Annotated in this window: 29 protein-coding genes and 1 pseudogene; 14 read left to right on the top strand and 16 right to left on the bottom strand. The window is 70.1% G+C overall.

Annotation, left to right across the window (positions count from 1 at the left end; all coding sequences use genetic code 11):
- From ABD224_RS23315 to ABD224_RS23290, 6 genes and pseudogenes are all read right to left on the bottom strand, one after another.
- Window positions 1-708, bottom strand: a pseudogene (locus ABD224_RS23315) (BREX-2 system phosphatase PglZ); the annotation flags it as partial.
- Complete coding sequence (locus ABD224_RS23310; protein WP_344053054.1) at window positions 708-4,634, bottom strand: BREX-2 system ATPase PglY family protein; 3,927 nt, start codon at window positions 4,632-4,634, stop codon at window positions 708-710. The gene ABD224_RS23310 and the pseudogene ABD224_RS23315, both read right to left, overlap by 1 nt.
- 166 nt (window positions 4,635-4,800) lie before the next feature.
- Window positions 4,801-5,367 carry an ATP-binding protein gene (locus ABD224_RS23305; protein ID WP_344053052.1) on the bottom strand — a complete coding sequence of 189 codons (567 nt, stop codon included), beginning with the start codon at window positions 5,365-5,367 and terminating at the stop codon, window positions 4,801-4,803.
- Between the two features lie 158 nt (window positions 5,368-5,525).
- Entirely contained in the window at window positions 5,526-5,957 is a 432-nt protein-coding gene (locus ABD224_RS23300) for a type II toxin-antitoxin system VapC family toxin (RefSeq protein WP_344053048.1), read from the bottom strand.
- Between the two features lie 19 nt (window positions 5,958-5,976).
- On the bottom strand, window positions 5,977-6,798 hold the full coding sequence (locus ABD224_RS23295; RefSeq protein ID WP_344053045.1) for a hypothetical protein: 822 nt from the start codon (window positions 6,796-6,798) through the stop codon (window positions 5,977-5,979).
- A gap of 97 nt (window positions 6,799-6,895) precedes the next feature.
- Window positions 6,896-7,948 carry a hypothetical protein gene (locus tag ABD224_RS23290; protein ID WP_344053043.1) on the bottom strand — a complete coding sequence of 351 codons (1,053 nt, stop codon included), beginning with the start codon at window positions 7,946-7,948 and terminating at the stop codon, window positions 6,896-6,898.
- Window positions 7,949-8,235: 287 nt separating this feature from the next.
- Between ABD224_RS23290 and ABD224_RS23285 the strand changes: the two genes are divergently transcribed.
- Window positions 8,236-9,081, top strand: a complete 846-nt coding sequence (locus tag ABD224_RS23285; RefSeq protein ID WP_344053041.1) for a helix-turn-helix domain-containing protein — start codon at window positions 8,236-8,238, stop codon at window positions 9,079-9,081.
- Window positions 9,078-9,284, top strand: a complete 207-nt coding sequence (locus ABD224_RS23280) for a DUF397 domain-containing protein (RefSeq protein ID WP_344053039.1) — start codon at window positions 9,078-9,080, stop codon at window positions 9,282-9,284. Before ABD224_RS23285 ends, ABD224_RS23280 begins: the two co-directional genes overlap by 4 nt.
- 66 nt (window positions 9,285-9,350) lie before the next feature.
- On the opposite strand, the gene pglX is transcribed toward ABD224_RS23280, so the two are convergent.
- Window positions 9,351-13,076: a BREX-2 system adenine-specific DNA-methyltransferase PglX gene (gene pglX, locus ABD224_RS23275; protein WP_344053037.1), complete on the bottom strand. Its 3,726-nt coding sequence runs from the start codon at window positions 13,074-13,076 to the stop codon at window positions 9,351-9,353.
- Between the two features lie 303 nt (window positions 13,077-13,379).
- Here pglX and ABD224_RS23270 point away from each other — a divergent pair, with 303 nt between their 5' ends.
- Window positions 13,380-13,877 carry a hypothetical protein gene (locus ABD224_RS23270; protein WP_344053035.1) on the top strand — a complete coding sequence of 166 codons (498 nt, stop codon included), beginning with the start codon at window positions 13,380-13,382 and terminating at the stop codon, window positions 13,875-13,877.
- 506 nt (window positions 13,878-14,383) lie between these two features.
- On the opposite strand, the gene ABD224_RS23265 is transcribed toward ABD224_RS23270, so the two are convergent.
- On the bottom strand, window positions 14,384-15,634 hold the full coding sequence (locus ABD224_RS23265) for a hypothetical protein (RefSeq protein ID WP_344053033.1): 1,251 nt from the start codon (window positions 15,632-15,634) through the stop codon (window positions 14,384-14,386).
- A 392-nt stretch (window positions 15,635-16,026) separates the two neighbouring features.
- Between ABD224_RS23265 and ABD224_RS23260 the strand changes: the two genes are divergently transcribed.
- The 3 genes from ABD224_RS23260 to ABD224_RS23250 all read left to right on the top strand — a co-directional run bounded on the left by ABD224_RS23260 (window position 16,027) and on the right by ABD224_RS23250 (window position 22,774).
- On the top strand, window positions 16,027-18,981 hold the full coding sequence (locus ABD224_RS23260; RefSeq protein ID WP_344053031.1) for a putative dsRNA-binding protein: 2,955 nt from the start codon (window positions 16,027-16,029) through the stop codon (window positions 18,979-18,981).
- A gap of 192 nt (window positions 18,982-19,173) precedes the next feature.
- A complete protein-coding gene (locus ABD224_RS23255) occupies window positions 19,174-21,828 on the top strand; it encodes an ATP/GTP-binding protein (RefSeq protein WP_344053028.1) in 2,655 nt (884 codons plus the stop codon).
- A 4-nt stretch (window positions 21,829-21,832) separates the two neighbouring features.
- Window positions 21,833-22,774 carry a phosphotransferase gene (locus ABD224_RS23250; RefSeq protein WP_344053025.1) on the top strand — a complete coding sequence of 314 codons (942 nt, stop codon included), beginning with the start codon at window positions 21,833-21,835 and terminating at the stop codon, window positions 22,772-22,774.
- 72 nt (window positions 22,775-22,846) lie between these two features.
- On the opposite strand, the gene ABD224_RS23245 is transcribed toward ABD224_RS23250, so the two are convergent.
- The 6 genes from ABD224_RS23245 to ABD224_RS23220 form a co-directional block, all read right to left on the bottom strand.
- Window positions 22,847-23,380: an RloB family protein gene (locus ABD224_RS23245; RefSeq protein WP_344053023.1), complete on the bottom strand. Its 534-nt coding sequence runs from the start codon at window positions 23,378-23,380 to the stop codon at window positions 22,847-22,849.
- A gap of 52 nt (window positions 23,381-23,432) precedes the next feature.
- Complete coding sequence (locus tag ABD224_RS23240; RefSeq protein ID WP_344053021.1) at window positions 23,433-24,803, bottom strand: AAA family ATPase; 1,371 nt, start codon at window positions 24,801-24,803, stop codon at window positions 23,433-23,435.
- 85 nt (window positions 24,804-24,888) lie between these two features.
- On the bottom strand, window positions 24,889-29,313 hold the full coding sequence (gene pglW, locus ABD224_RS23235) for a BREX system serine/threonine kinase PglW (RefSeq protein ID WP_344053019.1): 4,425 nt from the start codon (window positions 29,311-29,313) through the stop codon (window positions 24,889-24,891).
- A 323-nt stretch (window positions 29,314-29,636) separates the two neighbouring features.
- Window positions 29,637-30,410 carry an SDR family NAD(P)-dependent oxidoreductase gene (locus tag ABD224_RS23230; protein ID WP_344053017.1) on the bottom strand — a complete coding sequence of 258 codons (774 nt, stop codon included), beginning with the start codon at window positions 30,408-30,410 and terminating at the stop codon, window positions 29,637-29,639.
- Between the two features lie 63 nt (window positions 30,411-30,473).
- On the bottom strand, window positions 30,474-32,045 hold the full coding sequence (locus ABD224_RS23225; RefSeq protein ID WP_344053015.1) for a multicopper oxidase family protein: 1,572 nt from the start codon (window positions 32,043-32,045) through the stop codon (window positions 30,474-30,476).
- A gap of 168 nt (window positions 32,046-32,213) precedes the next feature.
- On the bottom strand, window positions 32,214-32,912 hold the full coding sequence (locus ABD224_RS23220) for an MOSC domain-containing protein (protein WP_344053013.1): 699 nt from the start codon (window positions 32,910-32,912) through the stop codon (window positions 32,214-32,216).
- Window positions 32,913-32,992: 80 nt separating this feature from the next.
- Here ABD224_RS23220 and ABD224_RS23215 point away from each other — a divergent pair, with 80 nt between their 5' ends.
- Window positions 32,993-33,889 carry a LysR family transcriptional regulator gene (locus ABD224_RS23215; RefSeq protein WP_344053056.1) on the top strand — a complete coding sequence of 299 codons (897 nt, stop codon included), beginning with the start codon at window positions 32,993-32,995 and terminating at the stop codon, window positions 33,887-33,889.
- A 294-nt stretch (window positions 33,890-34,183) separates the two neighbouring features.
- On the opposite strand, the gene ABD224_RS23210 is transcribed toward ABD224_RS23215, so the two are convergent.
- Entirely contained in the window at window positions 34,184-34,516 is a 333-nt protein-coding gene (locus ABD224_RS23210) for a WhiB family transcriptional regulator (RefSeq protein WP_344053011.1), read from the bottom strand.
- 380 nt (window positions 34,517-34,896) lie between these two features.
- Here ABD224_RS23210 and ABD224_RS23205 point away from each other — a divergent pair, with 380 nt between their 5' ends.
- The 4 genes from ABD224_RS23205 to ABD224_RS23190 all read left to right on the top strand — a co-directional run bounded on the left by ABD224_RS23205 (window position 34,897) and on the right by ABD224_RS23190 (window position 39,846).
- A complete protein-coding gene (locus ABD224_RS23205) occupies window positions 34,897-35,508 on the top strand; it encodes a response regulator transcription factor (protein ID WP_003948568.1) in 612 nt (203 codons plus the stop codon).
- Between the two features lie 685 nt (window positions 35,509-36,193).
- On the top strand, window positions 36,194-36,781 hold the full coding sequence (locus ABD224_RS23200) for a sigma-70 family RNA polymerase sigma factor (protein WP_344053009.1): 588 nt from the start codon (window positions 36,194-36,196) through the stop codon (window positions 36,779-36,781).
- Window positions 36,782-37,086: 305 nt separating this feature from the next.
- Complete coding sequence (gene guaB, locus ABD224_RS23195) at window positions 37,087-38,595, top strand: IMP dehydrogenase (RefSeq protein ID WP_344053007.1); 1,509 nt, start codon at window positions 37,087-37,089, stop codon at window positions 38,593-38,595.
- A 126-nt stretch (window positions 38,596-38,721) separates the two neighbouring features.
- Entirely contained in the window at window positions 38,722-39,846 is a 1,125-nt protein-coding gene (locus ABD224_RS23190; protein WP_344053005.1) for a GuaB3 family IMP dehydrogenase-related protein, read from the top strand.
- Window positions 39,847-39,995: 149 nt separating this feature from the next.
- Here ABD224_RS23190 and ABD224_RS23185 read toward each other — a convergent pair whose 3' ends face one another.
- On the bottom strand, window positions 39,996-41,204 hold the full coding sequence (locus tag ABD224_RS23185) for a nucleotide sugar dehydrogenase (protein ID WP_344053003.1): 1,209 nt from the start codon (window positions 41,202-41,204) through the stop codon (window positions 39,996-39,998).
- 352 nt (window positions 41,205-41,556) lie between these two features.
- On the opposite strand from ABD224_RS23185, the gene ABD224_RS23180 reads away from it, so the two are divergent.
- The 3 genes from ABD224_RS23180 to ABD224_RS23170 all read left to right on the top strand — a co-directional run.
- Window positions 41,557-43,260 carry a glycerol-3-phosphate dehydrogenase/oxidase gene (locus ABD224_RS23180; protein WP_344053001.1) on the top strand — a complete coding sequence of 568 codons (1,704 nt, stop codon included), beginning with the start codon at window positions 41,557-41,559 and terminating at the stop codon, window positions 43,258-43,260.
- Between the two features lie 339 nt (window positions 43,261-43,599).
- Window positions 43,600-45,591, top strand: a complete 1,992-nt coding sequence (locus ABD224_RS23175; protein ID WP_344052999.1) for a serine/threonine-protein kinase — start codon at window positions 43,600-43,602, stop codon at window positions 45,589-45,591.
- Window positions 45,592-45,788: 197 nt separating this feature from the next.
- A partial coding sequence (locus tag ABD224_RS23170; protein WP_344052997.1) for a protein kinase occupies window positions 45,789-46,795 on the top strand: 1,007 nt, incomplete at its 3' end.

Here is a 46,795-nt window from a genome sequence, read left to right as displayed (position 1 = left end):
GCCCCGCCCGTCGGCGGCCAGCGCCAGCAGCGTGGGCGCGGCGGGCCCGGCCACCTGCGCCAGCCACTCGGCCAGACCGGCCCGCTCGGCTTCGGGCAGCTCGGCGAACCGGCGCGGCCCGGCCGGGGTCCGGCTCCAGTCGAAGAGGGTGTCGGCGTCCAGGTCCAGCGAGTCGGAGCCGGTGTCCCCGAGCCCCACCCGCGCGGCCAGCAGAGCCCGCAGGGCCCGGTCACGGGTGAGGACGGCGCCGACCCGGGGCCAGCCGCCGGGCGGCTCGGCCTCCAGCAGCGCGTCCAGCAGCCAGTGCTCGCGCACCATGCGGGTGTCCAGATCGCCCGCCCCGAACAGCTGCTTGACGATGTCGGCGCGGTCCACGGCCAGCGGGCGGCGGCGCACCGCGTGCCCGCGCAGGTCCCAGCTGAGCTGGTCGGCGGGGACCTTTCCGGTGACCACGAGGACGCTGTCCCCGTCGGGGTCGGTCTCGGTGGTGTGCCGCCGGAAGGCGTCGACGATGCCGAGCGGCGAGTCCTGGTCGGTGATGTGCACCCGGCGGGCGGCGCCGTCGACCTGGACCGTGAAGTCCCGTTCCGCGTCGCTGCCCGCCCACACGGCGTCGACCAGCACGAGTCTCCGCCCTTCGGCGTGCGGCAGCTCTGCCTTCAGCAGCACTTCGACGGCACGCCGTCCCGCGGCGGGTCGTGCCGGCATCAGCGGGCTCCGTCGAGGGTGTCGACCGGCTGCCAGACGATCTCCACAGCCGCGTCGGGATGCGCGGCGCGGAAGGCCCGGATCTCCTCCTGCACGGCTGCCAGCTCCACTGCGAGCTGCCGCTCCAGCGTGGTGGCGTCCCCGTGGGCGGGGATCAGCCGGCGCCCGGAGCGACGCGGCCGCGTGGACCCGCCCGTCCCGGTGCCCGGCCGGGCGTCGCCGCCCGCCGTCCCGGCCTGGCCGGCCGGGGGCACCTGCTCCGTCTCCGGCTGCCGCGGCGGTACGACGCCGGTCCCGGGCTGCGGGTGGCTGGTGGCCACTTCCGGGTCGGTGACCCGTACGTCCTGCGCCCCCACAGGGGTCCGCCGCTGCTCGACGAACACGTTCTCCACCTGGAGGGCCGCGTTGATGATGGCGTTGGCCTGGTCCCGGACCCCGTGCAGCACCTGCACCAGGGACCGCTCGAACTCGGACGCCCGTGCGGTCTGCGCGATCTCGGCGAACAGCCGGCGGGCACGGTCGCCGACGCCGTCCTCGCGGGCGGTCAGACTGTGGACGTTCCTGAGCGCGGGCCAGTCCGTGCCGTCCAGCGCCCGCAGCACCTCCCCCGCGCTGCCCATGGCGGTGTTCAGGTCCCGCTCCCCGGCGGTCAGGGACGCGGCGGCCAGCTCGCGCACCAGCGCGGTGGCATCGCTGCCGTGCCGGGTGAGCCGGGCCAGCAGTCCGGCCGCCTCGCGCAGGATCGCGGTGCGCGGCGCCGTCTCACCGGGCGTGTCCAGACCGAGCAGCGACGCGTGCCGCTCCAGCGAGACCCGCACTCCGGCGACGTCCTTCTCCCACGCTTCCGCCCTGGCGCGCAGCTCGTCGGCGAGCCGGTTGACGTTGCGGGCGTACAACGCGGGTTTGACGGCGATGCCGAACAGCCGCGCCGCCCGGTCCCGGGCCGCCGCGTACTCCTCCTCGCTGGGCAGCGGCTGCGCCCGCAGCGACCAGCCGGACCCGATCTCGCTCAGCGCGGGCGCCTCCCGCTCCGGCCCGCCCTGGAACACCCACGCCCGGTCGTCGAGCAGTGCATACGCGGCGATGAGCAGGTTGCCGGTGAGCCTGTCGAGCCCGCCGTACCCGAGATCCTTGGTGATCCAGCCGCGGATGTCCTCGACGGCGAGGTCGCCGCGCTGCTGGTGTGCGGCGGCGGCCTGGTTGATCCGGGTCCGCCAGTCCTGCCGCATCACGAGCGGTCCGTCGTGGACCGTGCCGAGCTCCAGCGGCTCCACGATCCGCTTCACCGTCTTCAGATGGTGGCTGTCGACATTGTTGGCCCGGCCGCCCTCGTCCATCGCCCGGGTGATCCACTCCAGCGCGGTCCGCAGTTCCCCGGCGGTCACCGCCTTCCGCTGCCCGTTCCGGTCGAGTCCGAAGTCGGGGTGCTTCGGGTACAGCGCGGAGAACATGCCGTCGGCCAGGTGCAGCACATTGGCCTCGAACCCCTTGCCGCCCTCCTCCCTCGGCTGCGCGAACTCCGGCTGCAGGGACAGCACATGGCGCTCGTCGAACACCGTGGGCCCCGGGTTGGAGTCGGTCGGCCGGGCCAGCCCGTACACCTCGGCGAGCGCCCCGGTCAGCTGGTCGGTGAGGGTGTCGCGGGCCACCTCCAGCTGCCGTTTGATCTTGGCGCGGTCGTCGGGCGGGAAGGTGCCGGTGTAGTCGGCGAGCCGGTCGCGTTCCAGCAGGAAGTTGATCCGCATCAGCCGGCCGAGCTGCGCCCGCCGCTGCTCGGAGAAGAAGTCCGGCAGCCACACCAGCGTGGGCGCGGTGACGCCGTCCTTCCGCAGCTGCTCGACACGGTGGTAGTCGTCGCTCGGGTAGTGGTCGCCGTCGTCGAAGGGGTAGTCGACGACGAACCGCACATTGCCCGGCGTGGCGGGCACGAACTGCTCGTCGGGCAGGTCCGCCCGGTCGCGCACGTTGCCGAAGACGAACTCGACGATGCGCCGGGTGCCCCGCCAGACGATCTCCTTCTCGGCGACGAACTGCCCGTCGCGGACCCCGATCGCCTCCCACAGCCGGTCCCGCAGCCACACCCGTCGCACCCCGGCCTTGTCCTCCTCGGCGACGGCGTCGAGCAGCGGCTCGATGTCGAGGTCGGACAGGTGCAGCGAGAACACCGGGTCGGCCTCGCCGTCCGACCGCACCTCGGAGGGGAACGCGGCCTGCAGGTCCCGCATCCGCCGTACGACGACATCACCGGCGGGCACGGTACGGGACCGCACCGACCCGTGGTTCAGGGCGGCGAGCCGCGCCCCGGTGAGCCGCCGCAGCGCGGGCACGTCCGGCGCGAGGGCGCCCAGCAGCAGCGTCTTGACGAACCGGTCGTCGGCCCGGAAGTCGGCGTGCGTGTCCGAGCCGTACTTGTCCAGCAGGTGGCCGCGGGCCTTGGCGTAGAACCGCACCGCCGCCTCCGACTCCCGCTTGAGCTTGTCGGTGAAGGCGGCGCCCGTGCCGTCGACGAGGACGTCCCACAGGTCGCCGAGCGGGACGAGCTGTCCGACGGGGGCGTCGGCGTTCTGCTCCAGCAGCTGCTGCACGAGCTTCAGACCGGTCCGCTCCCGCTGGAGCGCGCCGGACAGCGCGACCAGCACGTTCAGCAGGGCGGGGGAGAGCGGGTAGACGGCCCGGAAGTCCGACCAGTCGGCGTGCGTGGCGCCGCTGCCGTCCAGCAGGATGTCCTTCACCTGCTGGCCGGTCCGGTCGATCTTGGCGAACTCCGCCTCCAGCACCGCCTCCTTGCCGGGCAGCGGCTTCAGCACCCGCTCCTTGATGATCTCCGGCAGGTTGCGGTCCTCCAGGTTGATGATCTCGAACCGCTCGTTGAGGTACTCCAGCGCCTGTTCCATCGCCTTGACGTCGGCGCCGAGCACGTCGGAGCCGACCAGCTGGGACAGGTCGCGCTGGCGGGAGATGAACGACACGATCGGCACCGGCCGGTCCGCGTCACCGGACTCGATCAGCTTCACCAGCTTCTGGATCTCGCTGTTGACGAAGGTGCGGTCCCGCATGTGCGCCTGGAGCCACAGCACCAGCTCGTCCAGGAACAGCACCACGCCGTCGTAGCCGAGCCCGTGGGCGTGCCGGCTGATCACGGACAGGCCGTTCTCCAGCGGCACGTACTTGGCCGCGTCCCCGCGCGCGCTCTTCGCGTAGGACTGCATCGGCCCGGTGAGCAGCGCGGCCTCCAGCCGCTCACGGCGCGGGTCCCCGGCGGGCGCGGCGAACCCCTCGTCCAGCTCGGCCGGGGTCCACGCCCCGCTCGCGCCGATCACCTTCAGCTCGTCGTCGTCCTCGTCCGCTCCCGCGCCGCCGCTGTCGTCGGGCAGCAGCCGGATGAAGGCTTCGTCGCCGAGCCGCTCCCGCATCCGCCGGGCGTCGGCGAGCAGGGCGTCGGAGCGGAACACGGTCGGGGTCGGCGCGTCCGGGTGCAGCTCGCGCACGGTGTGCACATATCCGCCGAGCAGCGCCTCGTCCAGGTTGGCCGAGCCCACCAGGTGGTACGGCACCATGAGGAACCGCTTGCCGCGCAGCCACTCGTCGTGCCCGGCGATGACCTCCCGCAGCCGCGGCTTGGCGCGGGCCGCCGGGTCCCCGTTGAGGACGGCGTGCAGCACGGTCAGGAAGTGGCTCTTGCCGGCGCCGAAGGAGCCGTGCAGATAGGCGGCGTACGACGCGTTCTTCCGCACCGCGCCGCGCACCAGTTTCAGCGCCTTGTCGAACTCCGCCTGAAGCTGCGGGGTGACCACGTACTCCTCGACCCGCCCCGCCGAGCGCCCGCCGAACCCCTGGGACAGCTCGACCTTGAAGTCGCCGGCGTAGATGTCCTCCTTGATGTCGAGGACGTCCCTCAGTACGACGGTCCCGCCGCTTTTGGCCATCAGCCGCTCCCGCTCCCCACAGCACACACCCGGCCACCCCCCGCGGCCGGGCTTCCTCGGGGCAGGGTGGTGAACCCGCGCCCCACACAACTCCTCCATATCGTGCCAGCTCGGACCGGGGCAACGGGCCGGGGTGCGCGGAACCGGGCCGGTTCCGGAACGGGTTTCAGGTCGTGGACGCGTCGCCCCCGGCCGTCGGCGGCTGTCCTCGTCCTGCGGCGGCGAGGTCCGGGCCTCCTACGGCGGCGAGGTCCGGGCCGGCCTCCATGGTGGGCGCGATCACCGCCCAGACCGTCTTCCCGGGCGCACCCCCGGCCCGCTCGCACACGCCCCAGTCCACGGACAGCGCGGCCACCAGGAGCAGCCCGCGCCCGCCGTCCGCCTCGCCGTCCGGCTCCCCGCCGGCCGACCCGGTGCGGGGCCATCGCTCACCGCGGGTGTCGCTCACCTCGACCCGTACGCACCCCCCGGGCTCCCTGCTCAGCCGCAGCTCGGCGTCCCGGCCCGGGACGCGGCCATGGGTGACGGCGTTCGCGGCCAGCTCGGCCACGACCAGTTCCACGGCGCCGTGGACGGGTGTGCCGTAGCCCCAGCCCCAGGCGTCCATCTGGTGGGAGGCGAGCCGCCGGGCGAGGCGGGCACCGCGCGGGGAGGCGGTGAAACGGAGGGTGAACACCGGCTGCTCGGCGGGCGGGGGCAGCGGCGGGCGCTGTCGGCTGGCGGAGAACGTCATGGACCGAAGATCCCGCGGCTCCACCCGCCGCCACCAGGTGCGACACCCCTACGGCTGGGACCTGTGGCGGCCCGGCACCACGGTGTCGGGCTTGTCGGGGTGAGGGCCCGTCCGCCCCTGCCGGTCCAGCGCTGCCACGGGTGCTCCGCCCGGCCCGGTCAGCCGACCTCGGAAGCCGGGAACAGTCCGGTGCCACCGAACTCGAACGGTGTCCGCAGCACTACTCCCTTGTACGTGTCTCCCGGAGTGAAGTGGCGAAAGTTGCGCGTCACGTAGACCTCGGCTCCGGCGAAGACGGCACATGCCAAGTGGATGGCGTCGAGGCCCTTGATCTTCGGCTTCTCGGCTGTGATGTCGTTGGCGAGGAGACCGACTCGGCGTGTCACTTCCACCAGCGTGATGTAGGGCTCCTGAAGCAGGTTCCGGATGTGGAGCCGGTGGGCGCTTGCGGTGGTGCCGCGTGCCTCGGCAAAGGTGACGGTGGAGGTGTAGAGCCTCACGTGCCCGGCTTTGGCGGCACGCAGCATGCTTTCGGCCTCGCGTGAGCTTTCCGTGCCCTGTGCCCAGTCGATGAAGCAGTTGCTGTCCAAGTAGACCGACTCGGGGCGGTCAGTTTCCCCCACGCAGAGCCTCCAGATAGTCCACCGCGTCCTGGCCGCCGGTCATGTCCGGCCAGAAGCCCGCTCGCAGGTCGTCGTCCGAGAGCTGCGGCTCCGTCGGGAGGAGTTCGATCTCCGCCGCGCGCATCTGGATCACCTGTCCGTGCGCGTTCTCGGTGATCTCGCCAGTGACCTCCACCCGGTCCCGCCGCCAGGCCCGCCGCAGTTCGGTGTCCAGGTCATCGCCGAAGTAGACGGGAATCACCTCTCCACCGACCTCGGTGCGCAGTACCGCCCGGGGACGCCGGTGCTTTCCCTCCACCAGGCCGCTGAGACGACCCCGGCGCGAGCCGAACGTGCGCAGGCGTGCACGCGTGGCGGCCTGCAGATGGAGGGCGGCCCTCTGGGTGACCTCGGCCCTCCGGAGTTCGACTCCGTCCGCCCGTACCGCGACGAACATGCCGACATCGGGCGATGCGCCGAGCGAGCGGGTGACCCGTTGTCCCAGCGATGCCGCACGGGCGGTCCAGCCGGTCGGAATGCGTTCCGCCGTCTCGGCTTCGCCCAGCCCGGACACGGCGGTCCGCAGCACCCGCTCCACGATCCGGTAGTCGGAGTGTTCGGCGATGCGCAGAGGCTCGAGGACACAGGTCAGGCTGCCCAGCCTGAGGTCACTGAAGGACCAGCGGGTGCCGTGGCGACTCGACCGCGCCGTCTCGCTGTTCTCCAGCTCGTGCAGCAGCGAGAGCACGCTCTGCACGGTCCGAAGCGACTCCCGGGCGTCCATGCCGGCGCGCGGGCCTCGTAGCCTCAGTTCGAGCTCAACGCTCATGCCGCACCTCCTCCCCCCCCTGTGGCCTAGCGCCACGGTACGCAGAGCCCGACTCCATGGTGCCGCTCACCCCCCAGGCTTTCACCCGGAAGAGACGCTATCGAGGAGTGGGAGGCAGGGCCATACGCATACCCCCGCACAGTTCCGGCTCACGGTTCTCGTGCACTGCTGCGGCTGCTTCGATGCACCGGGGGCAGAGGGTTTCGTCTCCCTTCGGCCGGAACAGCATCGGCTGCAGATGATCGCCCTCGCACTCGCGGGCGCCCGTCAGGCGGGCGGACAGGCGGGGGCCGTGGAGCTGCGCGGCGCGGGTGTCCTCGGGCGGTCCGGCCGCGGCGGTGGCGCGCTCCGACGTCGCGTCGTCGGGCAGGAGCGGCGGCACGTCACGGAGGAGGTGGCGCAGAAGACCGCCGGGGCGGCGGACGGGCGTTCCGTCGTCGGGCAGGCCGCGCAGGACGTGCAGGCGGACGGCGGTGGGCGGGTGGCTGGCGGCCAGCCAGCGCGCGGTGAGACGCGTCAGTTCGGCGTGCATGGCGCGGGGGATGTGACGCAGGTCGGGGGAGAGGGCCGGGAAGGCGTCGACGAGGGCGCGGGCCGCCTCCAGGTGCGCGGCGGTGGGCCCGTCCTCCTGCGCGGGCGGCTCGGTCCGGGCCGCGGGGGGTTCGGGGGGTTGGTGGGAGGTGTTTTCCCCGGGGTCTTTCCTGGGATGACCGTCGGTGCGCCGGGGAGCCGGGACACCGACGGCCGGATGACGGCGACTCGGTGCGACCTGCGGCGGCACGGAGTCCCCCGGGGCGGGAGGGGGTACGGCGGCCGCGGACGTCTGCGCGAGGATCTTGGCAGCCTCGCCGGGGCTCAACGGGACGCTGGAGACGAGCTGTTGGGTCACCCAGAGGCCACCGGACACCTGCACGCGTTGCTCGTGCACGAAGCCCTCTTCCATGAGCTGGCGCTTGGCGCGGGTGAAGGCCGTTGCGCCGATACGGGCGCGTTCGGCGGTGCGCGACAGGGACTCGCGCGCTCCCTGCGGGAGGGAGAGCTGCCAGGTCAGAAGACGGACGGCGTCCGAGGACAGGCGCGGGTGCCGGATGAGGTCGTGGGAGAACCGAGTGAAGGCGCGCGGAGGCGCGATACAGTGCCGGTAGATCACGGTGGGAGCCCTAACTTCCACTGGTGGTTCAGGCCCTCGCGAACGGGTTGCTGCCGTTGCGGGGGCCGTCTTCGTGTACGCCCGGCGAGGCGCACGGAAGACGTGCTGTCGAGGGTGACCGTACCGCACGGAGCGTGTGCGTGCGGACGCGTTGAGTGAAGAAAGCTTTCGCGGACGGCGTTCACCCGTACGAGGCAAGTTGCCCTGGTCGGAGCGTGGTGGATGCTCGCGCGCCCTACCGTGCAGTCACAGCGAGTGATGGGCACGAGGCAGAGGGGGCGAGGCGGATGGAGTCGGGTGCGGACTCGGGCGCGGGTGCGGCCGCGGAGGCGGACCCCAGCGGGGGGTTCCTGCGCTGTTTCGGCCGCCAGGTGAAGCTCTTCCGGGAACTTGCCGGGCTGACCCAGGCCCAGCTGGGCAAGCTGGTCGGGTACGGCGAGGCGCAGATCGCGGCGGTGGAGCAGGGGCGGCGGATCCCGAAGCCGGAGCTGATCGATGCGATTGATCAGCAGACGGGGGCGCGGGGGGTGTTGAAGGCCATGAAGAAGGAAGTGGCCAAGGCTCGGTATCCGACGTTCTTCCGGCAGTACGCGGAGTTGGAGGCCGAGGCGGTCGAGCTGCACGCGTACGACAACCACGTGGTCAAAGGGCTTCTGCAAACCGAGGAGTACGCGCGAGCGGTCTTCAGCATGTGGCGGCCGTTGCTGGACCCGGAGGTCATTGAGCAGCGGGTAGCCGCTCGGATGGAGCGGCAGAAGCTCTTCTCCCGACGTCCGGCCCCGCTGCTGAGCTTCGTCATCGAGGAGCAGGCGCTTCGTCGACCCGTAGGCGGGCGGCAGGTGCTGCGGGGGCAACTGGAGCAACTGCTGCTCTACGGTCACGAACGCAACGTGGAGATGCAGGTGATGCCGACGGAGCGCGATGAACATGCGGGCTTGGGCGGTGCATTCACGTTGATCCATACCAAAGACCAGCGCAGGATTGGGTACATGGAGGTGCAGGAGGCGAGCATCCTGTACACCGAGCCCAAGAAGGTCAGCCCCTTGGAAGCAACGTATGGCGTTCTCCGAGCGCAGGCACTCACTCCCCGAGAGTCGTTGGCCTTCATCCAGAAGCTGTTGGGAGAGCTATGAAGGCAAGCAGCCCCGAGCCTGCCGCTGGTGAGTTGAACTGGTTCAAGAGCAGCTACAGCTCAGGCAGCGGTGGTGATTGCGTCGAGGTCGCGGGCACGGGCACGACCGTGCTGGTCCGCGACTCCAAGCGGCCAGATGCGGCGGTTCTCAACATTCCCGCTGACCAGTGGACGGCGTTTGTGCGGATGGCCGTACGCGGTTGATGCGACCGAGGGGCGGTAGGGAGCCGTGGCGCTCCCTACCGCCCCTCACTCATGTCCGTAGGCCGGTCACTCGCTCTTCTTTCGGCGCCCGCCCTTCTTCTCCGGACGCCAGTTGATGAGGTCGGACTCGGAGAGCTGGCGTTCCGTACGGCCCGTTTCGAGGGTGGTCTGGAACTCCTCGGCGGGGTTGCCCTCCCACTCCTCGTCGTACTCGCCGTACCACTGGTGGACCCAGGGCAGTACCTCGCGCAGTCCGGCGAGGAGAGGCACGAAACGGGGGTCCTTCTTGGCCCAGCCGTCGGTCTCGACGCGATCGCGGATCAGTCTGACGAGGGCATCGGCCTGGTCGCGGTGGTTCCAGCCGGCCCAGCCGAGCAGCAGGGAACCGTCGGCCTCGGGGGAGGCGCCGGGGTAGGAGATGAAGCGCTCCTTGGGCACGTCGAGCTTGCCGCGGTTGGACCAGTAGGAGTGCTTCTGGAAGTCGGCGCTGGTGTACTTCGGCGGCACCTTGATGTCGAGCCGCTTCCCGGTCCGGTCCTCCTCGCGCTGCTGCTCCCAGACCTGCTCCCACTGGGCTCGCTTGCGCAGGCCGGATTCCTTGTAGCGGAGGGCGGCAAGGTAGGGCACGTGCTCGGCCTCGATCACGGCGGCCAGGACGGTGGCGAGGGAGGCGTCACGCTTGCCGAGGTGGTCGGCGGCGTAGAGCGCGGCGACGGCCTGCACGTCCTTGTCGTGGCGCAGCTCGTCGGCGAGCTGGTTGATGGTGAGCGGACGCGGCACGGTGAACCCGTCCCGCTCCTCGAACCACAGCTCCTCGCGTTCGGCGGCGTCGAGCAGCCAGTTGCGGAGGGCGGCGGCCTCGCGCTTTTCCCAGGGCTCGGTCGACCAACGGCGCTTGTACTCGGGCCGCTCGATCAGCCGGATGTCCTTGTTGGCCTCGATGAGATCGATTCGCGCCTGCACGACCTTCTTGTAGGCGTCGGGCCAGTGGTCGGGGATCTCAGTGATGGGGGTGGACCCATGCCGCTCGAACCAGGCGGTCTCGGCACCGCTGCGCGCGAGCACGATCTCGAACGCGCGCTGTCCGAGGGCGACTTCGGGAATGTCGGCGTCGGTATCCAGCGGAACGGTGGTCCGAGCAACCTCGTCGGGGGTGAGCAGTCCATAGGCCCCGTAGACGGTCCAGTCCAATTCCTCCTGAAGCGCGATCATCCGGGCCCGGGTCTGCTCTTGGGCTCGGCGAGCGTCATTCAGAATCTCACGGGTAGGTACGGCTTCGCGGGTAAGGGAGGAGGGCTCGTAGGTAGCTAGGGTCTGGGCGAGCGAGTCCAGTTCACGGCCGAGAGTGCGGGGAAGCTGCTTGGGGAGGGGTAGCTCTTGGAGCCGGGTCCCGTTGAAGGCGTACCGGTTTTCCCAGGCCTCGTCTTGCACGCCACGGCCGATGCCGCTCCCGCCCTTGACGTGGCTGACTTGCTTCATCCAGAAGCAAGCGGCTGAGGAGTTCAGGAGTCCCAGCACTTCAAAGTGCTGATCCATGGTGGCGTTCTGCGCCAGCTTGATTACCGGGGCCGTTTGCTTGAAGAGCTTACCGCCTCGATCCAAAACGAAGTGGTTGTGGGTGGCTACTTCGGCGTATGCGATAGAGAGGGGGGGAGTTAGACGTTCGGGATAATCCTCAAGATGCTCGTACCATGCCCGGCCGTGATCTTCCAAGGGGCGACCGAATAGGCTTCGGCGCCTGAGTACCGAACGTACGGGCCAGAGGCTATGTGATGGCAAGTGATCGGATTCAGGGACAATCTCCTTATGGTCTTCATCGATATACGGGCTTCGTACAAGCAGGCTTCCTTGAATGTTGAAATCGCGTACGCTGTCTCCTACTACGAAGCGTTCAACAGAGTTTTGATCCTTGAGTCGCGCTGCTGTGGCGGCATCTGGCAAAGTCCAAGCCTCGTCTTCGCCGGGATTGGTTGTGCGCCCGATGACGTCGATGCTGTCAGAAAGCCGGGATGGTGCTTCGTTAAGTTTGGTGAGGCAGGCGCTTGTACGACCACCGGAAAGAGACCAAGGAAACACGCTGAGGAGATTCCTCGGCATGTCTTCTGCGGAAATCCACTCAGAAGTAACCCCTGGTAGATTCACCTGCTTAATAATTGCTTGCCAGACTACTCCATATCTTGGATCGGGTGGCTGACCAGGTTCTCCCTTAACGCTCAATAGCGCCCGAATGGTATCCGTCTGCCGGGCAATCTGATTTCGCCCTGCCAAAATAACTGTAGGCGTCCCATGGCCCGGAATATAAGCCCCTGACGTATCAATCACATGCGTAAGATCAACCCGCGGAAAGAACTTCTCAATCAGCTTCTTTCCGAACTCCCTCTTCATGAATGAGTTCGCGGTGATCTGTCCTGTGAACCCCCCGTCCCGCTGACTGCCCCCCGCCCGAACCGCTAGCTCAAAGATCCGCTGTGCGAACGGAACTGACAATGCATACTGCCGATAACACACGTCGGGGTACGCGGCCTTGTAGTTCTTGTTCTCGTTCGCGTCCTTGACCGTGATGTACGGCGGGTTTCCCACCACCACGTGGTACGAGTCCCGCCCGAGCAGGTCCACCTTCCGGGCGTACTCCTCCACGTCCTCCGGCCGGTAGTAGAACGGCTCGTTCTCCGCGAGCTGGGAGTCCAGCGTCTCAGTCACCGTTTCCGCGCCCCGCCCGTGCAGCAGGGAGTCCGCGACCGCCACCCGGATCGGCAGCTCGGGTGCCGCCGCCAACTCCCGTACTCCACACGCCTTCAGCGCGGCCACCAGCAGCCGGAACCGCGCGATGGCCACGGCGAACGGGTTCTTGTCGGCGCCGTGCACCGACTCCAGCGCCCGCCGCACCAGCACCCACGGCTCGGTTCCCGGCTCGGCCTCCCGCCATTTCTTCAGCAGCCGCTCGAACAGCCCCAGCAGGAAGTGACCGGACCCGCACGCCGGGTCGATGCAGCGCAGCCCGCGTACGACCTCCGTCCCGCCCGGACCGTCCGTCCACACCTCGCCGTCCCAGCCGGCCGGCCGGTGCTTCCAGGCGGGCATGAGGCCGAACTCCTCCACGGCCGGTTCCAGCGTCAGGTCGAGGATGAACTCCTCCACGAACACCGGCGTCTGGAGCAGCGCGTACGTCTTGCGGGCGTGCTCGGACAGGTCCTGGTACAGGTCACCGAGGAAACGCGTGTCCAGCGAGGGGTCGGTGAAATCGTGGACGACCTCGCCGTCCGCGCCGCGCTGCCGCCAGAACGCGAGCAGCGCGGTTGCGGCCTCGTAGGACGGCGTGACCTCGAACAACGGGTTGTGCGCGGGGTCGAACAGCCCCGCCACGGTCGGATGGGACGTGGCCAGTGCGTCGAAGGAGGCCAGAAGCCAGTCACGGTCGTTCAGGGACGGATTGCGCCGGAAGAAGTCGTCGTGCCGGTCCTGCGCCTCGGCGAGCCGGTCGCCGGGACCGGAGAGCCACGGGTCCGGGATGAGCCCGTTGTCCTCGCTGAACCGTACGAACACGCAGGCCAGCACCCATGCGGCGGCGATCTGCACGACTCGCTCGTCCCGCCAGGTCTCGTACATGGCGGCCGTACGCTCCGCCGTGAGCGCCTTGTGGTACTCGGCGCGCAGAGCGTCCCGGAAGCGGGGCTCGCTCTCGGTGCGCTCGCGAAGGTCGTCCTCCAGGAGCCGGGCCTGCGCCTGAAGGTCCTTGAGCAACCGCGTGCGATCCAGTGAGGTCCCCGACCCCTGCGTCTCCTCAGCCGTCACCGCCACAGCCGCACCTCTCATCCTGCCAGCCGGCTCCGCGATCACCGCGGATGCGCTTATTTCCCGGCGAACCCCCCAAGGGCCGCCGCACCATCCTGCCAGCCCGGCCTCACCGGGCTCGGGGAGAGCGGTGCACAGTGAACTCTTCACTCGGCACAATCCGGTATTTATGCTGGTCAGGCGGTTGTGCCCACACCATCCGTCCCAGTGGTGCGGTGTGACCGCAGAAGGACGGCAGCCCTGGGGAGGGCCGCGGAGCGGGCGGCAGACCGTTGCCTGTGCGGATCAACGACATGTGGGGGTGTGGTGGGCAACGGCGGGAACGGCCGGGCCGGCAGACCGCCGGCGAAGACCGAGGACAAGCGGAGCAAGGCCACGAAACGGCCCTCCCGGAACCAGGAGGAACTGCGGCGCCTGCGCGCATTGCAGGACCTGGAGTACGCCCGCGACGCCGAACGGCGGCGCAACGGACTGGGCGTCGCTCCGGTCAGAGCCGATAAGCCGTCGAGCCCGTCCGCGTCCGGGGTCGGGAAAACCAGGAAGGGCCGGAAGAAGAGGGGGCGGGCCGCCAGTTACAAGAAGTTCCCCGGCGCCCCCTCCGCCCCCGTCGTCGCGGACCTGGGTGCCGATCCTCCGAGCGTGCTTCCCAGGATCGCGCCCGCCTACATGCGGCTGACCCCCGAGGAAGCGCGACGGGAGCGGCAGAAGCGGCTGACCGGGGGTGACAAGGTGAAGGAGCGGAGACTGGAGAAACTGGCGAGGAAGATACAGGCCGCCAGGAACTCCGGGGCCGGCCGCTGAGTGAGGGGGAGCGGAGCGGGAGGGCAGAACGCCAGGCCCGGTTCTCCCGGCGGCAGACGAACAGGTGAACCACCGTTCGGAACCACGGGACGCGTCGCACCGCCTCCCGTCCGCTGCGACCTCCTGCCTGCCGAACCGTACGCAGTCGGCCCGGTGCCCTGCTCGGCGACCGTCGAGAGCTGCGCCCCCGTCCGTGACGCGCAGGGGCTCTCCGCTCCCACGGTCCGGCTGCCAGGCATGCGCCGGTGGACGCGTCCTGACCGACGGCGCGGAAGGCAGGGCCGGCTGCGCGGGCGTACCCCCACGGGGCCGGTTCCCTGAGCACCCTCCTGAACAAGCCTGTCCGGCACCTCCCCCTCGGTGCCCCGGTCCACCGCCTCCACGATTCGGTCGTCCGGGCCCGGCAACAGACCCCGCCCGGCTGCCCGGACGTGTGCGTCCCGCAGGGACGCACACGCCTTTTCGACGCCACTCCACCGGCACACGCACGCTGTCTTGTATCCGTCTTATGTCCCGCGCTCGTGCTCACGGACGTAGGTGAATCCAGGGGGCAGTTCATGAGAACCGGCCAGGCCGGCTCTCCTGTGGTCCTCTCGGTAGGCGGCTCTCGCCTTCGCGCTCGCTTCCTTGCCGAGGTGGCCGATGCGCATCAGATGCCCCGCCACCCGATGGGCGCTCACGCCGTGTCCGGCGCCTGTGCCGTCGTTCCGGAGGTCCTCACGGTCCGCCACCCGGAGCGTGGGGGCGTAGCAGAGCAGCGGAACCGGTGTCTCTCCGCGTCGTGCGGGGTAGTGCAGTACGGCTGCCTGATCGATGCTGCCCTGCTCCCAGGTGAGGATCCCGCGCGACAGGAGCCGCTCGATCGCCGCATCGATCTTCTTCCTCGCCGACTCTTCCGACGGCGCACGCTCGATGGTGTTCCGGACCAGCGCCTCCTCGGGGAGAAGCGCCCGGCCCTTCTCGTCGAGGTATCCCAGCTCGCGCAGCGCGATCAGCACGAGCTCCTCCACCCGGTCCACGCGTGCATCGAACGCCGCGAGCTCACGGGTCATGATCCTCGGGTCGTAGGCGTAGCGGACCACGGTGCCGCCGAAGACGACGGGCTTGTCCAGCGGGGCGTAGGTCAGACGGAGCTTCCTCCACGTGTCCCATCGCACCGACACGCGGGTGCCGGGAAGGACGAAGGGCTGCCACGTCAGCCCCGTCAGGAACGGCTTGTCGCCGTCCACCCGGAGCCTGATGCCCTTCTGCTCGTCCAGCACCCCGATGCGGTGACGTCCTCGCAGGAATGTGAGGTCCAAGGGCTCCTGAGGGGCGGCTCGGGTGGCCATCTCGGCCGGCACGGGACAGGTGCCGTGCCGGAGGTGTTCGGCCCGTACGGAGAACTTCCACTCGACCGTGAGGCCGGTGTTGACCACCGAGTGGGGAAGTCCGCCGTCGAGTTCTTCGACGACCACCTGCGTGAGGTCCTCGGCCCGGACGGCCGGCGCCCGAGTGTCCGCGGATGCCGTCGGCGGCCGGTCGGTGCTCCCCTGCGATCGCTGGCCGCGCTCCTGGGCCGACGCCCTCATGCGCCCGTAGCAGCCGTTGCAGAACAGGGCGTCGCCCCGTACGGCGACAAGACGTGCCTTCTTCTCCTGACCGCACCGCGAGCAGGTGAAGGGCGCGACCGCTTCCAGCCGGACGAGCTGCATGCCGTCACAGGGCGGGTAGAGCTTCACGATCTCCTTGCCGAGGAGCCTTCCACCGACGTTCATGACAGCCAACTTTTGGACGCCCTTTCCCTCCCCATCCGTCCCCGGCTGCGGCGGGCCCGGGGCGGAGCACGAGCGTGGGGTTCCGGAACCGTGCCACAGGGGAAAAGGAGGAGATCAGCGTAGGGATCTCCTCCTAATCGGACAAGATGTTCCACCGGGGTCGGCTCCCGTCATGGCAGCGGAACGATTCGCTCACGCGAACCCCTGCCGGATCCCGGGCCGGCGACTTAACCTGATGTGGGCTCCGGCCGTGATCACCGTGGGGTGGGGCGCGGCGGGATGAGGAGGGGAACAGCAGGCCGGAAAGAGGCCGCCCGTACCACGCATGCCGGGAAGACGTGTCCGCGTCACCCACCGTGCGTCGGGCCGTGCCGTCATCCGGGGGGAGGGCCATGAACCGCTGGGTTGGCATCGTGTCGCTGCGGGAGACGGCGCCGCCGACGCCCGTGCACCGGATCGCACTCGCCATCGAAGCGGCGCGGAAGAGGACGTCGTACCAGCTCGTCGGCCGGAAGGTGCCGTATGCGCGGATGCGGTCGGCACTGCGCACGCTCGGCCAGGAACACGCGCGCCGCTACGAGTGGGACCGGTACTTGTACTGCGTCGAACTGGCCGGCGACTTCTTCGACGGAGGTGAACCTCCCGCCCGCTTGCCCTTCTGGCTCACCGTTGAACTCCAGGACCTCTTTGAACTCCAGGACCTCTTTGAACTCCAGGACCTTCTGGACGACAGGCATGGGCTGAGGACGGGTGGCCGGGGAAAGCAGTCCTCACCGAAGCGCGCTCCCCAATCCCGACGCGCCGACCGGCACAGGCCGTCGTCCTCTTTCCCGAGCCGGGGACGGAAGCCGTCCGGCTCCGGCACGCGGCACGTTCTGCCCGGAGCTGCCCACCGTGTGCCGCCGGAACCAGCCCCGCCGTACATCCGTGCCGAACGGCAGCTCGAAGTCCGCGACGTCACGTACCCGGCACTGAGCGAACCGCCCGCCGCGCTGGTGGGCACGTGGGGAGAGACCGTCCGGACCGCGATCCAGGACACCGTGGGCGAGTGGCACGCGGGGGTGGAGACCACGGCATGGCTGGGGCTGGCCGCCACGCACCGCAGCTACCTCTATGAGAGCGGCCTGTGCGAGGTCACGGTGACGCCGCAGGTCCTGGGCATGCTGGACAAGCTGGGCCGCAGCACGATCGATGTGATCCTCATGGACGCGTGGGTCGCGCAGCGGCAGCCGGAGAAAGTCGGCATCCAGTCGAGCGAACACAGCCGACGGTCGGCAGCCGCCCGGCGCGCGCTCGGCCAGTGGGCGGCCGGACACGGCCTCGTCCGCATGGGGGCCGGTGAGGCGCAGCGCCCCGCACCCTCGGTAGCGGAGGGTGTCGCCCGGCAGATCCTCGGCGTCCTCAGCCTCACCGACGCCCATGAGACCGCTCGGCGGCTGGTCGAGACCGTCTGCGCCGGCATCGACGACCCCGCCGACGACATGGGTGACACCGACCCCGTCACCGAGGTGCAGAGGCTCTTCGCGAAAGAGGGACTCTCCTACGAGTACGCCGAGGAGGGACCCGATCACGAAAGGACCTACACCGCCGTCGCCCGCACCGGCCGTGGCCGCAGCGCGCAGGGGACAGGACGCACCAAGAAGGCGGCGCGCGCAGCTGCCGCCCGCGCCCTGCTGCGCAGCCTCCCGCAGGCCAGGAGACCCCAGGTGGCACAGGTCACGTCCGCTCGACGGATGGCACCACCACAGCCATACCGGAACTCTCCTCTGAGGTTCCGGGATACCCTCACCGACCTGGCGGCGATGTTCGAACTCCACGGCCACCGGGCCGAAGGGTTGCTGGCGCAGGCACTCACCCACGCGTCGTACGTCTACGAGAACCAGGCCGAGGCAGCCGCTCACCACCAGCGCGACAACCAGCTGCTCGCCCACCACGGCTCCTTCGTTCTCGGCCACCTGGCCCGGCACATGAGAATCAGACGCGTCCTCGCTCACGGGCTGGTACCGGACGAGGACGAAGCCCGCATCCACTCGCTTGCCAATGAGGACACGGTCCGCCTCGGCACTGCGCTCGTTCTCGCCGACGGCGTACTGACCGGCCGAGGGGAGGACGGGCATCGGCCGGGTGTGGTCGCCAACGCCGCACAGGCTGTGGTCGCCACGGCCTGGCGTGTCCACGGCCCGCGCCTGCTTCATCGCAGACCCGTCGTCCTCGACGACTGGCTCTCAGGGCTCCAGCACCAGCACGATCCGGTGACTGTGCTGAACATCCTGGTGAGGACGTTCGGGGTGACGCACGCTTTCGAGCACGAGCGCACGGGGCCAGAGCACTTGCAGGCCTACGCCTCGACTCTCGTCCTGTGCGACGCACGAGGCCGCGTCCACCGGTGGACCGTGCCCCCTGAGGGGCCCTGCTCCAAGACCGACGCCGACAAGGCAACTGCTCAGGATGTGCTCGACATCCTCTCGGCCCCGGCAGACGACCTCGTCGACGCCCTCAGGCCGGCGGAACGTGACTTGCTGCGGTATCTGCTCCGCGCGCAGCTCGACGGGCTGGGGCAGACGAGCGAACGGCAGCGTGCCCGCATGGTCAGCGGTGGCATTCTCGGTACGGATCTGCTCGCCACCGGAGACCTCGACGCTTTCCGTGCCTGGGTCGGCCGTGTGCAGACCCTGCTTGGTACCGAGGACATAACCGTTCCCCACGCACTGTCCGAGCTCTACCGGCACGTTCTGCGGGCCACCCGCTTCGGACCGCGCTCCCTGCTGCGCCGTATGGCGGCGGACCAGGGAAGCGACCGGGCGAGCATCGTCCGCCGGAACGCGGCCGAGGCCGTGAGGAACGCAGCCCGGACGGGCCCGCGGGGGGTCACGGTGCGGGACATCGTGCAGAACTGGTGGCGCGACCAGGCAGCACGCACCGGCGTCACGGTCCGTGACGACATGCGGCAGGAAGCTTTCCTGCCGCTGTCGGTCCAGCTAGCGGCACTGGACGAGACATTGACCTGGTGTGGGGAGGCGGCCGAGGCGGCGGGTAGCTCGGTCGATGTCGAGCTGACCGTGCAGGACGGCACCCTGCATGCCTGGATCGGCCTTCACGGGGTCGACGTCAGGGCGACTTGCGCCGACTTCGCCCGCCTGCTGTCGCGCACCTTGCCCTGCACTGACTGCATCGTCGACGACGACCATGTGCTGTTGCGCCTCCACAGTCGGCCCGACACGGAATCGCTGACCCCACTGGCCGCAGCAGGGATCAACGCCTACCTGGCCGGCGACGAAGCAGCTCACCGGCCCCTGGTCGTCGTGCCTGGGGAGGAACCGGCAGCGGCTGACCAGGAGGCTCCCTGATGGCCCTGTGACCACGACCCGCAGTCCTGCCCCACCGAGAGAACCAGGATTTCGGTGACAGCGCTCCAGCGCAGACCAACCCTGGTGGGCGCAACCCAGGGGTCTGAAAATCCGCGCGATATTCCCGTGGCAACTTGACGACAAATCAGGCGCACTGCTCTTCTGGCTTCGTTGTCGAGACAGGGGGCGAAGGTGAGCCGGTCGGATCTGAGAGCATTATTCCGTTCCAACGACCGTGAGGTCAGGGCAGTCGACTACTTTGCCGACCGCCTCGACGAGTGGCAGGCAGTGGCCCGAAGCCTGTCCCACCTCGTCCGCGCCACACGGGCGCGCGACTTCGACGTCCAGGACCTCGAGGCGCCCCGGCGGAATGTGCTCACGTTCTACGGCGTCGGAGGCATCGGAAAGTCGACCCTTTCGCGGTGCGTGGCAGAGCATCTGGGCCGGGGACTGAGCCAGGAGGGGCACTGGCCGCGGCTTGACGAGGAGATCGGCCCTGTCGTACCGGTACGGATCGACCTGGCACGGGACTCGGGGATGGACTTCGAGTCCCTGGTGCTTGCGATCCGTCTGGCCGCGGCGGAGATCGGGCGGCCGATGCCGACGTTCGACCTGGCTCTGCAACGCTACTGGGAACACAACCATCCAGGTGAGACGCTCGACGAGTATGTGCTGCGCCGTACACGGCTGAGCGGACTTCCCGGGGCACGGAGTCTGTCGAGCCAGATGCAGTCGGCCCTGGCGGACGCGGCGCAGGCTGTAGCCCTTCCAGGCACGGTGGGCAACGTCGTCGGCCAGGGCTTACGCACCGTGGTGCGCGCCTTGCGAGAGAGGCAGCACCGCGTCCGGGCGCTCGCAGAGTGCCGTCGGTTCGCCGACCTCCTCGAGGCCACGCCGGATCAGGAGGCGCTCAGTTACTACCCGCATCTTCTCGCCTGGGACCTGGCCAACGTGCCGGCCCGGCACCGGGCCACTCTCGTAGTCCTGCTGGACACATTCGAAGACGTTGGGGACCGGGTCCACCGTGACCTCGAACGTCTCGTCCAGCGCGTGGTGTGGCTGATGCCGGGTACCTTGTTTGTCATCACGGGCCGCAACCGCCTTCAGTGGGACGATCCTCGCCTTGAAGGGCAGTTGGACTGGGCGGGCGAGGAGTTCTGGCCGCAGTTGGTTGGCGGTGCTGTGCAGGAGCCCCGTCAGCACACGGTCGGCTATCTGTCCGCCAGTGACTGCGAGACGTACCTCTCGCGGCGCCTGACGCGTGACGGACGGCCGATGATGGACGATGCGACTCGCCATCTGATCACGGCCAACTCCCATGGCCTGCCGCTTTACCTGGATCTCGCCGCGATGCGATTCCTCGATCTGTACCGACGGCGGGGACGTGTGCCTGCTGCGGACGAGTTCAATCTCGACTTTCCCGCTCTGGTGGCCCGGACGTTCCGGGATCTGTCTCCACAGACCCGCAGAGTCCTGCGCTCGGTCAGCCTCCTGGAGACATTCTCCATTCCCCTTGCCTCCGCCGTTGCGGGGCTCGATCACGATGCTCCGGCACAGGACTTGGTCGACCGCCCGTTCGTTGACCAGGACGCCGATGCGCCGTGGCCGTACCGCCTGCACGCCTTGATCCGGGATGCCGTTCGAGAGATGGACTCAACGAGTGATGACCGGTGGACGAGCGCGGACTGGCAGCGGGCTGCGCGGCGAGTCTTCGACGCGCTTGGACGGGAGGATCTGTCCCACCGCGGACGTCTTGTGTCGGCGCTGCGCCAGGGACTGGCGCTTTCCCATCAGTTCGATCTGCCACTCGGCTGGTTGGAGGACGCTGCCTTTCGATACGTCGACGACTTTGTGTGGGAGCCGATCGAGCCGCCTGCCGACTCATCCGGAGATGGGCCCACTACCCCTGCCCAGGCGCTGGCCACAGCGCTTTCCGCTATTGCGCAGCGTCAGCGTCACCATCGCGACCGAACAGCACAACAGCTTCGCGCAGTGCTCAGCAGCGGTGCCCTGCCGGAGAGCCTGGAAGAACTGCCCCGCTACTTCCTGGCCGAATGTGACCGGGACCTTGGTAACTTCCAGGCGTCTCTGGACGGCATGCGCTGGGTCGCCGAAGCCGGCGGACGCCTGTCCGCCACCGCACGCCGTGGCCTGATCCATCTCGCTCGCCGGATCGGCGACTTTCCCCAGGCTCAACAGGCCGCTATGCACCTTGGCGTCGAAGGGCGGCAGGACCGGGTCATGGGTGACCTGTACTGGCCTCAGGGCTCCATCGCTCTGGCCTGCTCCTCCTACGCAGCCGCCCGCGACCAGGCTCTCGCGGCCGGGCAGCCCGGTGAGGCCGCGCTGTCACAAGCCTGCCTCGCCTTCGCTGCAGCCTTCCAGGACCGGCCACGGGCCGCCGAGCAAATCGCCCGAGCCGAGGAACTCCTTGCGAGTGTCACGATCCGCTGGGCCGAGGTACAGACGCGCATCGCTTCCCTGGTTCGTGACGCGGGTATCGCGGATGACCTGCCCGAGCGAGCCGAAGCCGTGGCGAATGAGGCCCGGGAGGCAGGCTTGACCTCGTCCCTGGCGTATGTCCGCTTCGCGGAGTGCCTGCATGCTCACCTTGTCGGCGGTGCGGATGCCCTTGCCTCGGCACGCGACCGACTGAGGCGAGACTGCGTCAACGGCGTCGAGTTCGCCTATCTGGTGGAGCTCACCTACTTGATGGCGGACGAGGAACCGCCCTCCGGATTTCCGCGCGCCATCTGGCTGGACACGACCGATCAGGTACGAGCACGCTGGGTCGGCCTTACCGAGGACCGAAGGCGAGAGTCGGTCACAGCACGTCAAGGAGACTGAGTAGGTGGCGCACTACACCACAGTCGATCAGATCAATCTGAACACACTAGCCGAGCGGTACGAGCTGACGAACGTGTCAATCGTCCCTCTGCCGGGCGGCGCCGCCAACTCCAGCTTCCGCCTTGACACCGAGCAGGGCTGCTATGTCCTGACGGCGCTGGACAACCACGACGAACGCACTGCGACTGCGCTCGCACGCCACACCCAGGCCCTGTACCGACTCGGTCTGCCCACCAGCAAGATCGTGCCCGCCACGGACGGATCCCTGGTCGTCACTGTCAACGGCAGCCGACTCGTTCTGAAGGAGTGGATCTCCGGCAGCATCCAACAGCCCCTGCCCCTGGCCTTGCTGACCGAAGCCGGAGAGTTCCTCGCCAACCTGCACGCCCTGCCGCCACAGGCCGAAGGCCTGGAGGACGTCCCTGTCGGTACCCGGCGGCTGTCCGCAGCACACCTCGCCGCGATCCCGAACTTCACCGACCGGAAATTCGCTGGATGGTTGACCGAACGCCTTGAACGCATCCGTGCTGCGGAGGAGGATGTCAGGCGCGAACCGTGCCTCGTGCACGGTGATCTCTTCGATGACAACATCGTCGTCCGCGATGACGGGCACCTTTCCGTCCTCGACTGGGAAACAATCTCCCTCGACGATCCTCTGCTCGACCTCGGCATGGCGGCGGTGGGCCTGGCCCAGGACAGCACAGGACTCCTGTCCTGTGAACGCCTCGAAGCCCTGCTCTGCGGCTACGAGAAGAAACGCCCTCTGACAGTGGCGGACCGGGCGGCCCTCCCCCTGCAGATCGAGCACGCGGCGCTCATCATCGGCTTCCACCGCTACTACCGCCACAACGTGCGGTTTCCGAATCCCGAGAGAGCGACGTACCACCTCGAAATGCTGACGTTTGTGGAGTCTGTCCCGAACCGTGTGCGAGGACTTGTGCGCTGAACAGCGGCCACGGCCGGACTCCACGGATTGCCTTGCTGCACCACGGGTGATACGGGTGATGGGGGAGGCGGCTCAGTTCTGCAGATGTGCCGGCACGATCTCCCGGACCAGCCGCCACATCCCGGTCGACGGGTTGGTCTTGTGCTCCTCACCCGGTTTTGCGAGCTTCCGTGCCCGCTCGACGGCAGCCGGCCATCCCGCGCGATAGCGGCGGAAGTCGAGCTTGCGGGCTGCTTCGCTGTAACCGGGGTGGTGGTTTATGAGCTCTTTCTCCGCCTGCCGGTAGCCGTTGACCGGGGCACGATGGTCGCGGAAGTGGAGAAGGAGCCACAGTTCGAAACACGGGTTGGAGAGAGCGACCTCGACGTTCTTGTCCGCCGCCAGCCGCAGAGCCCTGTCGAGGTGAGCGAACTCGTCGACGTCCAGGACGTACCAGGACTGTTCGTAGTAGTCGCCTGCTTTATTGCGTTCGGTCGCGGTATGGCGTACCACCGACACGGGATCCTGGGCACAGATTTTGATCTTCACGTCGACGGCGCGGTTGTCCACGGATGCCAGCAGGTCGCGTAAGTAAGCAGGTTCTGTGTTCTTGGCACCGCAGACCACGAGGATGGGCGGCAGTGGATCTCGATGAGCGGGCCTGCGGCGCAGTGTGGACTCACGCCTCGGTACCCTCCTGCCGTCCGGCTTCGGCTGCCTCGTCACCCGTTCCCCCTCGCCCGGCAATGGCCAGCGCGAAGGTATTGTCGATCATCGGTACCGCGCCATAACTTCCGCTCAAATACCTCCGTTCACGGTTCTCCTCCAGCCGTGGCCGGAAGTCGGACAGTGGATAGAGCGAGGTCTCCCCGAACTCGTTCTTCGATGCGAACCAGATCTGGTCCCGTTTGAGGATGTCCTTGCCTGCCTTGCGGCCCAGCAGGCTCACGTCATGGCTGGTGAAGAGGAGCTGTGCGCCGTGCGGATTGCGCTCCGGGTCCTGGAAGAGTCCGACCAGGAAGGCGCTCAGGCGGGGGTGCAGACTGCTGTCGAGCTCGTCGACGACGAGGGTGCCGCCTTCGCCGGTCACTCGCTCCAGGGCGAGGGCGTACTCCACGATTGCCTTGGTTCCGGAGGACTCGGCGGACAGAGGCAGTTCGAACGAGCCGTTCCTGCCCGTATGCCGCAGCCAGAGTTCATGGCGTACACGCCGTCTGTGCGGCATACCGAACAGCGCGTCCGATGTCTTCATAACCGAAGGCGGCTGTTCCTTGAGCCGAAGCCGCGATTGATCGTCCTCGTACAGATCCTCTTCCACGGATTCCACCCGGAAGTCCTCGATGCCGAGGTCCGCGGCCCGCAGTAATTCCCGGAGGTGCGTCGGCTCGCCCCTCATGTCCAGACGCCTGGCCAGGCTCCTCGTCAGGAGATGCGGGAACAGGAAAGAACGGCCCAGCACGGGGCCGCCGAACACCAGCTCCCGGCGGAACCAGCGGTACGCGGGTTTGACCGGAGCAAGGGCGGTCTTCGAACGCGCTGCCATGGACAGAAAAAGGGCGTTCCGGGCAGTCACCTCTGCCACTGTGTACAGCGCTTTGGCACCTCGTTGCGAGCTGCCGACGCGGAACTCCTCGCCGTCCCGTTCGAACACCACCCGTTTGCGTCCCTCGGGGTACGCGTACAGCCATTCGCTGAGGACCTGCTCGTCGTCGACCTCGAAGCCGTAGGTGTACCGCACCCCGCGCACCAGAAGGTCGGCGACGTACCAGGAGGACTCGGCGGGGGTCACGGTGTCCAGGAGGAAGGGTTCCCTGTGTACGCCCTCGCCGTCCTCCGCCAGGAGTGGTGAGTGCTTGACCAGGTCCGCCATGTACCGCAGCGCGTCCACCACGTTCGACTTGCCCGCCGCGTTGGGGCCGAAGATGCCCGCCACCGGTACCGCCTGCCAAGACGTGCCCGCCGGCCGGTCGCTGTCGTACACCGGATGCAGCTGCCATTCCAGCTCGTCCCTGATCGACCGGTGGTTGGCCACTCGAAAGTTGAGAAGCATGCGCACCCCCTCCCCAAAGCTGGTTTCACCGCACTTCGTGCAAGTGAATCGTCGGTAAGGGGGCGTGGCAAGCCGAACTCGGCAATCAGGCGGGTGAATCGGCCGTCCGTACGCTCTTGAGGAACAGCTTGTCCAGGACCTCCCACTCGGTGGCCCGGTCCACCACTTCCACCGTCCGGCCGTCCAGTGTCGGAGTGGCGTGGGGGTCCTCCGTGGGCAGCAGGAGCCACAAGCCGTGCGGGATGTCGGCGGGGCGGCGGGCCGACTGCTGGAGAGCGGCCAGCAGTTCGCGGCCGCCTGCCTCCCAGTACCGGGCGATCAGCCCGGCCTCATGGGCGAGAAGGACGGCCCGGGGGCCGGTGCGCTCCGCCGTTTCGACGACCCGCTGCCGCACCCGCTCCGCCGCCACCCGGGTGTACGAGGCGAGAGCCGCGCCCAGCGTGCCGGTCGCCGTGTACTTGGCGTCCGCCTTCAGCAGGGCCTGCCAGCGTACGGACTGCTCCTCGGCCAGCTCCCGCAGGCAGTCCAGGAAGAGGGCGTTCAGCGACACCGCGGTCGTCTCGTACCGGGCCGCCAGCGCGTCGGCGACGCCGGGCAGCTCGGAGCCCTTGAGGGTGAGCGCCAGGAAGCCACCGCGGCGGCGGGCCTCGGTGAGCCGGGCGGACAGCACTTCCCTGGGGTCCTGACCCTCGGCGATGCGGCCCTGGGCGGCGGCGTAGAGCGAGCTGGTGCTGGTGCGGGTGGAGGACGACAGGCCGAGGCGGCTGCCGGTGCCTTCCTCGACCCTGGGGCAGAAGCGACGCCGGTCGGGGTTCCAGTCGAGTGGGAAGCCCGCCTCGGCCAGCGCCTCGGACAATTCGACGTACGTCGTCTCGTCCAGCACCGCAAGGCCGGGGAAGCGAGCCCGGACCCGGGACAGCAGGTCGTCGGGCGTGATGCCGGTCTCCGGGCGGACCCCCGCCGGGGCCTGGGAGATGCGCAGGGCGCGGGACAGGCTCAGGTCCAGCGGGAACAGCTCCAGACGTGGGGAGAACGCGACCTCGCCCGCCATCGACGCGGCCAGCTCCACCAGCCGGGTGTCGGCGAGCGGCGCCATGCCTTCGGGAGCGGGCACGGCACGCAGTTCCCGCAGCACCGTGGCACGGCCCGGCAGTGGGTCGCGCCGAGCCAGGCCGACGGCGGCCTCACCCAGCGCCGCCGCATAGTCGGCGAGTTCGGCGGGCGTCGGTTCGTCGGCGCCCGGCTGGTCCTCCAGGGCGATGACGACCCGGCCGTTGCGCCGTTGCACCGCCAGCCGCGCCGGCGCCTCGACCGGCTCCCCGGACCCGGCGCCGGGCTGGTCGTCGTCCCGCTTGCGGATCTCCGCCTCGACCGCGGCCCGCACCACGGCCAGCGCCTTCGCCAGGCTCTCGGCGGGCGTGCCGTCGCCCGCGCCGTGCCGGGCGCGCAGCTCTGCCGCCAGTTCCTCGGCCGTGGAGACGCGATTGCGCTCGGCGAGTATGGACACCACCTCGTCGCGCACGCGGCCGAGCCACGGCAGCCGGGCCCAGGCCTCGACCGCGATCTGCTGGTTCTGCGACACCGTCGGCTGACTGATGCCCAGCGCCTTCGCGATCAGGCTCTGCGACGGCCATGGCTCCAGTGCCTCACCGTCCTCCAGCACACCGGGGAGCTGGAGCGTTGCCCGTACGACATCGGATCGCGGCCTTGTGCGCCGCTTGCCCGCCGGCGGCACGAGCCGGGCCGCCAGCGTGTCGACCGACTCCAGTGCCTCCTGCGGTGCGTCCGGCTCCAGCGCGACCGGCTTCTTCGGGGCGGGGCGGCGACGCAGTGCCTGTGTCCACTGGCGGTGGCGGCGGTTCAGCTCCTTGCGGATGGCGTTGCCCGCACCGCGGGCGCGGGAGATGTGGTGCGGCGGAATGTTCAGGAGCTGCTCGACCGTGTGCGCCTTCAGGCTCTCGGCGACCGCCACGGCGCGTGGCGACAGACCGGCCGCCGCCAGGGGAGTCTCCAGGCTCGCGGCGGCGGCGGCCTGCTCGCGGGCGTCCTCCAGATCGTCCGTGCTGATGCCGACGGTCGCCGGAGTGGTCGCCGGACGGGCGGCGTCCGCGGTTCTGAAGACCTGCCGCCACGCTTCCTGCATCTGCCGCAGCGTGTCGAAGCGCTGTTCCACGTCCCGGTGCAGCGCACGCTCGAAGAAGCTCTTCAGGCCCTCGCTGAGCGCCTGCGGGAACAGCTCGGTCGCCACGTGCAGCTCGGCGTCGGTGACCATGCGTGGATCACTCTGCCCGTCGCCCCACACCGGCCGCTCGCCGGATGCCATCTCGTGCAGGGTGACCGCGGCTGCGTACCACTCGGCGTGGTCGTCGTAGCGGGAGCGCCCCGCACTGCCGAGGAACGGGTCGAGATAGCCGCGTGTACCCGCGTGCACGTCCTGGTCCGGGACGTCGGCCAGGGAGAAGTCGAACAGCATCAGCTGCCAGGAGCCGTCACTGCGCTTGAACAGGCCGAGGTTGTCCGGCTTGATGTCCCGGTGGCGCACCCCGCGGGCCGCCAGTGCGTCCAGCGCGTCGAACAGGTCGTTGCCGAACCGCTCCAGCTGGTCGTAGCCCAGTGGTCCGTGGTCACGCAGCCGGGAGCCGAGGCTCACCGGCTCGCGGTCGTCTTCCCCGCGGTAGCCGCCCGCGTACTCGATCTCCAGAACCGTGTGCCCCGCCAGCTCGCGCGGTTCGGCGAGCAGCTTCACGATCCGGCCGCCGCCCACCTCCTTGAGCGCCTTCGCCTCCGCGTACAGGCGGGCGTCCTTCTCCCGGTCCAGGGCCACCTTGAAGACACGCGGGGCTTCTTCCTCGCCGTCGACCGCGGTACGCCGGACCAGCAGTGCTCGGGCCGTCGCACCGGTGCCGAGCACGCGTACCACCGTCCACTCGGCGTCCAGCTGCCCGCCCGGCTGTACGGTCAAGGGGTCGGCGGACGGGCCGGCGGAGGACTGCGGGGCCGCCGCGTCCGCCTCGGCCGCGGCCAGCAGATCCAGGAACTCGTCGACCGACGCGAGCCGGTCGCGCACGTCGGCAGCCGTGGCCCGGAACACAAGGGTGTCGAGAGCAGCAGAGACGGAGTCGGTGACGGCGTAGGGGTGCAGACCGCCGTCGCTCTGCAGCCGCTCCAGCAGCGAGCTGCGGCGGTCCGCCGGGGGCCGGCCCGTCAGCAGCAGGTAGGTGAGCGCGCCCAGGCCGAAGACATCCAGGTCGACCGGGTCGGCGAACTCCTGGTCCGTCTCGGGCGCCAGATACACCTGCGCCGCGTCGGCGATCAGCCCGGTGTCCAGCGGCGTGTCGCCCAGTGAGCGGTGCATGGTGGTCTCGAAGTCACGGGCCGCGGTCTGCCAGTCGGCAATGCGCAGCACCGGCTCGCTGCCGTCCTCGCGAGCCGATACGTAGACGGAGCGGGCGGCCAGCGCACGGTGGTAGAGGGAGCGGTTGTGCGCGTAGCGGACGGCCTCCGCCAGCTGCCGGACCAGGTCGAGGCGCAGCAGCGGGGTAAGCTGCCCGCCATACGCATCGAGGTAGGCGTCGAGCCGGAGGTCGGACTCACGGTGCCGGAAGAGAATCGCCGGACCGCCCTGGTGTTCGCGGATCTGCACCGCCTGCACGATGCCGCGGTGGTTGATCCCCTGGAGCACCTGGTACTCACGGCGGGCCGCGCGTTCCACCTTCGCGCGCTGCTCGTCGGAGGCGGCCTGTCCGACCAGGTATATGCGGACGCGCCCGCTCTCCTGGACGAGACCGTCGTCCCGTTCCGCCAGCCGGTCCTCCCAGCCGGGGCCGGCGTCGAGAGCCCGCGGGTACAGCTTCCAGTCGTCACCGAAGCGCAGGTGCGCGGTGGAGTGGCTGATGCCGATCTTCTGCATCAGCTGTTCGAGGCGCTGACTGACGATCGGGGTGATGCGCCGGCTCTCCCGCTCGGGCGGTCGCCCGAGCAGGTCGTCCCAGATTCTGGGCAGGCCGCTCGTCCCCTCATTGCGCCCGTAGACGGCGGTGCGCTGGAAGTCGTCCAGCTCGCTCACCAGACCCGGGTCGTGGAGGAAGACCGCAGGCTTGATGAAGGGGATCTGCCGGGGATCCATCCCGAGCGTACGCGCGGCCCGCTCCAGCTGCCCCTTCAGCTCCTTCGCCTTGAGATCCGTCAGGTACAGCGGGTTGCGCAGGGTACGGACCCGGCCGTCACTGTGGAACTGCCAGGTGTCGCCGTGGTTCACCACCCGGCCCGGATGCCCCTTCAGCTCCAGGAGATAGAGGCCGCCGGGAACCGCGATCAGCAGGTCGCACTCATTGATCCGGCCTGAGGGGCCGGTGAACTGGAATGTCGCCCACGCCCGGTACGGCTCGGTCTTCGGCATCAGGTTCCGCAGATGGTCCAGCCCTTCCTGCTCCCACCGGAACCCGGACCGCCGCGGCTGGAACCACCGCTCACGCGGAGCAGGAGCTGCCGGCTTAGGAGCAGCGGGCACGTGGCACCTCCCATACGGGCCGCAAGGAACAGGGGAAGACGACCGAGCGGCGGCGTGGCCCCTCTGGTGACGGCCCAGGAATCCTAGTCGGCCTCTCCGACAACCGGGGCCGGCTGTGGAGGAGCCGTGAGCCCGCCGACGAGGGATGGCGGGAAGCCGTTGTGCTTTCTGCTACTTCTTTTTTCTGTTCATGCCCGTGTGCCGTTCGCGGTCGGCACACTGCCACGGCTTGGGATGCGCTGGACGTCTTCGGGGACGCGCCATGCGTCTTTGGGGGCCGAGGGCCCGGACCGGCATGACGGAACACAACCGGAGAGCGTGGGTCAGCGTGGGCCGTACTTGCGGCCCGTCTTCGAGGTGATGCCGCCCAGCAGGCTGTGGGGCGTCAGCTTCGCCAGGCCCATCAGCGTCTTGTAGCGGGGGTCCGGAATGGACAGGGTCTTGCCGCGCTCCAGGTCCGCCAGCGCCGTCGCGACCACCTTGTCCGCGTCCAGCCACATCCAGTTCGGGATGTTGTCCGTGCTCATGCCGGCCCGCTGGTGGAACTCGGTGCGGACGAAGCCGGGGCACAGCGCCATCAGCCGTACGCCGCTGCCGGCCAGGTCGTGCGCCACGCCCTGGGTGAACTGCACCACCCACGCCTTGGACGCCCCGTAGGTGCCGCGCGGCACGAAGGCCGCCACCGAGGCCACGTTCACCACCGCGCCCCGGCCGCGCTCGCGCATCGTCGCCGTCGCCGCCGACGTCAGCCGCAGCACCGCCTCGATGTGCACCTTGAGCATCCTGAGCTCGTCGCTCACGGGGACGTCGAGGTAACGGCCCTTGTTGCCGAAGCCCGCGTTGTTGATCAGCAGATCCACGGGATTCGTGCGGTTGTACAGCCGGGCGGCGACCGCGTCGATGCCGTCGTCCGTCGCCAGGTCGGCCGTCAGCACCTCCGCCTCGATGCTGTGCCGGTCGTGCAGTTCGGTCGCCTGCTCCGTCAGACGCCTGGTGTCGCGCGCCACCAGGACGAGGTTGTGCCCGTCCGCCGCCAGTCGCCGTGCGAACGCGGCACCGATGCCTGCGGTCGATCCCGTAATCAGAGCCGTGGTCATGGCCCAAGAGTAGTTACAGGAAGTGGAACGAACCGTTCAGTGCCGCGTTGTCCCCTTCCCGGGTCAGTGACCCGTGTGGCCTCGAGGAGTCCCGGCCCGCTGTCCCTTCTCGACCACCACGAACTGGCCCATCATTCCCTGGTCTTCGTGATACAGCATGTGACAGTGGTACATGTACGGCGTGTCCGGATCCGCCGGTCCCGTGAAGCGCAGCGCCAGCTTCATCGTCACTCCGTGCGGCACGAACACCGTGTCCTTCGGTCCGCGCAGGGCCGGCGGCGGTGTCTTCCCGTTCACCTCCACGACACGGAACTGCACGTCGTGCACATGGAAGTTGTGCGGCATGCCGTTGGTGTTGCGCACCGTCCACACCTCTGTGGTGCCGCGTGCGACGACCTCGTCGACGCGCTCCATCCTCATCGGCCGGTCGTTGATCCCGGACCGCTTCAAGTCGAAGTGCCGTCCGCGTACGGCGTCTTCGGCGTCGGGCAGCTCCGAGGCCACGAGCGTGGCGGGAAGGTCCGGAGACGGGCGAAGCCGCTCGTCCGCCCGCAGCTGGAGGACGTCGAAGGAGTCGTCGCCCCCGTTGAACCGCTTCTGCCACCTGTCCCCGTAGTTCTTCTGCGGGAAGCTGCGGAGCATCACCCGCTCACCCGCCGTCATCCGCACGACGATCTCGGCGCGCTCGCCCGGCGACAGCTGCACCCGGTCCATGACCGCGGGCCGCTCCAGCAGACCGCCGTCCGTGCCGATCAGTGAGAAGCCGCGGCCGTCGGAGAACCCGAAGGCGTAGGTGCGGGAGGTCGACGCGTTCAGCAGCCGCAGCCGTATCAGCTCGTCGTGGACCCGCCGATAGGGGCGCAGGGTGCCGTTGACCATGGTCCGGTCGCCCAGGAAGCCCACGTTCTGCATCAGTCCCCGGTCACCGGCCAGCCGCGGGCCGTCGAACCGGACGTCCTGCACGATGACCGGAAGATCGTCGACGCCGTACCGCTTCGGCAGGGGCAGGCGCGCCGATGTCTCGTCGTCCAGCAGGAACAGTCCCGCAAGGCCCCGCCGGACGTGGTCCTCGGTCCTGCCGTGCGGATGCGGGTGGTACCAGAGCGTCGCCGCGGGCTGGTCCACCGTCCAGTGCGGGACCCAGGTGGCTCCCGGGGCGACCATCTGGTGCGGTCCGCCGTCCATACGGGCCGGCAGATGCATGCCGTGCCAGTGCACGGTCGAGGCCTCGTCCAGACCGTTGCTGACCCGCACCCGCACCTTCTCACCGCGCTTCGCCCGCAGGGTGGGGCCGAGACAGGAGCCGTTGAACCCCCAGGTCGGTGTCGTGACCCCGTCCCGGAACTCCGTCCGGCCCTGCTGCATGCGCAGGGTGAAGACCCGTGTGCCGTCCTTCTCGACAGTCGACTCGGCCAGGGGCGGTATCGCCAGCGCACGGTCGAAGGGAGCCCTGCCGACCGTGCTCACCTTCGCGTCGGTCCACAGCCGGGCGAGCAGCGCGCCGACGGCCAGGGCGACCGCGACGACCAGCGAACCCAGCACGACGACAAGGCGTTTCCAGCGCACTGCGCGGCGCGGGACCCCGGGCGGGTTTCCTCCGCCCGTCGCCGCGCCGCGCGACGTGTGACGAACCATGCCCGCAGCGTCGCGGAACACGGCTCACGGGACATCGGGGAACCTCCCCGAACCGCCCCTGACCCGGCCCCGACCCGACCCCGACCCGGCACCCGGTTTCTCCCCCTGGGAGCCGTGTGGCGCCCGGCCGGCGGCCCCGTCCGCGCGCCACCGGCACCTGATGTCCGGTCACACGGCCGTGCCCGAGGCGCACTTCCCGTGCTCCCCGTACTTCTCCGCATAGGTCCGGGCCGCCGCCAGTGACTCCGGGTGCAGTGCCGTACCGGCCGCGAGCAGCCGGGGCAGCAGCGAGCGCTCGGTCGTCATGGCCCGGAACTCCAGGGCCACGGTCACGTCGTGGTCCGGACGGTGCACGATCTCGATGGGGTCGCCCGCCTGGATCTCGCCCGGCTCCAGCACCCGCAGATACGCGCCCGGCGCACCCTTGAGCGTGAACCGCTTCACCCAGCCCCGCTCACCCATATGGCCCTGGAAGGTACGGCAGGGAATCCGCCCGGACGTGACCTCGAGGAGCACCGAGGGGCCGACCCGCCAGCGCTCGCCGATCAGCGCGCCGGAGACGTCCAGGCCCCGCGTGGTGAGGTTCTCGCCGAACACGCCGTTGGGCAGCGTCCGGCCCAGCTCGCGTTCCCAGTCGTCGAGGTCCTCGCGCGCCATCGCGTACACCGCCTGGTCGTCGCCGCCGTGGTGCCGTGTGTCGCACACCGCGTCCCCGGCCAGCCCGCTCGCGCCGACGCCCTTCGGCCCGGGCGCCGCGACCCGTACCGGTCCGTCCACCGGCCGCTTGTCGATGCCGGTCACGCCCTCGGGCTGGTCGGTGTACGGCACGGCCTGCGGACGGCCCAGATTCACTGACAGAAGTTTCATGGAGGCACGGTAGGAGATGGGCATAAAAGTGTCGATGCGTTATTCCATGGGCACCCAAAGATTCACTTATGCTCGACGGTGTGCTCGAGGCCCGTCATCTCCGTGTACTGCGCGCCGTGGCCGCCACCGGCTCCTTCTCGGCGGCGGGGCGCGAGCTGGGATGCACCCAGCCCGCCGTCAGCCAGCAGATGAAGGCCCTGGAGGCGTCCGTCGGCACCCCGCTGCTGGTCCGCACCAGCCGCGGGATGCGTCTGACCCAGGCCGGTGAGGCGCTCGTACGGCACGCGGGCCCCATTCTCGCCGGGCTCACCGCGGCCGAGGAGGAGGTCGCCGCGATCGCCGGGCTGCGGGCCGGGCGGGTACGGCTCATCTCCTTCCCCAGTGGCAGCTCCACCCTCGTGCCGCCCGCGCTCGCCGCGCTGCGCGCCGCGCACCCGGGCACGCGCGTGTCCCTGGAGGAGGCCGAGCCGCCGCGGTCCGTCGAACTGCTGCGCGAGGGCGACTGCGACGTGGCGCTCGCCTTCCGCTACGAGGACGCGACGGGCGCCGAGGAGTGGGACGACCTGGTCGTACGGCCGCTGCTGACCGACCGGCTCGTGGGGCTGGTGCCCGAGGGGCACCGGCTGGCCCGTGCGCGGGCCGTCGCCATCGGGGAGCTCGCGGACGAGCCGTGGATCGCGGGCTGCCCGCGCTGCCGCGGCCAGCTGGTGCGGGTGTGCCAGAGCGCCGGCTTCACCCCCCGCATCGACTTCGCGACCGACGACTACCCGGCGGTGGTCGGCCTGGTGGGGGCGGGGCTCGGGGTCGCGGTCCTGCCCCAGCTCGCGATCGAGTCCGTACGCCCCAGGGGGGTACGGACCGTGGTGCTGGAACCGGCGGTGCGGCGGGAGGTCGTCGCCCTCACCCTGCCCGACCTGGCACAGGTCCCGGCGGTGGCGGCGACGCTGGAGGAACTGGTGCGGGCGGGCGCCCGGTAAACGGCGGCAGCGGCAAAGAACGGGCAAAGGATGAGAAAAAGCCCGGGGGCGGAGTAGGAGTAAAGGGCCGGGAGAGCCGGAGAAGCCGGGGAAGAGCCGGGAGACGAGGACCGGGAGCCGCACAAGGGGAGCCGCACAAGGGGAAGCGGCGGGCGGCACAAGGGCACGCGTACACGCGTGCCCCGCAGCTGATCGTGTGATGTGTACGTGTCCTGTCGTCCCTGCTGTGCGGCTGTTCACGGCCGTGTGATCCGTGCTCGTACTCCGCCGGACCGAGGGAGAAGAAACGTTCCTTCAGTTGTCCTGGGCGGTGCTCCCGCTGCTGGACGACGTCGACATCGCCCGGTTGTTCCGCGCCCGCCCCATGAGTTCCTCGCGCTCGTCCTCGGTCAGGCCGCCCCACACGCCGTACGGCTCGCGCACCGCCAGGGCGTGTGCCGCGCATTCCGCGCGGACCGGGCACCTCATGCAGACCTCCTTGGCCGAGTTCTCTCGAGCGCTCCGAGCCGCCCCGCGCTCGCCCTCGGGATGGAAGAAGAGCGAGCTGTCCACTCCACGGCAGGCAGCCAGCAGCTGCCAATCCCACAGGTCCGCGTTCGGTCCGGGAAGGCGGGAGAAATCTGCCATTGCGTGACCCCTTGTAGCCGTTCGTGGCGGATACGGTGCCAACGACCGTACATCTCCGGTCTAAGGAGATGAAAATATGACTCATTGAGAATCTAGCCCTAGACACCGGTAAACGGGAAGAAAAGGGGCTAAATGGGGCATACCTTGTGATGAAAAGTTGAGGGTCCGACGTTCATGTCTGCGCTGTGTCCGCTCCCTCACGTAGAGTGCCGAAGACGGCGTACAGCCCGTAACCCTTTCGAGTGACCGTCGTTGAGAGTGCGGAGGCGGTTGAAAGCACAAGTGCTCGGGCGGGCGTCCGAGACGGTCGACCGCACAGGTGACGATTTCGTACCAGCCTGGAGGCTCAAGGTGACGCGCATCAGCTGCGGAGGACGGCCATGACTTCCGTCCTCGTCTGCGACGACTCCCCGCTTGCCCGAGAAGCGCTGCGCCGCGCGGTGGCGACCGTGCCCGGCGTCGAGCGCGTGACGACGGCGGCCAACGGCGAGGAAGTGCTCCGCCGCTGGGGCGCCGACCGCTCCGATCTCATCCTCATGGACGTGCGCATGCCCGGACTGGGCGGCGTCGAGACGGTTCGGCGCCTGCTGTCGGCGGACCCCGGCGCGCGCATCATCATGCTCACCGTCGCCGAGGACCTCGACGGTGTGGCGCTCGCCGTGGCCGCCGGCGCCCGTGGCTATCTGCACAAGGACGCTTCCCGCGCGGAGCTCCGGGCCACGGTGACGCAGGCACTCGCCGACCCCACCTGGCGGCTCGCCCCGCGCCGGCTGCGCTCGGCCGAGATGGGCGCCGCGCCCACCCTCACCGCGCGTGAGATCCAGGTCCTGGAGGGCATGAGCCACGGCCGCTCGAACGCGGAGATCGGCCGTGAGCTGTTCCTCTCCGAGGACACGGTCAAGACCCACGCCCGCCGCCTGTTCAAGAAGCTCGGCGCCTCGGACCGCGCACACGCGGTGGCTCTGGGCTTCCGGTGGGGCCTGGTCCGCTAGGTTCCGTCAGGTTCCGTGCGGATCCGGGGACAGACCCGGATCCGGCCCGGCGCACCGGGCCGCCCGACGGCGGCGGAGACCGGCCGTCCAGGACCGGCGGGAGACGCGACGGCACCCCCACGCACGACAGCGGCGTGGGGGAGCGTCGGTCGTACGACGGTGCGCCGTGCGCTGCGGCGCCGCGAGGGACGCTGCCGGCGGGAAGCGGGTGGCCGCATCCCGCGTACGACGCCGACCGGTGCCGTCGGCCATCGGCCGCCGTACGGCACTGGCGCCCGCCGGGCACGCGCGTCCACGACCCGTCCGCCCGGGCGGGTGGCGAACGCTGCCGACGAGGCCGCCGGCCGGCGTGGTACCGGCGGGCGCGGCAGGGGACCGTACGCGCCGTGCGGCGGGGGGTGACACGGCGCGGCACGGCACCGGTGACAATCGATGGCACCCGTCGAGGTGCGTGCGCGGCCCATTACCTCATCCGCGCCACCTGTGGCAAAGCGGCCCGCCGGTGCCCGCTGCTCGTTCCGGCGGGGATGACGCATGCTTGAGGTGTGGAGTTCTCGCGGACGAGTCGGTCGAGCGGAAGGGGAGGGCGCAGGGGATGAGCTTCGGCGCACCTGCTCATAACGCTTCGGTGCACAACCACCGGGGCGGTGCCACGGATCGGACGACGCCAAGGCACCATGGACCGATGCGCGACGACCAGGCGGCACGTGCCCAGGGGGCGATCGGCGCACTCGTCCACCGCGCCGTCGACGGTGACGAGCAGGCCACTCACGACCTGCTCGCCCGGGTCCATCCGCTCGCGCTGCGTTACTGCCGTACCCGGCTGTCCCGGCTCCCGGGCGACGCACGTCACTTCGTGGAGGACCTCGCCCAGGAGGTCTGCGTCGCCGTCCTGCTCGCCCTGCCGCGCTACAAGGACACCGGTCGCCCTTTCGAGGCGTTCGTCTTCGCCATCGCCGCCCACAAGGTCGCCGATCTGCAGCGCGCCGCCATGCGGCACCCGGGCTCCACGGCCGTGCCCTCGGACGAGATGCCCGAACGCGCGGACGACTCCCTGGGACCCGAGGAGCGCGCCCTGCTCAGCAGCGACGCCGAGTGGGCCAAGAAACTGCTGGCCAACCTGCCGGAGCACCAGCGTGAGCTGCTGCTTCTGCGGATCGCGGTGGGGCTGACGGCGGAGGAGACAGGGCAGATGCTGGGCATGTCGCCGGGCGCGGTCCGGGTGGCCCAGCACCGTGCGCTGAGCCGTCTGCGCGCCCTCGCCGGACAGTAGGTGGGTGCCGTGTGGACCGTGCCGCAGGTTGCGAGGGCATCGCGCGTCGGAGCCGGCCCGGTCCGCACGGCACCCACCTGGCCGCCCCGGTGGCCGAACCGGCGGTGCGGCGGTTCCGTACACATCCGCGTCCACATCCGCGTCCACATCCGCGTCCACATCCGCGTCCACACCCGCGTACGCATCCGTACGAAATCCGTACGAACGCACAAGGACCGAAGCGGTCCGGAACCGTGGAATGAGACAGCCGTGCTTCCCGTTAGCATGGACATCCGCACCGATCAAGGCCATATGGGGAAGGTGTCATGACTGCCAACGTCGACGGAGTGCCCGAGAAATTCGCGACACTCGGGTTGACCTACGACGACGTGCTGCTGCTGCCGGGCCCGTCGGACATGGCGCCCGACGAGATCGACACCACCTCGTACGTCTCCAAGAACGTGCGGCTCAACATCCCGCTGCTGTCCGCGGCCATGGACAAGGTGACCGAGTCGCGCATGGCGATCGCGATGGCCCGTCAGGGCGGCATCGGGGTGCTGCACCGCAACCTGTCCATCGAGGAGCAGGTCAACCAGGTCGACCTGGTCAAGCGCTCCGAGTCCGGCATGGTGGCCAACCCCATCACCATCCACCCGGAGGCCACGCTCGCCGAGGCCGACGCGCTGTGCGCCAAGTTCCGCATCAGCGGCGTCCCCGTCACGGACCCCTCCGGCAAGCTGGTGGGCATCGTCACCAACCGGGACATGGCCTTCGAGCCCGACCGCTCGCGCCGGGTCAGCGAGGTCATGACACCGATGCCGCTGGTCACCGGCACGGTGGGCATCTCCCGCGCGGAGGCCATGGAGCTGCTGCGCCGGCACAAGATCGAGAAGCTGCCGCTGGTCGACGACGAGGGCGTCCTCAAGGGCCTGATCACCGTCAAGGACTTCGTCAAGGCCGAGCAGTACCCGAACGCCGCCAAGGACGCCAAGGGGCGGCTGCTGGTCGGTGCGGCGGTCGGTGTGACCGGGGACGCCTTCGAACGGGCCCAGGCCCTGATCGAGGCGGGCGTCGACCTCATCGTCGTGGACACCGCTCACGGCCACTCCCGGCTGGTCGGCGAGATGGTCGCCAAGATCAAGTCGAACTCGTCCGGCATCGACGTCATCGGCGGCAACGTGGCCACCCGCGAGGGCGCCCAGGCCCTGGTCGACGCGGGTGCCGACGGCATCAAGGTGGGTGTCGGCCCCGGCTCCATCTGCACCACCCGCGTGGTCGCCGGCGTCGGCGTCCCGCAGGTCACCGCCATCTACGAGGCCTCGCTGGCCGCCAAGGAGGCCGGCGTCCCGGTCATCGGCGACGGCGGTCTGCAGTACTCCGGCGACATCGCCAAGGCCCTGGTCGCCGGCGCCGACACGGTGATGCTGGGCTCGCTGCTGGCCGGCTGCGAGGAGTCCCCGGGCGAGCTGCAGTTCATCAACGGCAAGCAGTACAAGTCCTACCGCGGCATGGGCTCGCTCGGCGCCATGCGGTCCCGCGGCGACCGCAAGTCGTTCTCCAAGGACCGCTACTTCCAGGAGGGCGTCGCCTCCGACGAGCAGCTGATCCCCGAGGGCATCGAGGGCCAGGTGCCCTACCGCGGCCCGCTGGCCTCGGTCGTCCACCAGCTGGTCGGCGGTCTGCGCCAGTCGATGTTCTACGTCGGCGGCAGGACCATCCCCGAGCTGCAGGCGAAGGGCCGCTTCGTGCGGATCACCTCGGCGGGGCTGAAGGAGTCCCACCCGCACGACATCCAGATGACGGTCGAGGCGCCGAACTACAGCAGCAAGCAGTGACGCCCGCGCACGTGTGAAGCACGTCCGGCGTCCGGTCGAGGGCGGCTCCGGTTGCTCCGGGGCCGCCCTCGCCATGGGTCGGCGATACTGGAAGACGCCGCAACGCATCAGGGAAAGGCCACCAACGTGACTGAGATCGAGATCGGGCGCGGCAAGCGCGGCCGCAGGGCGTACGCCTTCGACGACATCGCGATCGTCCCCAGCCGCCGCACGCGGGACCCGGAGGAGGTCTCGATCGCCTGGCAGATCGACGCCTACCGTTTCGAGCTGCCCTTCCTGGCCGCCCCCATGGACTCGGTCGTCTCCCCGGCCACCGCCATCCGCATCGGTGAGCTGGGCGGCCTGGGCGTGCTCAACCTCGAGGGTCTGTGGACGCGCTACGAGGACCCGCAGCCGCTGCTCGACGAGATCGCCGAGCTGCCCGCCGAGTCCGCCACCCGCCGGCTGCAGGAGATCTACTCCGCTCCCATCAAGGAGGAGCTGATCGGCGAGCGCATCAAGGAGGTGCGCGACGCCGGGGTGGTCACCGCCGCCGCGCTCTCCCCGCAGCGCACGGCCCAGTTCTCCAAGGCCGTCGTCGACGCGGGCGTGGACATTTTCGTCATCCGCGGCACGACGGTCTCGGCCGAGCACGTCTCCTCCTCGCACGAGCCGCTGAACCTGAAGCAGTTCATCTACGAGCTCGACGTCCCGGTGATCGTCGGCGGCTGCGCCAGCTACACCGCGGCCCTGCATCTGATGCGCACCGGCGCGGCCGGTGTCCTGGTCGGCTTCGGCGGCGGCGCCGCGCACACCACGCGCAATGTGCTGGGCATCCAGGTCCCGATGGCCACGGCGGTCGCCGATGTGGCCGCCGCCCGCCGCGACTACATGGACGAGTCCGGCGGCCGGTACGTGCACGTGATCGCGGACGGCGGCGTCGGCTGGTCCGGCGACCTGCCCAAGGCGATCGCCTGCGGCGCGGACGCCGTGATGATGGGCTCCCCGCTGGCCCGTGCCACGGACGCGCCCGGCAAGGGCCACCACTGGGGCATGGAGGCCGTCAACGCGGAGCTGCCGCGCGGCAAGAAGGTCGACCTGGGCACGGTCGGCACGATCGAGGAGATCCTCACGGGGCCCTCGCACACCCCCGACGGCTCCATGAACTTCTTCGGTGCGCTGCGGCGGGCGATGGCCACCACCGGCTACAGCGAGCTGAAGGAGTTCCAGCGGGTCGAGGTCACGGTGGGGGACGCGCAGCACAAGCGGTAGCCCACGGCATGCGTCCCAGGGGCCCGGTCGTCCGTCCGTGCGGGTGACCGGGCCCCTGCGCGTGTGCCCGGGCGGGGGCGTGTTCCGTGGCGGAGGGGTCTGCGGCGGAGAGGTCCGTGGCAGAGGGGCCGTACGGCCGTACGGCCCCTTCACAGCCGGTGCGCCGCCCCCGTGGGCGCCGCCCCCCGGGTGTCCAGCAGCAGCTGTGCCTTGACCGACAGCCCCTGCAGGTCGTACGTGCGGTGGTGCTGGAGCAGGATCGTCAGGTCGGCGTCCGCCACCGCCTCGTACAGGGAGTCCGCGCGGGGGACGGGCCGGTCCAGGACGCTCCAGGCGGGCACGTACGGGTCGTGGTAGCTGACCGACGCGCCGAGCCCCAGCAGCCGGACGGCGATCTCCTCGGCGGGGGTGCCCTGCAGATCGGCGAGGTCGGGCTTGTAGGTGACGCCCAGCAGAAGGACACGGGCGCCCCGGGCCGACTTGCCGTGCTCGTTCAGGAGCGTGGCGGCACGCTGGACGACATAGCCGGGCATACGGCTGTTGACCTGCTGGGCGAGCTCCACCATGCGCAGGCCGCGGCTCGCCGGGCCGGCCAGGTCCTGGGGGACACCGTGGCCGCCGACGCCGGGGCCCGGGCGGAAGGCCTGGAAGCCGAACGGCTTGGTCTCCGCACAGCGGATCACGTCCCACAGATCGACGCCGAGGTCGTGGCAGAGGACGGCCATCTCGTTGACGAGGGCGATGTTGACGTGCCGGTAGTTGGTCTCCAGGAGCTGGACCGTCTCGGCCTCCCGCAGTCCGCGCGCGCGTACCACCTTGTCGGTGAGCCGCCCGTAGAACGCGGCGGCCGACTCGGTGCAGGCCGGGGTCAGTCCGCCGATCACCTTGGGGGTGTTGGCGGGGGTGAAGACGCGGTTGCCGGGGTCGACACGACTGGGGGAGTAGGCGAGGTGGAAGTCACGGCCCGCCCGGAGGCCGGAGGTCTCCTCCAGCAGAGGACGCAGGAGGTCCTCCGTGGTCCCGGGGTGCACCGGGGACTCCAGGATCACGGTGGTGTGCGGGCGCAGATGCCCGGCGAGGGTATGGGCGGCGGCCTCCACCTGGCCCAGGTCGAGGCCGCCGTCCGCGCCGCGCGGGGTCGCCGCGCAGATCACCACGGTGCGCACCCGGCCGAGCTCGGCCGGGTTGGTGGTCGGCCGGAAGCCCCCCGAGAGCATCCGGCGCAGTTCGGCGGGGCTGACCGCACCGGACTCCTCCCCGGTGCGGTACCCCAGGGTCGGAATGCCGGCGGCGACGGCGGCCTGGGCCAGGGGCAGGCCGAGAGGACCGAGTCCGATGACGGCGAGATCTGCGGGCATGGCGTGGGCCGTCCTTCCCAGTAACCGAGGCGTGGCAGAGACGCAAGTCCTGTGGACAGGACGAGCGAGCGCAATGTCAGACTAGGAGTAAATATGACCGTTTTGCGGGATTGACCAGCGTGTTTCTCGGTGAGTCGGGGGAGTTGTCCACAGGTTGGGGGGCGACTGGTGGCTGAAGGTGGGCAATCCCGTCAGAATTTGGGCAGAAGCAGGAGGCAGGACGGCAACAAGGAGCGCAACAAGGAGCGGCACGGAGCAGTACAGGGCACCACAGAGCATCACAGGGGCAGGGGGGACGGGAACGGGCTTCACCGACGGGTGCGGCCGGCGCGACCGACAGCGGGAGGCAGCGGTGAGGACAGCGACACTGGGGCCGGCGCAGCGCGCCGAGTCACTGGCGGGAATGGCCGAGCGGGAGCTGGACATCCTGGTCGTGGGTGGAGGCGTGGTCGGCGCGGGCACGGCCCTGGACGCCGTCACCCGAGGTCTGTCCACCGGCATCGTGGAGGCGCGCGACTGGGCGTCGGGCACCTCGAGCCGCTCCAGCAAGCTGATACACGGCGGACTGCGCTATCTGGAGATGCTCGACTTCGCGCTCGTCCGCGAGGCGCTGAAGGAGCGCGGCCTGCTGCTGGAACGCCTCGCGCCCCACCTGGTCCGGCCGGTGCCGTTCCTCTACCCGCTGCGGCACAGGGGCTGGGAGCGCCTGTACGCCGGCTCCGGCGTCGCCCTCTACGACGCCATGTCGCTGGCCCGCCACGGCCGGGGCCTCCCCCTGCACCGCCACCTGACCCGTCGTCACGCCCTGCGGGTCGCCCCCTGTCTGAAGAAGGACGCCCTGGTCGGCGCCCTGCAGTACTACGACGCCCAAGTGGACGACGCCCGCTTCGTGACCACCCTGGTGCGCACCGCGGTGTCGTACGGCGCCAAGGCCGCCAACCGTGCGCGCGTCACCGGATTCCTGCGCGAGGGCGAGCGGGTCGTCGGCGCCCGGGTGCGGGACGTGGAGAGCGGCGGCGAGTACGAGGTCCGCGCCAAGCAGGTCGTCAACGCCACCGGGGTGTGGACCGACGACACCCAGGCGATGGTGGGCGAGCGCGGCCAGTTCCACGTCCGCGCCTCCAAGGGCATCCACCTCGTCGTGCCCAGGGACCGCATCAACTCCACCACCGGGCTGATCCTGCGCACCGAGAAGTCCGTCCTGTTCGTGATCCCCTGGGGCCGGCACTGGATCATCGGCACCACCGACACCGACTGGGACCTCGACAAGGCCCACCCGGCCGCCTCCAGCGCCGACATCGACTATCTGCTGCGGCATGTGAACTCGGTCCTCGCGGTGCCGCTCGGCCGTGACGACGTGCAGGGCGTGTACGCCGGGCTCAGGCCGCTGCTGGCCGGCGAGTCCGAGGCCACCAGCAAGCTGTCGCGCGAACACACCGTGGCCCACCCGGTGCCGGGCCTGGTCGTGGTCGCGGGCGGCAAGTACACGACGTACCGGGTGATGGCCAAGGACGCCGTGGACGAGGCGGTGCACGGCCTCGACATGCGGGTCGCCGACTGCGTCACCGAGGAGATACCGCTGCTCGGCGCCGAGGGCTACCCCGCCCTGTGGAACGCACGGGCACGCATCGCCGCCGAGCACGGCCTCCATGTGGTGCGGGTGGAGCACCTGCTCAGGCGGTACGGGTCGGCGGCCCGGGAGGTCCTGGCCCTCATCGCCGAGAACCCCACGCTGGGCGCGCCTCTGCGGGCCGCCGACGACTATCTGCGCGCCGAGGTCGTCTACGCCGCCTCCCACGAGGGCGCACGGCACCTGGACGACGTACTGACCCGGCGGACCCGCATCTCCATCGAGACCTTCGACCGGGGCACGCGCAGCGCCCGGGAGGCCGCCGAGCTGATGGCGCCGGTCCTGGGCTGGGACAAGGACCAGATCGAACGCGAGGTCGAGCACTACGAGAAGCGGGTGGAGGCCGAGCGGGAGTCGCAGCTCCAGCCCGACGACCTGACGGCCGACGCGGCCCGGCTGGGAGCGCCGGACATCGTGCCGTCGTAGGGGGCCGCCCCAGGTCGCCCGTGGACCGCCCGTGGACCGCCCGTGGGTCCTCCGAAGGCCGTTCAGGAGGCCTGTACCGGATATGCGTGCCGGATGTTCGTCACGGTGGACTTCGGGACGGCTCCGTCCTTCCGCACGCGGTGCGGTGCGAGTTATGGGCCGAATGGCCCGAAGGGTCGGCACCCGTTGCTTCCCTCCTGTCACACCCCGTCATTTCCTCGCGCGCGAGGGGTTGTTCGGGTGCGGTTCCGGGGTGTCCTCAGGGGCCCCTGGGCGTTGAGCACTTGTCGGGTGAGAGACAATGGAGCCTCTGTCAGGGCGGGTTGCATGAGGGGACGCATGTCGGAGGCGGAGCGGGCGGGGACATCCCGCCAAGACACTCGTCAGGACAAGAGCGAGCGTCTTCTCGCCGGCCGGTACCGGCTGGGAGACGTGCTCGGTCGCGGCGGTATGGGCACTGTGTGGCGCGCCGAGGACGAGACCCTGGGCCGTACGGTCGCCGTCAAGGAACTGCGGTTCCCGTCGAACATCGACGAGGACGAGAAACGGCGTCTGATCACCCGTACGCTGCGCGAGGCCAAGGCGATCGCCCGGATCCGCGACAACGGCGCGGTGACCGTCTTCGACGTGGTCGACGAGGACGACCGGCCGTGGATCGTCATGGAGCTCATCGAGGGCAAGTCCCTCGCCGAGGTCATCCGCGAGGACGGGCTGCTGAAGCCGCGGCGGGCGGCCGAGGTCGGGCTCGCGGTCCTCGACGTGCTGCGGTCCGCGCACCGCCAGGGCATCCTGCATCGCGACGTGAAGCCGTCCAACGTGCTCATCGCCGACGACGGCCGGGTCGTGCTCACCGACTTCGGCATCGCCCAGGTCGAGGGCGACCCCTCCATCACCTCCACCGGCATGCTGGTCGGTGCCCCCTCCTACATCTCCCCGGAGCGGGCCCGCGGGCACAAGCCCGGCCCGGCGGCCGACCTGTGGTCGCTCGGCGGTCTGCTGTACGCGGCGGTGGAGGGCGTGCCGCCGTACGACAAGGGCTCGGCGATCGCCACCCTGACCGCGGTGATGACCGAGCCGCTGCAGGAGCCCAAGAACGCCGGCCCGCTCAAGGACGTCATCCTCGGCCTGCTGACCAAGGACCCGGAGAAGCGCCTCGACGACGCCGGCGCCCGGGCCATGCTCAAGGCCGTCATCGAGGCGCCCGAGCCGGAGGCCCCCGCAGCGGACCCCGCGGACGCCACCAAGGTCATCTCGCTGCCCGAGCAGTCCGACGGAGGCAGGAGCACGGGCGGTTCGGCGGGTTCCGGTCTTCCGTCCGGTTCCGGGGGCGGACGCGGCAAGGAGGCGGACGGCCGGCTGCGCGGAGCGGCCGGCCCGGCGGGCAGGACGGCCGTGGCGACCGCGGAGCCCCGGACGCGCAGCGCCCTCGCCTCCGAACCGGCCGGCGGCACGCGGGCGGGGCAGGCCGGCTCGGGATGGCCCGTGATGACGCCGCCGGATCTGGACCTGCCGTCGCGGCCGGAGCCGTCCAAGGCGTCGCTCACCGATGTGGTGCCGAAGCGGACGCTGATGATCATCGCGGTGGTCGTGGTGCTCGCCGTGGTCGGCGCCGCGCTGGTGTTCATGCTCAACGGGAACGACAAGAGCGCCGAGGGAGCCGGGGACGGATCCGGCCGCCCGGCCGCCACCGCCGGGACGTCCACGGACGTCTCGGCCAAGGAGGACAAGGGCGGCGGCACCGGCACGAGCGGGGACCAGGGAGACAAGGACGACTCCGCGGCGCGCGGCAGTGACGCAGACGGCGACCCGGCCACGAAGTCCGGCACCGGCACGGCGGACGGCGAGGGGTCCGGCTCCGCTTCCGGTTCCGGTTCCGGGGAGGGCGGGAACGGCGGCGCCGCCGTGGCGTCCACGTACCGGAGCGCGCAGGGCTACTCCATCGGGCTGCCCGCGGGCTGGAAGTACGTGAGCACCGACCCCGCGGGGGACCGCTTCACCGGCCCCGACGGACAGAGGCTGCTGATCGCCTGGACGTCCACGCCGAAGGACGACCCGGTCGCCGACTGGACCGACCAGGAAAGGGCCATGAAGCGCCCCCAGTACCAGCGGATCCGCATAGAGGCGGTGAACTACCGCGGCTGGACCACCGCCGACTGGGAGTTCACCTACGTCGACGGGATCAAGTACCGCGTCATCGACCGCGGGTTCAAGGTGAACGACCACCTCGGCCACGCGCTGATGTACACCGCGAAGGACGCGAACTGGGACAGCGACCTGCGCGAGCAGACCTGGAGGACGCTGACGCAGACCTTCCAGCCGAAGCAGTCGTGAGCCGGGCGGTCCTGCCGCCCGCCCGCGATCTCCCGGGTTCGGTGCGCGCGATCTCCCGGGTTCGGCGCGCGAGATCTGCCATCCCCTCCTTGCGGGTCGACTCCGGCACGTATCGTGAAGGGTTGCGGACCGTGAGCATCGCGAACGGGGCGCGTGGGAAAGGGAATTGACCGGACGTGCGGCCGGGGGGAGGCACTGTGGACGACTATGCGGGCCGGGTTCTCGCCGACCGCTACCGCCTGCCGCTGCCTCCGTCCGACGAGTACGAACTCACCGAGACCCGGGCCTTCGACACCTACAGCGGACAGGAAGTCCTGATCCGGCAGGTGCCGCTGCCGGAGGTGGTCGAGGCCGAGGTGCTCGACGCGGACGGGCTGCCCGACGGTTTCACGGCACGCGACGGCACCCTTCGGGGCCCCGCGGCGCGCGGCGGGCGTACGGCGGACGAGGACCGTTTCCCCCGTACGGCGACGCGGCGTCCCACCGACCCGGCGGTGCGCAGGGCGGTCGAGGCCGTGCAGGCCGTGGCGCGGATCCCCGACCATCCCCGGCTGGACCAGGTCTTCGACGTGTTCGCGGAGGACGGTTCGCTGTGGATCGTCAGCGAACTGGTGGCCGCACGGCCGCTCGCGGCACTGCTGGCCGAGCAGCCGCTGACGCCGTACCGGGCGGCCGAGGTCGCCTCCGACATCCTCATGGCGCTGCGGGTCCTGCACGCCCACGGCTGGGTGCACCGCAACATCACCGCCCGCACGGTCCTGGTCTGCGACGACGGCCGCGTCATACTGACCGGCCTCGCGGTCGGTGCGGCGGAGGAGGCCCTGTGCGGGTACGACCCGGTGCCGGTGCGGGAGGCGGAGGACGAGGACGCGGCCCGGGAGGCGCTGTCCGCGGGGGAACCGGACGCACTCGTGGGCGCGAGGGGGCCCGGTGACACGGGCGGCCCCGGAAGGCCCGGCGCCGGCGGTGTCGGCGGTCACGGCGGGGCCACCGGGCCCACCGGGCCCACCGGGGGCATCGGCAGGCCCGCGGCCGGAGCGGACTTCGTCCCGGCGGACCCGGAGGCCGCGCGGCGGGCCGCGATAGAGGCCCGGGCGGCCAGGTCGCTGTCGCTGCCGGGTGCGCAGGCGGGGCCCGGGGACGCGGGCGGTCTCGCCCGGCGGACGCCGGAGACCGGCGAGGACATCAGGGCGGCACGGGCCGG

Source organism: Streptomyces thermoalcalitolerans (assembly GCF_039525155.1).
GTDB lineage: Bacteria > Actinomycetota > Actinomycetes > Streptomycetales > Streptomycetaceae > Streptomyces > Streptomyces thermovulgaris.
This window is presented reverse-complemented; position numbering and strand designations above follow the sequence as displayed.

Bases quoted from the DNA above. Each gene is read 5' to 3' on its own strand.
- ABD224_RS23310 (WP_344053054.1), bottom strand. From the start codon at position 4,634: ATGGCCAAAAGCGGCGGGACCGTCGTACTGAGGGACGTCCTCGACATC.
- ABD224_RS23305 (WP_344053052.1), bottom strand. From the start codon at position 5,367: ATGACGTTCTCCGCCAGCCGACAGCGCCCGCCGCTGCCCCCGCCCGCC.
- ABD224_RS23295 (WP_344053045.1), bottom strand. From the start codon at position 6,798: ATGAGCGTTGAGCTCGAACTGAGGCTACGAGGCCCGCGCGCCGGCATG.
- ABD224_RS23285 (WP_344053041.1), top strand. From the start codon at position 8,236: ATGGAGTCGGGTGCGGACTCGGGCGCGGGTGCGGCCGCGGAGGCGGAC.
- ABD224_RS23280 (WP_344053039.1), top strand. From the start codon at position 9,078: ATGAAGGCAAGCAGCCCCGAGCCTGCCGCTGGTGAGTTGAACTGGTTC.
- ABD224_RS23265 (WP_344053033.1), bottom strand. From the start codon at position 15,634: ATGAACGTCGGTGGAAGGCTCCTCGGCAAGGAGATCGTGAAGCTCTAC.
- ABD224_RS23260 (WP_344053031.1), top strand. From the start codon at position 16,027: ATGAACCGCTGGGTTGGCATCGTGTCGCTGCGGGAGACGGCGCCGCCG.
- ABD224_RS23240 (WP_344053021.1), bottom strand. From the start codon at position 24,803: ATGCTTCTCAACTTTCGAGTGGCCAACCACCGGTCGATCAGGGACGAG.
- ABD224_RS23230 (WP_344053017.1), bottom strand. From the start codon at position 30,410: ATGACCACGGCTCTGATTACGGGATCGACCGCAGGCATCGGTGCCGCG.
- ABD224_RS23225 (WP_344053015.1), bottom strand. From the start codon at position 32,045: ATGGTTCGTCACACGTCGCGCGGCGCGGCGACGGGCGGAGGAAACCCG.
- ABD224_RS23220 (WP_344053013.1), bottom strand. From the start codon at position 32,912: ATGAAACTTCTGTCAGTGAATCTGGGCCGTCCGCAGGCCGTGCCGTAC.
- ABD224_RS23210 (WP_344053011.1), bottom strand. From the start codon at position 34,516: ATGGCAGATTTCTCCCGCCTTCCCGGACCGAACGCGGACCTGTGGGAT.
- ABD224_RS23205 (WP_003948568.1), top strand. From the start codon at position 34,897: ATGACTTCCGTCCTCGTCTGCGACGACTCCCCGCTTGCCCGAGAAGCG.
- ABD224_RS23200 (WP_344053009.1), top strand. From the start codon at position 36,194: ATGCGCGACGACCAGGCGGCACGTGCCCAGGGGGCGATCGGCGCACTC.
- guaB (WP_344053007.1), top strand. From the start codon at position 37,087: ATGACTGCCAACGTCGACGGAGTGCCCGAGAAATTCGCGACACTCGGG.
- ABD224_RS23185 (WP_344053003.1), bottom strand. From the start codon at position 41,204: ATGCCCGCAGATCTCGCCGTCATCGGACTCGGTCCTCTCGGCCTGCCC.
- ABD224_RS23175 (WP_344052999.1), top strand. From the start codon at position 43,600: ATGTCGGAGGCGGAGCGGGCGGGGACATCCCGCCAAGACACTCGTCAG.